Origin of the sequence: Comamonas sp. NLF-1-9 (genome assembly GCF_019195435.1) — a bacterium.
Classification (GTDB): Bacteria; Pseudomonadota; Gammaproteobacteria; order Burkholderiales; family Burkholderiaceae_C; genus Comamonas_C.
Map to the genome: position 1 here is coordinate 2783022 of NZ_CP078069.1, position 56227 is coordinate 2839248.

Sequence of the window (56227 nt, forward strand, 5' to 3'; positions counted from 1 at the left end):
GCGGCTGGTGATGGCGCGCGCGTCCACGCCCGCAAGAATCTGCGCAAACGCCGGCGCATGCTGCTGGGCATGGGCTATCTGCGCGGGCAGGGCGGCCATGTGCGCGGCTTCGCGTGCTTCGGGCGAGCGGGTTTCCAGGGCGTCGTAGAACTCGGTCATTGCGCTGGTCTTTCCGTGGAAAATTCTATGCAAATCGGCTGCAAACGCTTGCCCAGCAAGCGCTAGCAGCTATTGAAACAATATCAAGCGAGCCAGCGCTTGCGCCGCTTGTAGCTCTTGACGTCGCGAAAGCTCTTGCGCTCGGCGCCGCCCACGCCCAGGTAGAACTCCTTGACGTCCTCGTTGCTGGCCAGTTCTGCGGCCGAGCCGTCCATCACCACGCGCCCGCTTTCCATGATGTAGCCGTAATCGGCGTACTTGAGCGCCATGTTGGTGTTCTGCTCGGCCAGCAGGAAGGTGGTGCCTTCCTTGGCGTTGAGCTCGCGCACGATGTTGAAGACCTCTTCGACGAGCTGCGGCGCCAGGCCCATGGAGGGCTCGTCCAGCAGCACCAGCGTGGGGTTGCTCATGAGCGCGCGGCCGATGGCGCACATCTGCTGCTCGCCGCCCGAGGTGTAGGCCGCCTGGCTCTTGCGCCGCTCCTTCAGGCGCGGGAAGTAGCGGTAGACCTTTTCCAGGTTGGCGGCGATCTCGGCCTTGCTGGTGCGCGTGTAGGCGCCGGTGTAGAGGTTTTCTTCGATGGTCAGGTGCGCAAAGCAGTGGCGCCCTTCCATCACCTGCACCACGCCGCGCTTGACGAGGTCGGACGGGGTGAGGTTTTCGATGCGCTCGCCGCGGTATTCGATGCTGCCCTTGGTGACTTCGCCGCGCTCACCCTTGAGCAGGTTGGAGATGGCGCGCAGCGTGGTGGTCTTGCCCGCGCCGTTGCCGCCCAGGATGGCCACGATGCCGCCCTCGGGCACGGTGAGCGAGACGCCCTTGAGCACCAGGATCACGTGGTTGTAGATGACCTCGATGCCATTGACTTCGAGCATCGTCTTGGCGGGCTGTTCGCTCATCTTGTCTTGTCCGTGTTCAGACCGTGGATGCGCCGGGGCGGCGCTGGCCGGCCCCGGCGGCGTGGCGTGCGCTCAGTTGGCGCACTGGCGCTGTTCGATCTTGTTGTCGGCCGCGTACTTCTCGGCGAACTGCTTGATCAGCGGATCGATGATCTCGCGGTTGCCCTCGTACCAGTCGCTGTTGATCTTCCACTCCTTGCCGTCCCACACCGACATGCGCGCGGCGTAGGAGCCCATGTGCTGGGCGCAGCTGGTCTTGAGCGGCTGGATGATGCCGGTGAAGCCCAGTTCCTCGATGCGCTCGGGCGTGAGCTCGAAGTTCTCCAGCGCCCACTGCGCCTGCTCGCCGGTGATGGGCTTGCCCTTGCCGAACTTCTCCTGCGCGATGCGCACCGTCTCGGCCGTGAGCATGCCGGTGATCAGGCCGCGCACGTAGAGCACGTCGCCCACGGTCTTGGGGTCTTGCGCGGTGCCTTCGCCCTTGGCGTAGAGCGTGGCCTGCACGTCCTTGATGACCTTGGCGTCGCGGTTGGCGCTGGCCTGCAGGGCGGCGGCGTTGTAGCCCTTGGAGGCTTCTTCCACGCCCTTGACGTCGGACTCGGAGCCGGCCCACCAGAAGCCGTACATCTTCTCGCGCGGGTAGCCCACGGCCTGGGCCTCTTTCAGGGCCGTCGGGTTCATCACGCCGTAGCCCACGTACAGCAGGTAGTCGGGCTGGTCGCGGCGCACCTGCAGCCAGGTGGACTTCTGGTCGAGCCCCGGCGCGGTCACCGGCAGCTTGTTCAGCGTGAAGCCGTACTTGGCGGCGTAGGCGTCGAACACCGGCATGAATTCATGGCCGAAGGGCGCGTCCATGTAGACGTAGTTGATCTTCTTGCCCTTGAGCTTGTCCAGGCCGCCGGCCTTCTTGCCCACGGCCTGCATCATCACGTCGGCCGAGACGAAGTAGTTCGGAATCATGGGGAAGACCCACTTGAACACCCGCCCGTCCGCGGCTGCCGGCGTGCCGTAGCCCGCGATGATCAGCGAGATCTTGTCTTCCGGCGCCTTCTTCAGCAGCGCGTTGGTCACGCCGGTGGAGATGGACTGCACGATGGCCGCGCCGCCGTTCTGGCCCTTCATGCGCTCATAGCACTCGATGCCCTTGGCGGTGTCGTAGGCGAACTCGCACTCCTCGATCTTGAACTTGACCCCGTTGATGCCGCCCTTGGCGTTGACCAGCTTGAGGTAGTCCACGGTGCCATTGGCCACCGGAATGCCGTTGGGTGCGTAAGGCCCGGTGCGGTAGGAAAAGATCGGAGCGTATTGCTCCTGGGCCAGGGCCGGCGCCGCGGCCATGCCCGCTGCAACCGCCAGCGCGGCCGCCAGAGTGTGGATGGGCTTCATGCTTGTCTCCTTCGTAGTGAGTTGCCAGGGGAAAAAACCTCGGGGTCCGCGTTGCGCGCCCTCAGTGCGGAAACGGCCACAGCCGCAGCTTTTGCTTGCCCGTGGACCACAGGCGCGCCAGGCCGTGCGGCTCGACGATGAGAAACCAGACGATGAGCACGCCAAACAGCATCAGCTCCAGGTGCGCGGCCTCGGCCGTGCCCAGTTGCAGGCCAAGCACGCTACCTAGTGCCGGCAGGCCCAGGCGGATCAGAATGGGCAGCACCACCATGAAGGCCGCGCCGATGAAGTTGCCCATGATCGAGCCCAGGCCGCCGATGATGACCATGAACAAGAGCTCCAGCGACATGTTCAGGCCGAAGGCCGCGGGCTCCCACACGCCCAGGTAGAAAAAGCCCCAGAGTGCGCCGGCCACGCCGATGATGAAGCTGCTTACGGCAAAGGCGGTGAGCTTGGCGTAAGTGGGGCGAATGCCGATGACGGCGGCGGCCACGTCCATGTCGCGGATCGCCATCCACTCGCGCCCGATGGCGCTGCGCACCAGGTTCTTGCAGGCCAGCGCCAGCAGCACCAGCAGCGAGAGGCAGAACAGGTATTTGGCGGCGTAGCTGTCCAGCGCTATGCCGAAGAAGGACAGCTCGGGCGCAGCCACCGAGATCGAGGGGCTGTCCATGGTGAGCCACTTGACGCGGTAGAACATCCAGTCGGCAAAGAACTGCGCCGCCAGCGTGGTCACCGCCAGGTACAGGCCGCGCACGCGCAGGCTGGGCAGGCCAAAGAGCACGCCGAAGATGGCGGCAAACACCCCGCCCAGCAGCAGCGCGCCGATCAGCGGCATGCCCGGCACGCGCATGATCACGTTCCAGGCGCCATACGCGCCCACCGCCATGAAGGCGCCCGAGCCGAGCGAAATCTGCCCGCAATAGCCGATCAGGATGTTGGTGCCCAGGGCGGCCAGCGCCAGGATGACCACCGGAATCAGGATGGCCGAAAACAGATAGCTGCTGGCCGTGAGCGGCACCACGACGAAGGCGACGAGCAGCAGCGCGAGCATGGCCCAGCGGTCTTGCGCGATCGGGAAGATCTGCTGGTCCGAGCGGTAGCTGGTCTTGAATTGGCCGTTTTCGCGGTAAATCATTTTGATGAGTCTTTTCTGCCTCTAGCCCTTGCCCAGCAAGCGCCGCAAGCTATCAAATTGGAGATCAAACGCGGTCGATGATCTTCTCTCCGAAGAGCCCCTGGGGCCGCACCAGCAGCACCACCAGCGCGAGCACGTAAGCAAACCACACCTCGATGCCGCCGCCGACGAAGGGGCCGAGGTAGATCTCCGAGAGCTTCTCGCCCGCGCCCACGATCAGGCCGGCGACGATGGCGCCGGGCACCGAGGTCAGCCCCCCCAGGATGACCACCGGCAGCGCGCGCAGCGCCAGCGTGGAGATGGAAAACTGCACCCCCAGCTTGCTGCCCCAGACCATGCCGGCGACCAGCGCCGAGAGGCCGGCGACGAACCAGACGATGACCCACATGCGCGCCAGCGGAATGCCCACCGACTGCGCCGCCTGATGGTCGTCGGCCACCGCGCGCAGCGCCCGGCCTGTAGAGGTCTTCTGGAAGAACAGCACCAGCGCGGCCACCAGCAGCGCGGCGATGAGCGCGGCCACGAGCTCTTGCGAGTCGATCAGGATGCCGCCCTCGAACAGGCCCTGGGCGAGGAAGATCGGGTCCTTGGGCATGCCGATGTCGATGTTGTAGACATTGCTGCCAAACACCGACTGGCCAAAACCTTCGAGGAAGAAACCTATGCCTATCGTCGCCATGAGCAGCGTGGCCTCGGGCTGGCTTACCAGATGGCGCAGCGCCAGGCGCTCGACCAGCCAGGCCAGGATGAGCATCAGCACCGCCGCGGCCAGGAAGGCGAGCACGTTGGCCAGCAGCTTGCTCTCGATGCCGCTCCACTGCGGTATCCATTCGGAAAACCGCGCCATCGCCAGCGCCGCGAACAACACCATCACGCCCTGCGCGAAGTTGAACACGCTGGACGCCTTGTAGATCAGCACGAAGCCCAGCGCCACCAGCGAATACAGCACGCCGGTCATCAGGCCGCCGATCAGGGTCTCGAGAAAAAATCCCATCTGCCTGCCCCCGTCTCAAGCCGCCGTGCCCAGATAGGCACGGATGACGTCTTCATTGCTCTGCACCTCGGCCGGCGCGCCGTCGCCGATCTTCTTGCCGTAGTCCAGCACCACCACGCGGTCGGAGATGTCCATCACCACGCCCATGTCGTGCTCGATCAGCACGATCGTGGTGCCGAACTCGTCGTTCACGTCCAGGATGAAGCGGCTCATGTCCTGCTTTTCCTCGACATTCATGCCGGCCATGGGTTCATCGAGCAGCAGCACCTGCGGCTCCATGGCCAGCGCCCGGCCCAGGTCCACGCGCTTTTGCAGGCCGTAGGGCAGTTGGCCCACGGGCGTCTTGCGGTGTGCCTGAATTTCCAGAAAGTCGATGATGTGCTCGACGAATTCGCGGTGCGCAAGCTCTTCGCGCTCGGCCGGGCCTATGCGCAGCGCCTGCAGGAAGAGGTTGCTTTTGATCTTCAGGTTGCGCCCGCTCATGATGTTGTCCAGCACGCTCATGCCCTTGAACAAGGCCAGGTTCTGGAAGGTGCGCGCCACGCCCATCTCGGCGACCTGGCGGCTGTTCATGTGGCTGAAGGTCTGGCCGCGAAAGGTGATCGAGCCCTCGCTGGGCGTGTACACGCCGTTGATGCAGTTGAGCATCGAGCTCTTGCCCGCGCCGTTGGGGCCGATGATGGAGCGGATCTCGTGCTCGCGCACATCAAAACTGATGTCGGTGAGCGCGCGCACGCCGCCAAAGCGCAGGCTGATGTTCTTGACCTCCAGAATCACCTCGCCGATGGTTCTTGGGCCATTTTGGCCTGCGGCGCCCGCCGGCTGGGCGCCAGCAGCTATGGTTGGCATAGCAGTCTCGCTCATGCTGCCTTCCTTGCAACGGGATGAACCTGGGCTTCAAGAATCTTCAGCGTGGCCGACACCGTGCCGCTGCGCCCGTCCTCGAACTTGACCCGGGTCTCGATGAACTGCTCGCTCTTGCCGCTGTACAGCGCGTCGATCAGCACCGCGTACTTTTCGGCGACGAAATTGCGCCGCACCTTGCGCGTGCGCGTGAGCTCGTCGTCGTCCGGGTCGAGCTCCTTGTGCAACACCAGAAAGCGCGCCACCTGGGTCTCGCCCATGCCTTCTTCGGCGGCCAGGTCGGCGTTCACCTGCGCCATGCATTCGCGCATCATCTCCAGCACCTCTGGCTTGCCCGCAAGGTCCACATAGCCGGCGTAGGGCAGGCCGCGGCGCTCGGCCCAGTTGCCCACGGCGTCGAAGTCGATGTTGACGAAGGCGCAGACCTCGTCGCGGTCGTGGCCAAAGCACACCGCCTCCTTGATCTGCGGAAAGAACTTGAGCTTGTTCTCGATGTAGTTGGGCGCAAACATCGCGCCGCTCTTGAGCTTGCCCACGTCCTTGGCGCGGTCGATGATGCGCAGCTGCCCGGCGGCGTCGATCAGCCCGGCGTCGCCGGTGTGAAACCAGCCCTCGGCATCGAGCACCTCGGCCGTGTCTTCGGGGCGCTTGTAGTACTCCTTGAGCAGCGCCGCGCTTTTCACCAGCACCTCGCCGTTGTCCGCGATGCGCACCTGCACGCCCGGCGCTGGCTGGCCCACGGCCGACAGCTCCACCTGGCCGTCGCGCTGGATGCAGACATAGGCCGAGGTCTCGGTCGAGCCGTAGAGTTGTTTGAGGTTCACGCCGATGGAGCGAAAGAAGCGAAACAGATCCGGCCCTATGGCCGCTCCCGCGGTATAGGCCACGCGAATGCGCGACAAGCCCATCACGTTCTTCAGCGGCCCGTAGATCAGCAGGTCGGCCGCGCGGTATTTGAGCCGGTCCCAGGCGCCCACCGGCTTGCCGTCCAGAATGTCCGCGCCCACGCGCTTGGCCAATTGCATGCAGCGCTCGAACAGCCAGCGCTTGATGCGCGCCGCGTCCTCCATGCGGATCGACACCGAGGTCAGCAGGCCTTCGAAGATGCGCGGCGGCGCAAAGTAATAGGTCGGCCCGATCTCGCGCAGGTCTATCGCCACCGTGCTCTCGTCCTCCGGGCAATTGATGGTGAAGCCCACCGCAATCCACTGCGCGACGGAAAACAGATAGTCCCCCGCCCAGGCCGGCGGCAGGTAGGAGACGACGTCCTCCGCTGGCGTGAGCCCATCCACCTCCTGCCCGCCGCGCGCGGCCAGCACGAAGCCGGCGTGGCTCAGGCACACGCCCTTGGGCCGCCCCGTGGTGCCCGAGGTGTAGAGAATGATGGAGGTGTCTTGCGCGTCGAGCCGGGCCAGCCCCGCTTCCCACTGGCCCGGGTGCCCGGCGTCCCATTCGCGGCCTTTTTCCAGCAGCGCCTGCACGCTGACGAGGCCGGGCTGGTCGTAGTGGCGCAGGCCGCGCGGGTCTTCGTAGAGGATGAATTCCAGGCCGGGCAGGCTCTCGCGGATCTCCAGCAGCTTGTCCACCTGCTCCTGGTCTTCGGCGTAGGCGAAGCGCACCTCGGCGTCCTCCAGCACGAAGCGCATTTCATCGGCCACCGCATCCTGGTACAGCGGAATCGGCACGCCGCCCAGGCTTTGCACCGCAATGAAGCCCATGTAGCAGTAGGGCCGGTTGCCGCTCACGAAGGCCAGGTTCTCGCCACGGCGAAAGCCCAGCGCCGCCAGGCCGCAGGCCATGTGGCGCACGTCGCGCGCGACCTCGGCCCAGCTCCAGCTCTGCCAGATGCCGTACTCCTTCTCGCGCAGCGCCGGCGCCTCGGGGCGCTCCTTGGCTTGCTGCAGCAGCAGATGGGGGAAGGTGCTCGTCATGCCTGTGGTCGGTTCGGTTAACACGTACAGGCCCCGATGGTGCGATCTGGTTTGACGGAATTTTGTCTTTGCAACGACAATTTAGGGGTTAATGCCCCCTGGGTAAAACCCTTGGTTTTCGGCCCGGGGCCGGGCAGGCGCCCCCGCTATCCTCAGTCCATGTACGCAGCCTATTTCGGCCTGGAGCAGCTGCCCTTCTCCATCGCGCCCGATCCGCGCTATCTCTTTCTGAGCGAGCGCCACCGGGAGGCGCTGGCGCACCTGCTCTATGGGCTGGACGGCGGCGGCGGCTTCGTGCTGCTCACCGGCGAAGTGGGCGCGGGCAAGACCACGGTCTGCCGCGGCTTTCTGCAGCAGATGCCCGCACACTGCTGCGCCGCCTACATCTTCAACCCCAAGCTCAGCGCCGAGGAGCTGCTGGCCACGGTGTGCGACGAGTTCGGCGTGGCGCTGCCCGACAACCGGCGCGGCCCGCCCAGCATCAAGCAGTGCGTGGATGCGCTCAACGCCTGGCTGCTGGCCCAGCACGCGGCGGGCAAGAGCTGCGTGCTGGTGATCGACGAGGCGCAAAGCCTGTCCGGCGACGTGCTCGAGCAACTGCGCCTGCTCACCAACCTGGAAACCGACGAGAAGAAGCTGCTGCAGATCATCCTGATCGGCCAGCCCGAGCTGCGCGCGCTGGTGGCGCGGCCCGAGCTCACGCAGCTCGCGCAGCGCGTGATCGCGCGCTACCACCTGGGCGCGCTGAGCAAGGGGGAAACCGCGCAATACGTCGCCCACCGCCTGGCCGTCGCCGGCTGGCAGGGGCCGCTGCCATTTGCCCCGGCGGCGCTGGCGCGCGTGCATGCGCTCTCGGGCGGCGTGCCCCGGCGCATCAACCTGCTGTGCGACCGCGCCCTGCTTGCGGCCTATGCGGCCGGGCACAAGCAGGTGGATGCGCGCCGCGTGAGCGCCGCCGCGCGCGAGGTGTTTGCGCACGCCGCACAGCCCGGCGCGCCGCGCCGCTGGCCGCTGGCGCTGGCCGGGCTTGCGGGGGGCGTTCTGCTGACCGGCGCGGCGCTGGCGCTGTCTGGCCACTGGCCCTGGCGCAGCAGCACGCCCCGCGCGGCGAGCGCGCCCGTGGCAGCACCTGCGGCCAGTGCGCAAGCCGGCGCAGCCGGCGCGCCCACAGCGCCCGCGGCGGACGAAAGCGCGCTCTGGCGCCGCCTGGCCTCGCTCTGGGGCGCGCAGCTGCCCGAAGGCGCCTTGCCCTGCGCCGGGGCGCTGCCGGGCGAGCTCGCCTGCTGGAGCACCACGCAGGGCGACGAGGCACTGCTGCGCCAGCTTGACCGCCCGGTGCTGCTGCGCCTGCAAGGCCCGGCCGCGCCCACCGGCTTTGCGCTGCTGCGGGCGCTGCACGAGGGCCGTGCCGAACTGCTGGACGCGCGCGGGCAGGCGAGCGAGCAGCCCTGGAGCGAACTGGCCGCCGCCTGGAGCGGCGCCGCCTTCACGCTGTGGCGCAGCCCGCCGGGGCTGGACGCGGCTGGCGTGGACATTGCCGCAACCGAAGCGGGCAGCCAGTGGCTGGCCGCGCAACTGGATCGCGCCGGCATGGCCGCTGCGCCGGCGCTGCGCACCCGCGTGCGCCAGTTTCAGCGCGCCCAGGGCCTGCAAAGCGACGGCCTGGCCGGGCCGCTGACGCTGATGCGGCTGAACCGCGCCTTGGGGCGCCAGGAGCCGCGTTTGCTCGCGCCGACAGCCGCGCCAGGAGAGTCTTGAGCCATGTCGACGATTCTTGATGCCTTGCGCCGCGCCGAGCACGAACGCCAGCGCGGCAGCGTGCCCGGCCTGCATGCCCCGGCGCCCCTGTCGGTTGGCATGGGCGGCGCTGCGGCCAGCGCACGTGCGCCGCGCTGGCCCTGGCTGCTGGCGCTATTGGTCAGCGCTGCGCTCGCCGCGGGCTTGGCCTGGTGGCTGGCCGCGACGCGCACCGCTGCGCAGTCGCAGTCGCAGTCGCAGTCGCAGTCGCAGTCCGGCGCGGCGGCGGTGCAAGGCCCACTGTCTCCCGCACCATCGCCGACTTCTGTCCCCGCCGCGGCGCATGCGGCTTCCGCAGCAGACGCGGGCGCCGAGGCAGCCGAAGCGCCCGCCCCGGCCGTGTCCCCGGCCCCGCGCAAGCGCGCGGCGGCACGCAACCACGCCGCAGGCACCGCGGCCGGCCCTGCCGCCAGCGCTGCATCCGCGCCGACGGCGGCTGCGGGCAGCCAAGCCGCGCCAGCGCCAGCGCCAGCGCCAGCATCCGCTCCTGCGCCTGCGCCTGGGCCCGCCTTGAAAGCGACCCACGCGCCCACGCTCGCGCCGGTGCCCGCCGCAAAAGCGACCCACGCGCCTGCGACGGGTTCCGTCTTTGCACCGCAAGACCTGCCCGCGTCGGTGCGCGCCGCGCTGCCCAGCCTGCATCTGGCGGGCATTACCTGGTCGGCCGATCCGCAGCTGCGCATGGCCATCGTCAACGGCCAGGTGCTGCACGAGGGCGAGGCCGCAGCCCCGGGGCTGGTGCTGCAGTCGATAGAACAGACGCGCACCATCTGGGCTTTTCAGGGCTACCGCGTCGCCTTGCCGGCGCAATAGGGGAGGGCAGATGCTCGGCGACTCACCGATCTACCAGCGCCGGCGCGCACCCAGCACGCGCGAGCTGGCCGACATCCCCTGGCTTGCGCGCCTCACGCCCGTCGAGCGTGAGCGTGCACGCGCCGCGCTGGTGGTCGGCGACGCCTACCCCGGCGACTACGTCTGCCGCACCGGCCGGCCCGTGACCTACTGGTTCGGCATCATCGACGGCCTGCTCAAGATGACCATAGACAGCGCGCGCGGCGATGCGGTGACCATCATCGGCGTGCCCCCGGGCGGCTGGTTTGGCGAAGGCACGGTGCTCAAGCGCGAACCCTACCGCTACAACATCCAGGCGCTGCGCAAAAGCCTGGTCGCGGGGCTGCACATCGACACCTTTCATTGGCTGCTGGACCATTCGATAGGCTTCAACCGCTTCATCATGGACCAGCTCAACGAGCGCGTGGGCCAGTTCATCGCCGCGCGCGAGACCGACCGCCTGCACAACCCCGACGCGCGCGTGGCGCTGAGCCTGGCGGCGCTGTTCAACCCCGTGCTCTACCCCGGCGTGCGCCAGGTGCTGCGTATCACGCAGCAGGAACTCGCTTACCTGGTCGGCCTGTCGCGCCAGCGCGTGAACGAAGCGCTGGCACGGCTGCAGGACGAGGGCGCCATTCGTGTCGAATACGGCGGCCTGCGCGTGCTCGATGTGCAGGCCTTGCGCGCGCACCTGCAGCCCGAAGCGCGCCCGGATGCGGACGAGCGTTGAGGGCGGCGATATCGCCCCGCGCCGCCATATTTCCCCCTCCCCTCTGGGTAGGGCCGGCGTGGGGGCCAGCAGCGGCAATGGCCAGACCTTGCTGCGCTGGCGCTTGACGCAGCCCCCATCCCTGCCTTCTCCCAGAGGGGGAAGGAGTGCCCCGCAGGGCAAATATTAAAAGCAAAATCGGCCTGTAACGCTTGTTACACAAGCGCTATCAGCTATCATTTTTAGGCTTCCTGCACATGCCAAGCCGATCAACCCAGCCGCGCAGGCCGCCGGCCCCAAGCGGTTGAAATCGCCGCGCCTGCCCTTATCTGCCACACGCCCTGCCCGTTCGCCGGCTGTCACCGCGGCCGCAGCGGGCGCTTTTTCGTGCTTTCTTTCGTCGTGTCATCCATGAGCAAACAACACCATTCCTTTCAGGCCGAAGTCGCGCAACTGCTGCACCTGGTCACGCATTCGCTGTATTCCAACAAGGAAATCTTCCTGCGCGAACTGGTCTCCAACGCCAGTGATGCCTGCGACAAGCTGCGCTTTGAGGCGCTGAACGACGCCAGCCTGTATGAGGACGCGCCCAATCTGCAAGTGCGCGTCTCCTTCGACAAGGACAAACGCACCATCACCATCCAGGACAACGGCATCGGCATGAGCGCGCAGGAGGCGATCGACAACCTGGGCACCATCGCCAAGAGCGGCACGCGCGACTTCCTCAGCCGCCTGTCCAGCGAACAAAAGGCCGACGCCACCGAGCAGGGCCAGCTCATCGGCCAGTTCGGCGTGGGTTTTTACTCGGGCTTCATCGTCGCCGACAAGATCACCGTGGAGAGCCGCCGCGCCGGCCTCAAGCCCGAAGAAGGCGTGCGCTGGACCAGCGGCGGCGCGGGCGATTTCGAGGTCGAAACCATCACCCGCCCCGAGCGCGGCACCGCCGTCACCCTGCACCTGCGGGATGACGCCGACGAATACTTGAACGCCTGGAAGCTCAAGAGCGTGATCGGCAAATACTCCGACCACATCAGCCTGCCCATCCTGATGGAAAAAGAGGAATGGAAAGAGGCCGAGAAGGAGGGCGAGCCCGGCAGCATGGTCAAGACCGGCGAATGGGAAGCGGTCAACAAGGCCAAGGCCTTGTGGGCACGCCCCAAGAAGGACATCAGCACCGAAGAGTACGAAGAGTTCTACAAGGCCATCAGCCACGACTTTGAAAAACCGCTGACCTGGAGCCACAACCGCGTCGAGGGCAACACCGAATACACCCAGCTCTTGTACATCCCGGCCAAGGCGCCGTTTGACCTGTACACCCGCGACAAGCACGCCGGCATCAAGCTCTACGTCAAGCGCGTTTTCATCATGGACGACGCCGAGGCGCTCATGCCCGGCTACCTGCGCTTTGTGAAGGGCGTGATCGATTCGAGCGACTTGCCGCTGAACGTCTCCCGCGAGCTGCTGCAGGAAAGCCGCGACGTGCGCCTGATCCGCGACGGCTCGGTCAAGCGCGTGCTTGGCATGCTGGAGGACCTGGCCAAGCACGACAAGCACGAAGCGTCCGCAGACGCAGACGGCGTGACCGACGTGGTCAGCGACGAAGACAAGGCCAAGGAAGGCAAATACAGCCAGTTCTATGCCGAGTTCGGCGCCGTGCTCAAGGAAGGCCTGGGCGAAGACTTTGCCAACCGCGAGCGCATCGCCCGGCTGCTGCGCTTTGCTTCCACGACGAGCGACACCGCAAACGTTGCCCTGGCCGACTACAAGGCGCGCATGAAGGAAGGCCAGGAGGCCATCTACTACATCACCGCCGAGACACTCGCCGCCGCCAAAAGCAGCCCGCAGCTTGAAGTCTTCAAGAAAAAGGGCATCGAGGTGCTGCTCATGAGCGACCGCGTGGACGAATGGGCGCTGGGCTATCTGCAGGACTTTGACGGCACGCCGCTGCAATCCGTCGCCAAGGGCGCGGTAGACCTGGGCAAGCTGCAGGACGAAGCCGAAAAGAAGGCCTTTGACGAGGCCGCCGAAACCTTCAAGCCGCTGCTGGCCAAGCTCAAGGAAGCGCTGAAGGACAAGGCCGAAGACGTGCGCGTGACCACCCGCCTGGTCGATTCACCCGCTTGCCTGGTCGTCAAGGACGGCGACATGAGCAACCAGCTCGCGCGCCTGCTGAAACAGGCCGGCCAGAAGGCGCCCGACGTCAAGCCGGTTCTTGAAGTCAACCCCGAGCACCCGCTGGTCAAGAAGCTCGATGGCAGCGTGCACTTCAACGACCTGGCGCACATCCTGTTCGACCAGGCCCTGCTGGCCGAGGGCGGCCTGCCCGAAGACCCGGCGGCGTATGTGAGAAGGGTGAATGCCTTGTTGGTGTGAAGTGCCAGCAACGGTTATGAGCCGAATTTCCGTGCTCCGCCTGATTGCGGCAGCGTCTCCACATTCCCGGAGCGGGAGTGGTTGGCGGTGCCGGGGCTGAACATGCTCGCCTGGCGCCAGCACGCGGGTGCACGCCGCCAGCGCATGTAAATCCAACGCGCTCGGCGGGCGAGAAAACGGCAGACCTTGCGGGGCCTGCCGTTTTCTCTTGATCGGCCAGAATACGACCATGCTGCGCTTCTTTCTGCTCTTTCTTGGCATTCAGCTTTCGCTGTTTGGCGTGAACATGCTCAACTGGGTGCAGCAGCATGCGGTGCTGCCCTGGACGGCGCTGCTTGCGCGCATCAGCGCGGGGCTGGTTACCTGGTTTGACGCCAGCGCGGCCGCGCAGGGCAAGGTGTTGTGGAATACCGCCACGGGGTTTGGCGTGTCGATCGAGCCCGGCTGCAATGGCATCGAGGCCTGCATCGTGCTGGCCGCGGCCATCCTGGCGTTTCCCGCGCCCTGGCGCAGCAAGCTGCGCGGCCTGCTGATCGGCTGCGTGGCGGTGCAGGCGCTGAATGTGGTGCGCGTGATCAGCCTGTTCTACATCGGGCAATGGAACACCGCAGCCTTCAATTTCGCGCACGAGTTTCTCTGGCAGGCGCTGATCATGCTGGACGTGCTCGTGGTCTGGCTGCTGTGGGTGCGCACCACCACGCGCGCCGGCGCGCACGAGGGTGACGGCCCACCGCCGCCCGATGGGCCGCCTGCGGCGCCGCCGCCGTCCCCGCGCACGCCAGCGCCGCGTGGCCAGGGCGTGGTCAGCCATTCGCCCGACCTGTCGCTGCCGCACGCCCGCGCATGACTGCCGCCGCGCCACCCCGAGCCGGCCCGGTGCTGCTGCGCTTTGCCTTGATTGCGGCTGCGGCCATCGTGGTGCTGACGCTGGCCTGGTCCAAAGCCTCACCCTGGCTGTCCTACCCGGTGGCAGCGCTGTCGCACGTGGTGCTGGAGCAGGGCGCGCCGATGTGGGTGCGCAGCGTACGCAAGGCGCCCGGCAGCATCGAGGTGGACACGGCGGTGAGCGTGCGCGACCCGCAGTCCGGGCGCCTGGGCGACGTGGTGCTGGAGGCCGACCCCGGCCGTTACGCCTATGGCCTGCCGATCTTCCTGGCGCTGCTGCTGGCCGCCTGGCTGACCCACCGCACGCCGGGGCGCCTGGGGCGGGCGCTGCTGGGTTATCTGCTGCTGTTGCCGGTGCAGGTTTTCAGCCTGGTGATGTATTTGTGGATGCAGCTTGCCGGCGCGGCGCAGTACCAGGCGCGGCTGCTGTTCATCGACCCGTGGCAGCTTGAGCTGATCGTCTATGGCTACCAGCTCGGCGTGCTGGTGCTGCCTACGCTAGCCCCGGTGCTGGTGTGGCTGCTGCTTGATCAGCGGTTTTTCAAGGACGTGATCATCCCGGGCTGGAAGCGGCGGCCGCAGTAGCGGCGCCGCCCGCTTGCCGGCGGGCGCTGCAGGGCGATGGCGGGCATGCTAGTGTCCGGCGTGGCCGCGCACCATTTGCCGGGCAGACATGACCACCGCCGTTTGCATTGCATGCCGATAAAGACTTCACCTCTGCTGGCCCGCATGGCGCCGCGCCACTGGTTGCAGGTGTCCATCGCCGTGGCGGTGCTCACCATCGTGCTCAAGACGCTGGCGTGGTGGGTGACCGGTTCGGTCGGGCTGCTGTCCGACGCGCTGGAGTCCTTCGTCAACCTCGCGGGGGCGGTGTTTGCGCTGGCCATGGTGACCGTGGCCTCGCGGCCGGCGGATGAAGACCACCCCTTCGGCCACCACAAGGCGGAGTATTTTTCCTCGGGTTTCGAGGGGATCCTGGTCGTTGGCGCGGCCATTGCCATCATCTGGGCGGCGGTGCTGCGTCTGCTGCAGCCGCAGCCGCTGCAGCAGCTTTCCTGGGGCGTGGGCCTGGCGCTGCTCAGCTCGGTCTTCAACGGGCTGCTTGCCTGGGGCATGTTGCGCGCGGCGCGCGCGCGCCGCTCTGTGGCGCTGGAGGGCGACGCGCGCCACTTGATTACCGACGTATGGACCTCCGGTGGCGTGGTCGTCGGCCTGTTTGCCGCCGGCGCCACCGGCTGGTACTGGCTGGACCCGGTGGTGGCGCTGCTGGTGGCGCTGAACATCCTGAAGGAGGGCGGTGCGCTCATCTGGCAGGCCTCGCAGGGGCTGATGGACAAGGCGCTTGCGCCCGGCAAGCTCGAACGCATCGACGCGCTGCTGCAGCGCTACGCCCAGGCCAGCGGGCAGGTGGTGTACTTTGACAGCCTGAATTCCCGGCGCGCGGGCAGCCGCAGCTTTGTGCAACTGCACATGCACGTGCCCGCCCACTGGACCCTGGGGCGTGCGGCGACCGAGCGCGCCACGGTCGAGGCCGAACTGATGGCGGCCGTGCCGGGTCTGGTTGCCACGATAGAGCTGCTGCCCATAGGCGGCAGCACGGTGTTCGAGCAGATGGAAGAGGCGCAATAGCGGGCGCGCCTGGCGCGCCGCCTCAGTGTACGGTCTGTGCCTGCTGGTCCAGCAGCCGGTCGAAGCGCGCGAGCCAGGGCTCGGCCAGCAGGCGGATCTGCGCGTCGTTGCGCAGGATGCGCTGCATGATCTGGCTCTTTTCGCGGCGGTGGGCGGGCGCGAGCTTTTGCGTCTGGGCGTGGTAGCGCAGCTGCTCTATCAGCACCGAGCAGGTGCTCTCGCAGCGCACCACCTCGTCCCAGTTTTCAAGCTGGGCCGCCTGCAGCATGCGCTGGCTGCTTTCCTCGATGGCCTTGTAGTAGTCGATCAGGGTCTCGGGCATGGCGTGACTCAGGCGTTGGCGACCATGGGGTGATGGAGGGCGGGCTGCGCTGCACCGGGCGCCATGCTTTCGTGGTTGGCGGCCGGCGGCTGCTTCATGGCCTTCCAGCCCTGGGCGATGGGTTCGAACAGGCGTGCCACTTCCGCCAGCATGGCGTCGTCGTTCTTGACGTTGGCCTCCAGCAGGCGACGCAGCGCGTAGTCGTAGACGGTGTGCAGGTTGGCGGCAATCTCGCCGCCGTTGTCGGTGTCCAGCGCCGTCATCAGCCCTTCTTCGACGATGCGCACCGCCTTGCCTATGCTCGCGCACTTGGCCGGCACGTCCTGGCGCGCCAGCGCGCCCCGGGCGGCAGCCACTGCACCGAGCACGCCGTCCAGCAGCAGGCTGACCAGCTGGTGCTGGTCCATGGTGTGCATGCTGGTTTCGACGTTGATGCGCTGGTAGGCGGAAGCGGCGCGGGGAGGGAAGGCGGTGAGCATGGCGGCTGTCCTGTGACTGTCTTCTAGACCTGATATCGGCAGCGGACGGAGAAACTGAAGCCTGCCCTCACATCTTCTGCTTGTTCCAGGTTTCCACCTGCTGCGCGATGTAGGCGTTGAGCGCATTGAGCTTGCTCATCTGCGCGTCGAGCGCGGTGTAGCGCGCCTTGAGCAGCGCCTCGGTGCTGTCGGCGCGATCGTTGATGCGGGCGATCTCCTTGGCGTTGCGCTCCATGGTGGCCTTGAGCTGCTTGTCCTTGGAGGCGAAGAAGCCGTCGGAATCAAGCAGCTGCGCCGTCGCCGCCTTGATCTTCTCGGCCACGCCGTCCACCGTGGCCGCGCTGCCGTCGGCGCCGATGAACAAGGCCTTGACCGCGTCCGGGTCGTTGAGTGCTTCGCCGAGCTTGGCGTTGTCGATGGACAGGTCGCCGCCCTGGATCATGCCCAGGCCTATGCTCGACAGCGTCTTGTAGGCCCCCGTGCTGCTGGACAGCGACTGCACCACGTTGCGCAACTGGTTCTGCAGCGTCACCGCAGCGGAGTCGCCTTGCAGCAGGCCGCCCTGGCCGGTGGCCTTGTCGAACTTGGTCAGCTCGTTGAGCGCCTGGTTGGCGGCGTTGTAGGCCACCACGAAGTCCTCGATGTTCTTCTTGACGGCAGAAGCGTCCTTGCTGACGGTGATGTCCACCGCGCTGGTGGTGAGCTCGCTCGCCTTGAAGGTCACGCCGGCCACCGCGTTTTCAAAGGTGTTGGTGCTGGAGACGACGTCGAACAGGCCGTTGATGCGCGCCTTGGCGTCGGCGCCGGCGTGCACCCCAGGGTCGGTGGAAAGCCCGTTGGCCAGGCGCGAGAGGCCGGCGCCGTCGCCCGAATCACCGTCGGCGTCCGTCACCGTGAGCTGAAACCCGGCATCCTCGCCGGTGCTCTTGCTGCGCAGCATCAGGCGTTGGCCAGCCACGTCGGTCACGATGGTGGCCGTCACGCCGGCATTGGCACCATTGATCTTGCCCGCGATGTCGGACAGCGTGTCGCTGGCGCTGATGTCGATGTTGACCGCGCTCGCGCTGCCCGCCGTGAAACTGCCGCCATTCCAGCGGCCGATCTCGATCGAGAGCGAGCCCGCACCCACCGCCTGGTTGCCCGTGAGCGCGTCGGAGCTGCTCACCTGCGCCTTGGCCAGTTGGCTTACCTCCACGCTGAAGGTGGTTTCCACCGTGCCGCCAATGGCCGTGGCGGTGAGGGCCTTGTCGTTGGACGAGCTGGCGGTCACCGCATTCCAGCCGGTGACGCTGGCCAGCTTGCTGGCCGCGCCCTGCAGCGTGGACACGAGGGACTGCAGTTTGCCGAAGGTGGAAATCCGCGCTTCGGTGAGCTTGTTCTGGTCGTTGAGCCCGTTGCTGCGCGTGATCGGCAGCTTGACGGCGTCCACCGAGGCCTTGATCAGTCCGTTGACATCGACGTTGCCACCCAGGCCCACGCCGATGGATGAAAAACTGGCCATTGCTGCCTCCTTGCACTTGTGCCCACCTTGCAGCGGACATTATCAAACCGCGATGCGTCTGCGTGTCCCGGAAAAGGCCGGTGCAACTGCGCTACTTTGCACCACCCGCGCCCGGAATGCGCAAAAGCGGCCGGAGCCGCCAGGCCCCTGCCGCATTGCATCAAACGCTTTCGGGTAGAGGGGCGGCGCGCCGGGTCAACCCCCGGCGCTGCCGCCCTTCAGCCCCGCGCTGCCTCAGCGCAGCAGGGCCAGCACACCTTGCGGCAACTGGTTGGCCTGCGCCACCATGGCGGTGCCGGCCTGCTGCAGGATTTGCGTGCGCGACAGGTTGGCGGTTTCCGCCGCGAAGTCGGCATCCAGAATCCGGCCGCGAGAGGCGGACATGTTCTCGGACGTGACCTGCAGGGCGGCAATCGAGGTCTCGAAGCGCGACTGCAGGGCGCCGAGCTTGGCGCGTTCACCGGCGATGTAGGACAGGGCCGAGTCGACGGTCTTGAGCGAGTGCGTGGCCTTGGCGAAATCGGTGATGTCCAGATCAGACACTTTCTTCAGATCCGAATTCAGCGTGGCTGCCGTGCCCGACAAGGCAGTGGTCGTGGTGGATACCGCGCTGAAGGACTTGTCAGAATCCAGCGTGATGTAGCCGCTGACCGCAACCGCGACGGCGCCGGCGTTGGTCGCCATCGATTGCGACGTGCCCATCGTGGACACTCCGCCCTTGCCATCGCCGGTCATCTTCACCACGTCGACCGTACCTGCATTGGCGGCTGCCGTGCTGCCGATGGCAATCGTGTTGCCGGTGGCATTGGTCAGCACGATGGCTGTGGCGTCCTTGTTCAGCGATGCGACCACGCCCGTCTTGGACGATTGCTCGTTGATGGCCTGGACGGCAGCAGACAGACCTTCGGCCCCCGAGTTGGCGGTGAGCGAGAAGGAGATGGTCTTCGGATCCGCCTTGTTGTCGGATTCGATGGTGATCGCGTAGGAGCCGATGGCACCAAACGTCACCTGGGCCTCGGTGCGGGCCGTGGCCGTCACGCCGGTGGACTGGGTCTGCTGATTGACCGCCTGCGCTATTGCCGTGGCATGCGCATTGGAACTTACCGCGATATTGGCGCTGCCCAGCGCGCCATTGATGGCGATCGTGCCAGCGGCGACGCCGTTGGAGCCATAGGCGGTTGCCGTTGCAATGGTGGCTTGGGCGGTCGTGCCGCCTGCGGCGACGCCCGACACCTGGTTGTTGCCATAGACGCTGGTGCGCAGGTTGGCGGTAGCGGCAACGATGGTCTGGTTGGCATTGGCACCGACCTGGAATTGCTGGGTGCCAAAGGCGCCGTCGAGCAGTTTTTGCCCGTTGAACTCCGTGGTTTGCGCCACGCGGTCCAGTTCGGACACCAACTGGTTCACTTCCTGCTGCAGCGCCTGGCGGTCGGACGCGCTGTTGGAGGCGTTGGCCGACTGCACGGCCAGCTCGCGAATGCGCTGCAGCATGTCGCCGGCGGCCTTCATCGCGCCTTCAGCGGTCTGCGCCAGCGAAATGCCGTCGTTGGCATTGCGCGCCGCCTGGTTCAGGCCGCGGATCTGGCTGGTGAAGCGCTCGGAGATCGCCATGCCGGCCGCGTCGTCCTTTGCGCTGTTGATGCGCAGGCCCGACGACAGGCGCTGGATGGAGGTATTGAGCGAACTCTGGCTCAGACCCAGGTTGCGCTGGGCGGTCAGCGAGGCGACGTTGGTGTTGATAGTGGCGGCCATTGCAAATTCTCCTTCAAGGAAGCTGATGAATATGGCGGTGTCGCCATGTGGGCCCATGGCTGAATGGCCCAGCCCACAGTGCCCCGAAGGGCTTTCTGGTGGCGGCGGAGGTGTTACGCCCCGTTGCAAGCTATTTCGACCGGCCGGCGCGGAACTTTAGGCCTGAATTTGCAAGCTGCCCGTGGTTTGCCCGGCTTATCCGGCGACTGCAGCGCGCTCAAATTTCCACAATCTGCCCATCTTCCCGTCTTGTCTGCCAGACGGTGTGTTGGCCACCCAGTGCGGACGTACAGCCCTCAGCCATCAGGAGCACGAGCCATGGCCGCGACCATCAATACCAATGTGGCTTCACTGACAGCGCAGCGCAATCTGGGCATCAGCCAGGGGTCACTCAATACTTCGATACAGCGCCTGTCCTCGGGCCTGCGCATCAACAGCGCCAAGGACGACGCGGCCGGCATGGCGATCTCCGAGCGCTTCACCAGCCAGATCCGCGGGCTGAACCAGGCGGCGCGCAACGCCAACGACGGCATTTCACTGGCGCAGGTGGCCGAAGGCGCGATGAAGGCGGCGGGAGACATCTTGCAGCGGGTGCGCGAACTGGCGGTGCAGTCGGCCAACGCGTCCAACTCGATCAGCGACCGCCAGGCGCTGCAGCAGGAAGTGAATCAGCTCGTGGCGGAACTGGACCGGGTGGCGCAAACCACGGAGTTCAATGGCCAGAAGCTGCTGGACGGAAGTTTCGGCACATCGCAATTCCAGGTGGGCGCCAACGCCAACCAGACCATCGTGGCGGCCACGGCCAACCTGCGCACCAATGTCTACGGCAACAACCAAGTCTCCGGCACGGCCGCCGGGGGCACCGGAGCGCAGCCCACGATAGCGGCGACAAGCGCCTATGGCTCCAACGGCGTGGCCGCTGGCTCACTGGTCATCAATGGCGCCCTGGGCAGCAGCGAGACCATCGCCGTGGCCACGGGAGCGCACGCCAAGGACGTGGCGCGCGACATCAATCAGCAAACCCAGCTTACCGGCGTGAGCGCGACGGCGCGCACCGAAGCGCAGCTGGCTTTCGGCACCGCCGGCTCCTACGCCATCACGCTGGAGTCGGACAATACGCCCGACCTCAAGACCATTTCGTTTTCGCTCACCTCGCCGACCGGCTCCGAGGGCTTGTCCGCTGCCGTGCAGGCCATCAACGAGCAATCCTCGAAAACCGGGGTGATCGCCTCGCTGAACAAGGATGCGTCGGCCATCGTGCTGACCAATGCGACGGGCAACACGATTGCGGTCGGGCATACCGCGTCGGACAACGCGGGCACCGTCACCGTCACCAAGATGGTGGGAGACGGCAGCGGCGGCACCGCCGCCCTGGGTACGCCGCAGACCATGGCAACCAACGCCGGCGCGGTCGCGGTTGCGGTCAGCGGCTACATCACGCTGGATTCGGACAAGTCCTTCAGCGCTGCGTCCACGACCACCAACGTGCTGGATGGCGCCGGCACGGGTACGCTCAATTCGGACCTCAAGAAGGTCTCCGAGCTGGACATCACGGACTTCTCCAAGGCTACCCATTCGCTCAAGACCGTCGATTCGGCCCTGTCCTACATCGCCGGGGAGCGCGCCAAGCTCGGTGCCCTGCAGTCGCGCTTCGAGACCAGCATCGCCAGCCTGAACATCACGTCGGAAAACATGTCGGCGTCGCGTTCGCGCATCCTGGATGCGGACTTTGCGGCGGAAACCGCCAACCTGTCGCGCACCCAGATCCTGCAGCAGGCCGGCACCGCCATGGTGGCGCAGGCCAACCAGATACCACAGGGTGTGCTGGCGCTGCTGAAGTAGGGCGCCGCGCTGCGCCACTCCGGGTCTGACACCCGCACCCGGTGCACTACCATGGCGCGGCGGCGTCAGTGAGGCCCGCAGCCGGCGTGAAGACTGCCATCATGAAGCAACACCACCACGACCCCATGGCAGAGCGCCTGCAGGCCGCCCGGGCCGGCGGCGACTGGCCCTTGCTCATCCGCCTTTGCCGTCAGGCCCTGCGCAAGAATGGTCGCCACCAGATGGCCCACCGCCTGCTGGGCTTTGCGCTGGGACAAAAAGGTGAAGTCGATGCGGCCCTGCAGGCTTTCGGCAGAGCTGCCGTCCTGTATCCGCACGATGCGGAGCTGCTGATCAACCATGCCAACCTGCTGGTCGGCCAGGAGAGGCCACGAGAGGCGCTGCCCCTGCTGGAAGAAGTGGTGCGACTGCGCCCCGAGCGCAGCGTCTGCTGGATGAAGCTGGCCCAGTGCTGCTATCCCATCAATCTGCACCAGAGGGGATATGAGGCGAGCGAACACGCGCTGAGATGCGCTGTTGACGACCTGGAACGCGTCAACGCCCTGACACAGCGCGCCATACATCGGCGGGAACTGGGGCAGATACGCGAAGCGGTGCAGGACTGTACCGAAGCCATCGCCCTGGCGCCCCAATTCGCCGCCAACCATTCCAATCGCCTGCTGTTCATGCTGGCAGACCCCGAGACCAGCCCGCAGGCGCTGACCGCTGCCGCCAGGGAATTCGGCAATACGTTCGAGCCGCAGTTCAAGCCCCACTGGCCCAGCTATGAAGAGCGCCGCGGCGATCCTTGGCGCAGACTGAAAGTGGGCTTCATCTCGCCGGACTTTCGCAAGCATGCGGTGATGTGTTTTGCCGAGGGCATCCTGGCGCAGCTGGACCGTCGCCAGTTCGAGGTGTACGGGTTCTACACCTACCCGCAGGACGACAACGTGACCGAACGGGTGCGTTGCCACGTGGACCATTTCATCCGCCTGCATGATCAGGACGAAGAGCAGCGCGCCCTGACCATACGCCGCCACGCAATCGACATCCTGGTCGACATGAGTGGCCACACCGGGCACCATTCGCTGCTCACCCTGGCGCGCAAGCCCGCGCCGGTGCAGGCTACCTTCATCGGTTTCGTGGCTACCACGGGTTTGACTGCCATCGACTATTACCTGACGGACGAGGTCATCAATCCGCCGGGGGCGGATGCGTTGTTTACCGAGACGCTGTTCAGGCTTCCCACTTACCTCACCAGCTACCGCGCCCACAGTCGCAATCCATTGTGGCGCTACCAGCCGCGCTACGCCGTGCAGCCCACACCTGCCCTGCGCAACGGCTTTGTCACCTACGGTTCGTGCAACAACCTGGGCAAGTTGACGGATGACGTGTTGACGCTGTGGGGTGAAATCTTGCAGCGGACGCCTGCGGCGCGCCTGTTGATTGAAGGCAAGGGGTTTGAAAAACCCGAATTCGCGGCAGACTACAAAGATCGCTGCGCCAAACTTGGCATAGATGTCCAGCGACTGATGCTTGTGCCGCTGGATACCGACAGGCAGTACCTGGCCTATCACGACATCGATATTGCGCTCGATCCCTTCCCTTTGACCGGCGGGACCACAACTCTCGATACCTTGTGGATGGGGGTGCCCTTGGTGTCGATGGAGGGAAGCAGTTCGCCCGCGCGGATCAGTACAGAGGCACTGACCTACCTGGGCCGCTCGCAATGGCTGGCCAAAACCCGAGACGAGTACCTGGCCTTGGCGATCGGCTTTGCGGCTGATATAGAGCAACTCAACGCTTTGCGCCTATCGCTGCGCGATGAAGTCGAACGATCACCGCTGATGCGTGACGATATCGTTTGTCCACATTGGGCCGATGCATTGCGCACCATGTGGCTGCGCTGGCAGGCCGGACTGGAGCATCCCGATGATGCGCAGGCCCAGGAGCGTGCCGTGGCCGCCTGGCTGGCCGCTTGTCCGGCGCACCTGCGCACGCCGCCCGTACCGCGTGTGGGTCTGCCCGATGGCGCCGAGCTGGCGCTGCCGCAAGCGCATGCGCGGCTGCAGGAGTTGGTGGAACGCGCGCTGGCCCGCGATACGGGCAAGGACTGCGCGCAAGCCCCTCTAAAGATGGACCAATGCTGGCGCAGCGTGACCGAATTCGCCGAACTGGTCTTGAGCGCCGTGCCCAATGACCCGGTGGCCTTGGCCTGCTTGGCCGAAGTGGAACACGCTCACGGCCAAACCGAATTTGCCGTGACTTACCTGCGTTACGCCACCAAGGCGATGGCGCTGTAGTGGTGATGACGATTTGGCACACCGAGGCATCTCAGTCGGCAATGATCGCGTTCGTGGTCTTGCGCAACCCGTCATGGCAAGGCAAGGCCTCCGAATTCATGGAGCATCTTGCTTGAACCCACAGTGCCGCAAATTCGAGCGTCAAGTGCGTGAATTTTAATGCGTGATATCAGATCGGCATGGCCTATTGCGGATTCAAGCACCCAGGAGCCGAAACCACCATCGACCAAGTGATCTTCAATGGTCTCTATTTTGCTGAATTTCTTTGCGTACTGTATTTGCCGGGATTTTTGGTTCAGTCCCCACAAAGGCAGACTGTGCACGCTGTAATCTTGATATGCAGAACTATTGATCCAATTCATCGCAATATCGAGCGTTGCGCCTGTGGTGAGTAATGTTTTTTGATCTGGAACGTTGCATTCACTCTGGAAAACCTTCAGCCATTCTCCAGGTTTTATTTCTGGTACCGCCGAGTGAAAGCAAGGCTCTCCTGCCTTCCCGAGTCTGAGATAAGACGGTTGAGGGTTGGATATCAGATAGCGCAAACATGCGCGAACTTCCAAGGGGTCGCCCGGGGCTGCGATCAACATGTTTGGGAAAATACGCATCAAAGCATAATCTTGAACCGCATGATGAGAATACCCCAAGGCACCATAAGCCACGCCGCCGCCAACTGAAACCACAGTTACCGGAAGATTATGGAAATCCACATCGTTTCGGATTTGTTCCGCACAGCGGAAGGTGGGGAAATTGGCAATCGAGTAGGTGAATACATGATAACCTTCAGATGCCATACCTGCCGCTAGTCCGGTCATGTTTTGCTCTGCAACACCCGCATTGATGAAGCGGTCTGGAAAAGTATCGGCAAAAGGCTCGATAACCGAAAACCCCAAATCACCGGTAATCAAGGCGATGTTTTCGTGCTCTCTGGCCAGGCTGACCAGTTCGTCTATGAATGCATTTCGCATATCAGCCGCGCTCCAACTCGTGCAAAGCCTTGGCAAGCTGAATGTCATCGGGCGATCGATAATGCCATTCAACAGAATTTTCCATATAAGATACGCCCTTGCCTTTGATGGTGTGGGCTATCAACAATGAAGGCTTGCCAGCGCTCCATGGCGTGGTGCTCAGCATATCTGTCAAGGAGGCGTGGTCGTGGCCATCTGCTTCTCGAACTTGCCAGCCGAATGCGGAAAATTTGTCAACCAATGGCTCCAGGCGCAGCGTTTGCTCCACTGTAGTCAAGCTCTGCAGCTTGTTGTAATCAATGATCGCCACCAAATTGTCAAGATGGTGGTGGGCTGCAAACAGCAGTGCTTCCCAATTGCTACCCTCTCCCCACTCTCCGTCACTCAGTAATACAAAAGTTCTCCAGTCGGATTTTTTCTTTTTGGCTGCCAGGGCCTTGCCAACGCCAAAAGGCAGTCCATGACCCAACGACCCAGTAGAAAATTCGGCACCAGCAACCTGGTGACTGATGTGATTCATGAGTGCTGAACCGTCTTGGCCGTAGGTCTCCAGATCTTCTGCCGTGATGAATCCACATTCGGCCAGGGCGGCATATATGGCAACACATGCATGCCCTTTGGACAACAAAAATCGATCGCGCTCTGGCCATTCCGGATCGGCCGGAGAAACGGCAAGTACTTTACCATATAAAACGGCAACTATATCACAGATGGATAATGCGCTTGCGATGTGCGATGCTTTCGCGGCATGCACCATGCGAAGTGCTTGCATGCGCATTTTGCGGGCAAGTTCAATTGTCATTCGAGAAAGTGTTGTTTGGGCAATGAATCCAAAATGGCACGCGCTTCAATTTCTATTCCTTCCAGTGAAGAATACAGGGGGGCGTACCCGATGCTCGAAGCTTGTTTGCCAGTTGGATAGTAATTGACTTTCGTATTGATTTTGGGCAACCCGTTTTTCTTGGCCTCCTTGTAAACCAGCCCGAAATTTTCACTCATGAACTGAAGCAGTGCTTTTTTGGACACCGGAGCGCGGCTGTAGCAATCGAGCACTCGATTTTCGAAAGGAGAGGCCAGTACTTTTTCAATCAATTGATGAAAATCCACTGGATGCAAATAATCGCGCACAATGTGATCGGACGAAACTTCCAGAGTTGATCTATTGTGTATGGCACGGAGTATTTCAGAAATGAAAAATTGCGCACCCAAGTCTTGTGACCGACTGAAATAACTAAAAATGCGGACGTCGACAATCCCCAGATGATCCAGGGAGCGATGGTTCAACTCGGTGCACAACTTTGAAATTCCATACCAATCCGCGGGTTGGGGCTGGTTTATTTCCACAGTTGCATGCGTGTGCATGTTGGGCGGCACGAGAAAAGACGATCCGTATGTTGCGCCGCTACTCAAAAATATATATCGGCAGTCCGTGTGAGATGCCAAATAATCCAATGCAATCTGGTCAAATTGGCGGGTTGTTTCAAATATCTTCCTGCCCATGGCCAATGCCGTTGCTGGGTTGCCTGCCCCTACAAAATTGATTATTGCGTCAAATGTCTTTTCCGTGGAGAAATGGTCAAAGTTGGAGATGACGGGGCGATTTGAGTGATCGACACTGCTTAGCCAATGCTCTACCGCATCAGGCCGACGCGCAAACAACGTCAAGTCGTGATCGTTTTTTTCAAGAAAACACTTGATCAAATCTTTGGCGATTTGGCTTGTGGCCCCAAGTATGGCAATTCTCATTGGAATTCACAATTCTATATAGGAAATCCATGGGTCAATAGTGAATCGATTGATTCTGTGACTATTTATCCCCATGACCTCTTCCAGTGCCCGGGTTTCTCCTGGAAAAGAATTGCAATTGATTTCGTCAAATGCGACTATTGCGCCCTTCGGCATTTTTGGCAGGAAAAGTTCGAGCGCTCTTTTGGTTGGCTCATACAAATCGAAATCCAGATACAGCAGCGAGATAATTGTATGGGGGTTGTCTTGAAGATATTTCTCTGACGTTTCAAAAAAATCACCGGAAACGAAATCGATATTGTTGATGTGCGAAAGGTGTCGTTCTTTGTTGTGTTTTTTCGCCGAGGCAAGTAATTCTTCAAGACTTGATCCGCGCAGATCACCAACTTTGTTTTGGAATTCGGCGGTATTGTCCATGTCTTTATTTATGCCCGGGAAGCCATTGAATGTATCGAATCCCACGATTTTTCGCGTGTGATTTGCTGGTTCATAAATATTGCTTAACTGAGCCCATGAAAACAGGCCTGCACCGTTGAATACTCCACACTCTACGATTATCCCTGTGACTCCCAATATTTTCTTGAATAATTCATGCTTTGCCAAAAACCTTGCAATGGATCTTTTCGGCACAAATCGCGGAAAGGCTTCAAGCTTGTCTATCAATGGTATTGAGGATTTTGCAAATGCCTGTTCGGTCAGGGAATAGGAAATTTTGTCGTTTTCCGAATGACGGCTGCCCAATGTCCCATTGGGGCTGATTGCGAGCGGGATGTCCTGTTTCATGGCAATCCAGATCCAAATTATTATTGCGACAAAGTCATGCAAATAGAGAGCCAGCGTGGTAGCGATTCGGCTCAATCAAAAACAAGCTTTTGAGCGAAACCTTGTCGCGTTGGCTGATCGCTCGCATGGCGTTTCTCCGATTCGTTCATTCAAAGTCGACGCCCAGATAGGCCCGGATGCTCTTGGCGGCAAATTCCAGCATCTCCTGCGTCAGCGCCGGTTGCACGCCGATCCAGAAGGTGTCGTTCATCACCTTGTCGGTGTGCTCCAGCGTGCCACTCACGCGGTAGTTGCGGCCCAGCATATAAGGCTGGCGCGTGAGGTTTCCGGCGAAAAGCAGGCGGGTTCCCACTTTGTTCTGATCCAGGTAGGTGAGCAGGTCCAGACGCGAAACCGGGGCGTTGTCGCGCAGCGTGATGGGAAAGCCGAACCACGAGGGGTCGCTGCCCGGCGTGGCGTGGGGCAGGATGAGAAATTCTTCGCAGTCGCGCAGCCGCTCGTGCAGCCAAGCGAAATTGGCTTTGCGCCGGGCAATGAATTGATCGGCCTTTTCAAGCTGCGCCAGGCCGCAGGCGGCCTGCATGTCGGTGATCTTGAGGTTGTAGCCCAGGTGGCTGTAGGTGTATTTGTGGTCGTAGCCCATGGGCAGGGTGCCGAACTGCTGGGCAAAGCGCTTGCAGCAGGTGTTGTCCTTGCCGGGCGCGCAGTAGCAGTCGCGCCCCCAGTCGCGAAAGCTCTCGGCGATCAATTTGAGTTCATCGTTGTTGGTGAACACCGCGCCGCCCTCGCCCATGGTGATGTGGTGCGCAGGATAGAAGCTCAGCGTGCCGATGTCGCCGAAGCTGCCTACCTTGCGGCCCTGCCAGGTGGAGCCGAGCGCGTCGCAGCAGTCCTCGATCAGCCACAGGCCGTGCTTTTTGCACAGCGCGGTGACGACGTCCAGGTTGAACGGGTTGCCCAGCGTGTGGGCCAGCATGATTGCCTTGGTTTTCGGGCCGATGGCCGCCTCGATCCGGCTGGCGTCGATGTTGTAGCTGCCCAGCTCGATGTCGACGAATACCGGCACGGCGCCAAATTGCAGCATGGGGTTGACCGTGGTCGGAAAGCCTGCGGCCACGCCGATCACCTCGTCGCCCGGGCGGATGGCGCGGCTGCCCAGCCGCGGGCTGGTCAGCGTGCTGAACGCGACCAGGTTGGCCGAGGAGCCCGAATTGACGGTGATGGCGTGGCGCACGCCCAAAAAGGCCGCCAGCTTGAGTTCGAAGGCGGCGTTGAAGCGGCCGGTGGTCAGCCAGCCATCCAGGCTGGCCTCGACCATGTATTTGAGTTCCTCTGCGCCTAGCAGCTTGCCCGAGGGCGGCACAGGCGTGCTGCCGGGCTCGAAGGCCTGCGGGCGCAGGCTGGCGGCGGCGTACTGCTCGACCAGCCGGGCAATGTCGGCGCGAATTTCTTGCGGCGTCATGGGCTTTCCTCGAAGGCGCGCAGGTCGGCCAGGCACAAGGCGCGGGCGTCCTGCCCTGCGGCCTGGGCGCGGTACCAGGCCATGGTGCGCGCCACGGCCTGCTCCAGTGTCCAGCGCGGCGCCACGCCCAGCGTCTGGCGGGCCTGGGCGGTTTCCAGTGCAAGCCAACCGGCCTCGTGCGGCTGATTATTACTATTTTGATAGCTGATTGCGCTTGTTGGATAAGCGCCAGAGGCCAATTTCAATACAAATTCGACCGTCGCCGCTTCATGCGGCAGCGGGCCGAAGTTGTAGGCCCCCGCCAGTTCGGGCTGCTCCCACAGGCGCTCGGCCAGTCTCAGATAGGCGGCCAGCGGTTCGAGTACGTGCTGCCAGGGGCGGGTGGCCTGCGGGTTGCGGATCACCAGCTCTTGCCCTGCGCCCCAGGCGCGCACGGCGTCGGGGATGAGGCGGTCCTCGGCCCAGTCGCCGCCTCCAATCACGTTGCCCGCGCGCGCGGTGGCCAGCGCCAGGCCCTGGGCCTGCAAAAAGGCGCTGCGGTAGCTGGCCGCGACCAGTTCGCACGCGGCCTTGCTGGCGCTGTAGGGGTCGTGGCCGCCGAGCGCGTCGTCCTCGCGGTAGGGCCAGGCCCATTCGCGGTTGCGGTAGACCTTGTCGGTGGTGACGACGACGGCCACGCGGGCGTCGCTCTGGCCGCGCAGCGCATCGAGCACATGGGCCGTGCCCTGCACGTTCGTGGCCCAGGTGGCCAGCGGCTCGGCGTAGCTCTGGCGCACCAGGGCCTGCGCGGCCAGGTGCAGCACGATCTGCGGGCGCGCCTTGCGCACGATGGTGGCCACGGCCTGCGCATCGCGGATATCGGTGCAATGGCTGGCCTGCAAGTCGCCTGCGATCCTTGCCAGGGTGAACAGATTGGGTCTGCCGACCGGTGCGAGCGACAGGCCCGTGACCTCGGCGCCGAGCTCTGTCAGCCACAGTGCCAGCCACGCGCCCTTGAAGCCGCTGTGGCCGGTGAGCAGCACGCGCTTGCCGCGCCAGAAGGCGAGCGACGGGGCAGGGGTGGCGTTCACCAGCATTTCCAGGGCGCCTGGCCGCTGGCCCAGAGCTCTTCGAGCAGGTTTTTCTCGCGCAGCGTGTCCATGGGCTGCCAGAAGCCGTGGTGCTCGAAGGCGCGCAATTGGTTCTGACTCGCCAAGGTCTTCATCGGCGTGGATTCCCACGGGCTTGCGTCGCCATCGATGAGCCCGATGACCTCGGGCTGCAGCACGAAGAAGCCGCCATTGATCCAGCCGCCGTCGCCGGCCGGCTTTTCTTCAAAACCGGTGACTGCACCGCCCTCGTGCGCCAGCGTGCCGAAGCGACCCGGCGGCTGCACGGCGGTGATGGTGGCCAGCCGCCCGTGCGCGCGGTGAAACGCAAACTGCTCCTCCATGTCCAGATCGGCCACGCCGTCGCCGTAGGTGAAGCAGAAGGTTTCGCCGGGGTCCAGGTACTCGCGCACGCGGCGCAGGCGACCGCCGGTCTGGGTGTTCTCGCCGGTATCGACCAGGGTCACGCGCCAGGGCTCGGCGTGGCGGTGGTGTACTTGCATGCGGTTTTCCGCCATGTCAAAGGTGACGTCGGACATGTGCAGGAAGTAATTGGCGAAGTACTCCTTGATGACATAGCCCTTGTAGCCCAGGCAGACGATGAAGTCGTTCACGCCGTGGGCGGAATAGATCTTCATGATGTGCCACAGGATGGGCCGCCCGCCGATCTCGATCATGGGCTTGGGGCGCAGGTGCGACTCTTCGGCGATGCGGGTTCCAAGCCCGCCGGCAAGGAGGACGGCTTTCATGGCGTGCAGCATACCCAGTGCATGACGTGGTCAAAAGCCGCTGGGATGGGCGAAAACCCGGGTATCTTGCGCGATCGCGCCGCACTTGCCCGCAGGGCGCGGGCCCGGCAATAGCGCCAAATGGCCGTGCTTTACAGTTCAAGTGAGGGGAACGGCGGTCGATACCCTTGCTAGGATCGGTGCGCCTTTGCGGGGTTTGCGCGCTCAACCAAGTCAACGCTCATGTTCATCATCATCGGCTATGCCGTCGTCTTCGGAAGCGTCTTCGGCGTGTTCGTGGCGCACGGCGGAAACATCCATGTGCTCATGGAGGCCTTGCCGTTCGAGATGGCCACGATCGGCGGCGCGGCGGTGGGGGCCTTCGTGGTCAACAACCAGCCCAAGGTGCTCAAGGGGACGCTCTCGGCGCTGCCCAAGCTGTTCAAGGGCAGCCAGTACACCAAGGCGCGCTACATGGAGCTGCTGGCCATGCTCTACGAGATCCTGCAGAAGGCGCGCAAGGAAGGCCTGATGGCCATCGAGGCCGACGTCGAGGAGCCGGAAAAGTCCGAGCTGTTCAAGAAATTCCCCACGGTGGGCAGCGACCACCATGTGCTCGAATTCACCACCGACTACCTGCGCATGATGGTCTCGGGCAACCTCAACGCCCACGAGATCGAGGCGCTGATGGACAGCGAGATCGAAACCCACCACCAGGAGGCGCACGGCCCGGTGGCCGCGCTCACCCGCCTGGCGGGCGCGCTGCCGGCCTTCGGCATCGTGGCGGCGGTGCTCGGTGTGGTCAACACCATGGGCAACGTCGGCCAGCCGCCGGCGGTGCTCGGCGGCATGATCGCCTCGGCGCTGGTGGGCACCTTCCTGGGCATCTTCCTGGCCTACGCGGTGGCCGAGCCGCTCGCCGGCCTGCTCGAGCAGCGCAACGAGGACGCCAGCAAGGAGCTGGTGTGCATCAAGTCCACGTTGCTGGCCAGCATGCAGGGCTACAACCCGGCGACGGCCATCGAATTCGGGCGCAAGGTGCTGTTCTCCGACGTGCGCCCGAGCTTCATCGAACTGGAATCGCACGTGAAGGGCAAGAAATAGGGCTTTGCAGCCCGCGGTGATGCGCCATGGCGGACAAGAAACTGCAACCCATCATCATCAAGCGCGTGAAGAAGGCGGACCATGGCGCGCACGGCGGCGCCTGGAAGATCGCCTACGCCGACTTCGTGACCGCGATGATGGCCTTCTTCCTGCTGATGTGGCTGCTGGGCTCGACCAGCAAGGGCGACCTGCAGGGCATTGCCGAGTACTTCGCCTCACCGATGAAGGTGGCGATGCAGGGCGGCGACGGCGCGGGCAACAGCTCCAGCGTGATCCAGGGCGGCGGCACCGATCTGGCGCGCGTCTACGGCCAGATGCGCCGCAGCCAGGACAGTGACGCCGACAAGGGCCACACCAGCCAGCAGGCCCGACCCCAGAGCATCGAGGCCCAGCGTGCCGAGCGTGCGCGCATCGATGCGCAGCGCATCAAGGAGCTGCAGGGCAAGCTCGAATCGGTGATCACCCAGGACATGGCGCTCAACGAATACCGCTCGCAGATCCGCATCGACGTCACGCCCGACGGCCTGCAGGTGCAGATCGTCGATGAGCAAAACCGCCCCATGTTCGACAGCGGCAGCGCGCTGGTCAAGAACTACATGCGCAGCATCCTGCGCGCCATCGGCGGGGCGCTGGGCGGGGTGGAAAACCGCGTCAGCATCGCCGGGCACACCGACGCCACGCCCTATGGCAACGGCGAGCGCGGCTACAGCAACTGGGAGCTTTCCGCCGACCGCGCCAACGCCTCGCGGCGCGAGCTGGTGGCCGGCGGCATGCCCGACGACAAGCTGATCCGCGTGGTGGGCCTGGCCGCCAGCGACCCGCTGCAGCCGCAGGAGCCGCGCGCCGCGGTAAACCGGCGCATCACCATCACGGTGCTCACGCGCGAGGCCGAAGAGCGCCTGATGGGCCACGACCTGCCGGCGCTGAGCCTGCCCGCTGGCCCGGCAGAGAAAAACCCGGACAATGCGGCCCCTGGGGCTGCCGGGTAAGCGCCGATGGCGGGCAGCGACGGCGGCCGCAATAATCCATTACATGTGTTCGACCGAAAGGGTCTCCAGTGTCCTCAGCCCTTCGTTTCCTGATAGTTGACGATTTTTCGACGATGCGCCGCATCGTGCGCAACCTGCTCAAGGAGAGCGGGTTCACCGAAGCCGATGAAGCCGAAGACGGCGTGGTTGCGCTGCAGAAGCTGCGCAACAGCAAGTTCGACTTTGTCGTCTCCGACATCAACATGCCCAACATGAACGGCTTTCAGTTGCTGGCGGAGATCAAGAAGGACGACGCGCTCAAGCACCTGCCGGTGCTGATGGTCACGGCCGAGGCGCGCAAGGAAGACATCGTTGCCGCCGCCCAGGGCGGGGCCGCGGGCTACATCGTCAAGCCCTTCACCAAGGCCACGCTCGAAGAAAAGGTCACGCTCATCCTCAAGAAACTGGGCTTGTAGACATGGCAAGCGAGGACCTCGCCGCAACGCCTGCGACCCCGGACGCCGAGGACGTGCACACGCGCATCGGCCAGCTCACGCGCCAGTTGCACACCGCACTTTCCGAGCTTGGCTACGCCAACCAGTTGCGCAGCACCATGAGCGAGCTGCCCGACGCGCAAAGCCGCCTGTCCTACATCTCGCGCCTGACTGGCCAGGCGGCGGAGAAGGTGCTGGGCCGCGTGGAGATGGCCAAGGCCATCCGCGACCGCGTGGCCGACGAGGGCGAGCGTACCTTCGACGCGCTGATGGCCGACCCGGTGGCGGCCGTGGCGCGCGGTGAGATCTACAACTTTCTCGTCGACCTGCGCCAGGCGGGCGAGGAGCTCGATGGCCATCTGACCGAAATCATGATGGCCCAGGACTTTCACGACCTCACCGGCCAGGTGATCGCGCGCGTGGTGAACCTGGCCGCGACCATCGAAGAGCAGCTGGTGCAGCTGGTGATCCAGACCGCGCCGCCGGGCACCGTGGTCCAGGCGGCGCCCGCCGAGCCGCCGCGCCTGCAGGGCCCGGTGGTCGAACCCGAGAAGAACCCCGGCGAGGTGGTTACCGACCAATCCCAGGTGGACGATTTGCTGGCCAGCCTGGGTTTTTGAGCGGGCTGCTGTGTTACAAGCAAAATCGGCTGCAAACGCTTTCTGGACAAGCGCTGACAGCTATCGTTTTGATGACTTCAGCTCGACGCCGGCTGGGCTGAACAAGGCCCTTGCGGCCCCGCTGTTCGGGCTTTAGCCCGCGCGCCATCTCCCGACAATGGCCTGACCCCACGGGCAGGCCGAGATGGATTCAAGTCAGGACAAACAACTCCCCGCAACCGAGCGCAAGCTGCAGAAGGCGCGCGAGGATGGGCAGGCGCCGCGTTCGCAGGAGCTGTCGCACCTGGCGGTGCTCGGCGTGCTTGGTCTGGTGCTGTGGTCCTTCTTTCCGACGCTGCTGGACGTGCTCACGCGCGAGATGGGGCGCCAGCTCAGTTTTGACGCCGTCGCCCTGCGCGCGCCCGCGGACATGTTCAACCGGCTACAGGCCATGCTGCTCGTGGGCCTGGCGATCAGCCTGGTGCTGGCGCTGCTGGCGGCGCTGGCGGCGGTGGCGGCAAGCCTGGGCTCGGGCGGCTGGATCTGGAGCCTGAAGGCGCTGCAGCCGCAGTTCAGCCGGCTCGACCCGCTGCAGGGCGTGAAGAACCTGGTGTCCAAACAGAAGCTGTCCAATCTGGGCAAGATGCTGCTGCTGGCCACGGCGCTGATCTACGTCGCCTGGAAGTACATGTCCACCAGCGCCGAGAAGATGGCCCAACTGGTGCTGCAGCCCGCCGCCCCGTCGCTGCGCGACGCCGGCCAGTGGGTGGGCACGGGCGTGGCGCTGCTGCTGCTCGTCGTGCTGCTGTTTGCCGTGGTGGACGTGCCGCTGCAGCAGTACCTGCACCGCTCGCGGCTGAAGATGAGCCATGAAGAGGTCAAGCAAGAGCACAAGGACTCGGACGGCAATCCGCTGATTCGCCAGCGCATCCGCCAGAAGCAGCGCGAGGTGGCCGAGCGCGCCAGCGTCAGCGCCGTGCCGCGCGCCGACTTCGTGGTGATGAACCCCACGCACTACGCGGTGGCGCTGCGCTACGACGAAGCCAGCATGGGCGCGCCCCAGGTCATCTCCAAGGGCACCGACCTGGTGGCCTTTCGCATCCGCGACCTGGCCATGGAACACGCCATTCCGGTGCTGCGCTCGCCCATGCTGGCGCGCGCGCTCTACGCCCATGCCGACCTGGACCAGCCGATTCCGGCGCAGCTCTACACCGCGGTCGCCCAGGTGCTGGCCTACGTCTATCGGCTCAAGGCGGCGATGCGCGGCGAAGGCCGCATGCCCGACGCCCCGCCGGTTCCCGATGCGCACATTCCGCCGCAGCTCGACCCCCATTCGCCGCAGGCGCAACACAGGTAAAGCACGATGACCACGCCTTCCATCCAGACCGCCCGGGCCTGGGCCAGCGACAACCGCTCGCTGCTGCAGGGCTTGTCCATTCCGGTATTGGTCGTGGCCATCCTGGCGCTGATGGTGCTGCCCTTTCCGCCGTGGCTGCTCGACACCTTCTTCACCTTCAACATCGCGGTGGCGCTGATGGTGATGATGGTCGCCGCCTACATGATCAAGCCGCTGGACTTTGCGGCATTTCCGGCGGTGCTGCTGCTCACTACCTTGATGCGCCTGGCGCTGAACGTGGCCTCTACCCGCGTGGTGCTGCTGGAGGGCCACACCGGGCCGGGCGCTGCCGGCGCGGTGATCGAGGCCTTCGGGCACTTTCTGATCGGCGGCAACTTTGCCGTCGGCCTGATCGTCTTTGCCATTCTCGTGGTCATCAACTTCATCGTCGTCACCAAGGGCGCCGAGCGCATCGCCGAGGTCTCGGCGCGCTTCACGCTGGACGCCATGCCGGGCAAGCAGATGGCGGTGGACGCGGACCTCAACAGCGGCCTGATCGACGAGTCCGCGGCCAAGCAGCGGCGCCTGGAGATCCAGGACGAGGCCAACTTCTTCGGCGCCATGGACGGCGCGAGCAAGTTCGTGCGTGGCGACGCGATTGCCGGCATATTGATTCTGATCATCAACATCATCGGCGGCTTTGCCATCGGCATGCTGTCGCACGATCTGTCGGCCAGTCAGGCGGCCAACAGCTACATCCTGCTGGCGGTGGGCGACGCGCTGGTGGCGCAGATTCCCGGCCTGTTGATCTCGGTGGCCGCGGCCATGGTGGTGTCGCGCGTGGGCGCGCGCGACGTGGACGTAGGCCGCCAGATCGTGCAGCAGGTCTTCATGTCGCCGCGCGTGCTCGGCATGGCCGCGGGCATCCTGATCCTGCTGGGCGTGATACCGGGCATGCCGCACACGGTGTTTCTCATCATGGGCTCGGCCCTGGGCTGGATCGCCTGGATGCTGCTGCAGGCGCAGCGCAAGCCTGCGGCGCAGGAAGAGGCTGCGCCCGCGCCGGTGAGCGACGGCGAAGCGAGCTGGGACGACTTGCAGCCCGTGGACTTGCTCGGCCTGGAGCTGGGCTACCGCCTGATCGCGCTGGTGGACAAGGCGCGCCAGGGCGACCTGCTCACGCGCATCAAGGGCGTTCGGCGCAAGTTTGCACAGGAAGTGGGCTTTCTGCCGCCCGCGGTGCACGTGCGCGACAACCTGGAGCTCAAGCCCAGTGCCTACCGCATCCTGCTGCGCGGCGTGGTGGTCGGCGAGGGCGAGGCCTTCCCCGGCATGTTCCTCGCGATCAACCCGGGCGGCATCTCCACGCCGCTGATCGGCACGCCCACGACCGACCCCGCCTTTGGCCTGCCCGCGCACTGGATCGACGCCGCGCAGAAGGAAGCAGCGCAAATGGCGGGCTTTACCGTGGTTGATTCGGAAACCGTCATGGCCACGCATTTGTCACACTTGATGCAGGTGCAGGCGGCGCGGCTGTTGAGCCGCACCGAGACGCAGCAGCTCGTGGAGCACGTGATGCGCCTTGCACCCAAGCTGATTGAAGAAGTGGTGCCCAAGATGGTTTCGATCACGACGTTCCAGAAAGTGCTGCAGCTCTTGCTGGAAGAGGCCGTGCACATCCGCGACATCCGCACCATCATCGAAACCCTGGCCGAGTTCGCCGGCAGCACGCAAGACCCGGCCGAGCTGGTGCGCCAGGTGCGCATTGCGCTGGCGCCGGCCATCGTGCAGCAGATCTACGGGCCGACCAACGAGCTCAACGTGATCGCCATCGAGCCCGAACTCGAACGCCTGCTGGTGCAGGCGCTTACCGGCAGCAACGGGCCGGCGCTCGACCCCGGCGTGGCCGATCTGCTCACGCACAAGGCGGCCGAGGTGGCCAACAGGCAGGAAGAGCTGGGCATACCCGCCTGCCTGCTGGTGCCCGACGCCATCCGCTCGGCCATCGCCCGGCTGGTGCGCCGCCTGGCGCCGCGCCTGCAGGTGCTCTCGCACAGTGAAATTCCCGAAACCCACTCCATCCGCATCGGTCCCGTCCTGAAAGGTGCAACGCCATGAACATCCAGCGCTTTCACGCCCCCACTGCACGCGAGGCCTTGGCCAAGGCGCGCATGACCTTTGGCGACGGCACGCTCATCCTCTCCAACCGCCCGGTGGACGGCGGCGTGGAGGTAGTGGCCACGGCCGAAGACTCGCTGCCCGAAGCCCAGCCGCGCGCCCAGCTGCAGCCGGCCACGCCCGCGGCACGCCCGCGCCTGCACGAGCGCGCGGCCGACCTGGCCGCAAGCCCCGTGCGCAGCCTGCAAGGCGGCGAGGGCTTTGCGCGCAGCTCGGTCGCCAAGGACACCGAAAAGCTGGCGATGAGCACGCTGTCCTTTCAGGACTACGTGCGCGAGCGCATGCTGCGCCGCCGCCATGAGGCCTTGCACGGTGCCGATGGCGCGGGCGCCGGCGCGCAAGACCAGGAAAGCCCGGCCGCCAGCGCCGGCGCGCGCCGCGCTGCTGTTGCCGAGCCGTCGCCCGCGCGGGCGCACACCGGCACGACCCAGCGGCGCAGCAGCGCGGCCACCGCCCCCACGCTTGCGGCCGGCGCCGGCCAGCAAAACCTGATGCACGAGCTGCAGGCGATGAAGGAGCTGATCGAAGAGCGCTTCAACACCCTGGCCTGGCTCGGCCAGGCGCGCCAGAACCCGGTGCAGTCCAGCCTGATGCTCAAGCTCATCCGCTCGGGCTACTCACCGGCGCTTGCGCGCGCGGTGCTCGAACACCTGCCCGACAACCTGCCCGCAGCCAAGGCGCTGCAGTGGCTGATGCAGGTGCTCGAGCGCAACCTCAAGACCGACGCGCTGGCGCTGCCGCTGCACGAGGAAGGCGGCATCCACGCGCTGGTCGGCGCCACCGGCGTGGGCAAGACCACCACCGCCGCCAAGCTGGCCGCGATGTGCGCGCGCACCCACGGGCCGGGCAGCGTCGGCCTGATCACGCTGGACACCTACCGCGTGGGCGCGCACGAGCAACTGCGCCAGTACGGGCGCATGCTCGGCGTCGTCGCCCACCTGGCGCACGACCGCGCGGCGCTGCAGGATCTGCTGGGCCTGCTCTCGTCCAAGAAAATGGTGCTGATAGACACCACCGGCGCAGCCCCGCGCGACCCGCGCCTGCAGGAGATGCTGCAGGTGCTGGACCTGCCCGACGTCAACCGCCTGCTGGTGCTCAACGCCTGCAGCCACGGCGACACCTTCGACGACGTGCTCACCGGCTTCAAGAGCAGCGGCATGCAGCAGGCCATCCTCTCCAAGACCGATGAGGCGGTGAAGCTCGGCCCGGCCATCGACGCACTGGTGCGCCACCAGATGGTGCTGCGCGGCGTGACCTGCGGCCAGCGCGTGCCCGAGGACTGGGAGGCGGCCGACGCGCGCCAGCTCGTGGCCGCGTCCATGCGCAGCTCGGTCAAGTCGGCGTTCGACCCGCGCGAGATCGAGCTCAACTACTTCTTCACCCAGGCGCCCTCCAGCCTGGCCGACGAGGCGGAGCTCACGGATGTGGCCTGAGGCGCACCAGGCGGCGGGCCTGCTCGGCTTCGTGCGCGCGCCCGGCGTGCGCCTGGTGCCGGTGCTCAGCCACCCCGAGGCCACGCTGGAGCTGGAGGTGCTCTGGCAGCTCGCGCTGCGCCTGCAGCAGCTCGGTCACGCCACGCTGGTGCTGGACGCCACGGCGGCCGAAGCGCCCGCTGCGCCCGGCCTGCTGCACTGGCTGCACGCCGGCGCCGGCCCGCGTCCCGACCCCACCGGCCAGCCCATGGTCGCCGCTGCCGCCCAAGGCTTGGCGGCCTTGCAGGTACCGCCCGGCGCCGACGCGCTGGAGCGGCTCGAGCCGCTGCTGCGCGCGTTTTCTGCGGTGCTGCTGTATGCGCCGCCCGCGGCTGTGGCCGCGCTGCTGGGCGCGCACGATGCCAGCGCGCTGGTGCTGAACGTGCCGGGCGATGCGGCGGTGCTGCGCAGCTACGCGCTGCTCAAGCAGATGGCCGCCTTCCCCGGGGTGCATGCCAGCCTGGCCACGGTGACCGCGGGCGAGGGCCAGGTGCAGGGCGCGCAGCGCAGCCTGCAGGCGCTGCGCGAGGGCTGCGCGCGCTGGCTTGGCGCCAGCCCGCGTGCGGTCCTGGTCAACGGCGCCGACGCGCAGGCCCTGGGCGCGCTGGCGCTGCGCCTGCTGGAGCAGGCCTGCACGCTTGCGCCGCAGGCCCCGCGCCGCGTGCATGCCAGCCAGGCTGGCCACGCCGGGATAAGGCGCTACCATGGGCTTTCCGTGTAGCGACTTTGCATGATGTACACCGCCAAGGGCCAGCTCGACCGTGATGCGCTGTTCCACCAGCACGTGGGACTGGTGCAGCGCATTGCGCACCACATGATCGCCAAGCTGCCCCCGAACGTGGAAGTCGACGACCTGATCCAGGTCGGCCTGATCGGCTTGAGCGACGCGCTCAGCCGCTACGAGGTGACCCAGGGCGTGCAGTTTGAGACCTTTGCCAGCCAGCGCATCCGCGGTGCCATGCTCGACGAGTTGCGCGACAACGACTGGATGAGCCGCAGCTCGCGCAAGAGCCAGAAGGACATCGAACGCGCGGTGCAGCGCGCCGAGCAGCGCCTGGGGCGCACGCCGCTGGAGTCCGAGATCGCGCAGGAGCTCGGCATGGCGCTGGCCGACTACCAGTCGCTGCTCGGGCGGGTGCGCGGCGCGCAGCTCGTCTATCTGGAAGACATGGGCCACGGCGGCGACGAGGACGGCGGGGGCGAGGGTTTCCTCGAGCGCAACGTGGCCGACGAAGGCGCGGACCCGGTAGCGCTGCTGCGCGACCAGGGCATACGCAGCGCGCTGGTAGCCGCCATCGGGCAACTGCCCGAGCGCGAGCAATTCATCATGGGCATGTACTACGAAGAGGACATGAACCTCAAGGAAATCGCCGCCGTGCTGGGCGTGACCGAATCGCGCGTCTGCCAACTGCACAGCCAGGCGATTGCGCGCCTGCGCACCAAGATGCGCGGACACTGAAGCGCGCCTGCCCGGCAGGGCCTGTGACTATCAAAAACGTAGCTGTTAGCGCTTGCCCATCAAGCGTTTCAGCCTTGTTTCATCCAAATTTTCAAGAGGGTGTGCGCCAGGCCTTGCCACTCGCGCCCGGCCCGTAGGTGAGCGCTTGCGTCTGCGGCAGCAGGGAGGCCGCCTGTTGCGCGGTGATTGCCAGCACGCGCGCCAGTTGCTCGCGCGTGCTCGCCAGGCGCGCGCCGGCTTCGGCAAGGCGCCGCGCGGTGCCGGGCGGCCAGGCGGCGGGCGTGCTGCCCAGCGCGTCGGCGCAGGCGCTCATGGCCTGGCGCAGCGCATGGGCGCGCTGCTCGAGCATGTGCGGGGCTGAAGCGGGGTCTGCCAGCGCGGCCTGCAGTTCGGCCAGCGCGGCTTCCAGGGTGTCCAGGGCAGGGGCTGGAACCATGCCTAAAGAATGCGGGGGCGCGGGGTGCCAACCGCGTTGCAGGCGGGCATCAGTGGTTGCGTTGCTGCTGCGCGCGCGAGAGGGTTTCGTAGGCGTTTTCCAGCAGCTTGTCGGCTACGGCCTCGGCGTTCACGCGGTAGCTGCCGTTGTCGATGGCGGCCTTGATGGCGTCCACTTTTTCGGCGTTGAAGTCGGCGCTGGCGCGGCCTACTGCGGCGCTGCGCACGTTCTGCGACAGCGTGACCGGCACGCCCGCCGATGCCGCACGCGAAGCCGAGCGCGGCGCGGCCTCACCGGCCGGTGCAGCGGCGGCCGGCTTGGGCTGCTGCTTGTTGGCAGCGGCGCGCGCCAAGGCCTGTGCGGGGTCTGCGTGCTTGTCGATTTTCATGTCACTCTCCGCCGGCCCCGAACCAGGTGCGGGGCCTCTAGGCAGATTAACGGCACTTGGGCCGCCAGCTTGAGCCCGGGGCGCAAAAAAACGGTCCGCGCATCATAAATTGGCCTCCACTGTTCCGTCATCGTTCACAATGCCGGCAATGATTTTGCCATTGGCCATGCGGATGCGCACATTTTGCCCGGCTGCGCCCGCGCTCATGGCCTGTCCCGACGACGTGACCGCATAGCCCGGCCCCTGCACCCGCACCTGCACCGGGCTGCCCGCCTTGAACAGATGGGGCGCGCGCACCATGTGCTGGCGCAGCGTCTGGCCGGCCACCAGCTGGCGCGCGGCTACCTGGCCCAGCCAGGCTTCGCGGCTGGTCACCACGGCGGCGGGCTCGGCAGCCCAGTCCACCTCGGCCTGCACCGCGTCGGCCTCGCTCAGCGCATGGCCGGTAGCGATGTTGCCGGTCAGCACCCAGGCCGGGCCGAAGGCCTGCACCGTCAGCGGCACAAAGACGTTCCAGCGGGTTTCGCCCCCCAGGCAGCGCAGGCCCAGGCGGGTGCGGCCCCACAGGCGCGCGCCCGGCGGCAGATAGGGTTCGACCCGCGCGCAGGGCGCAAGGCGCAGGCGCGCGTCGAGCTGGCCTACCGTCACCTGCATGCGCAGCGCGGACGATTCGGCGGGCAGTTGCGCCAGCGCCTGGTCCACCCACTGCTGGGTCAGCGCGACCAGGTCCTGCGCCGAGCTGGCCTGCTGCGCCTGCGCGGGGTTGCCCAGCAGCGCGACCAGTGCGGCGGCGGCCAGCGCTTGCAAGAGGCGAATCAATGACATGGCGGCGGCTCCTCGGGGCTTGCTTGCGCCAGGGCGCAGAGGCTTTGGGACGCCTGTGACTGTAGGGCCGCCCGGGCAGCGGCAATGCGCGAAACAGCGGCCTGCGCGCAGCCCTTATCGCGCTTTAGAAAAGCAGTGCGGTTTTCATAATCGACGCACGCCAGACAGCCTGCCTTGGCGCCATCCCGAAGAGGCATGCGATGCTCGACAAACTGACTTCCACCCTGAACCTGCACGGCAATGCGCTGCTGCTGCGTTCCGAGCGTCAGCGCCTCATCGCCAGCAACATCGCCAACGCCGACACGCCGGGCTACAAGGCGCGCGACCTGAAATTTTCCGAAGCGCTGCGCCAGGCCGGCGCGCTGCCCGGCGAGCGAGCCCCCATGGCCAGCGGCGTGCGCAGCAGCGGCCACATTCCCCTGCGCCCGGGCGGCTCTGGCGGTCAGGCCGGCAAGCCGGGCTATGCCGTGCAGAGCGAACCGGCGCTGGACGGCAACAGCGTGAACATGGACCGCGAGCGCGCGGCCTTCATGGACAACGCGGTGCGCTACGAGGCCACGCTGCGCTTCATCAACTACCAGTCGCGCACGCTGCAAAGCGCGATCACCGGGCAGTAAACAGCGGCTCGCGAGGAGTTCCCATGTCGATGTTCTCCATCTTCAACATCTCGGCCAGCGCCATCGGCGCGCAGGCCCAGCGTCTGAATGTGGTGGCCAGCAACCTGGCCAACGTGGACGCGGTGGCCGGCCCCGACGGGCAAAGCTACAAGGCGCGCCAGGTGGTGTTTCAGACCACGCCCATGGGCGAGGAGGGCGGCGCGGGCGTGCGCGTGTCCAACATCCAGGAAAGCGACAGCCCCGGGCGGCGCGTGCTCGACCCGGCCAACCCGCTGGCCGATGCCGAGGGCTATGTCACGCATTCCAACGTCAACGCGGTCGAGGAGATGGTCAACATGATCTCCGCCTCGCGCGCCTACCAGAACAACGTCGAGGTGATGAACACGGCCAAGGGGCTGCTGCTCAAGACCTTGCAGATGGGCCAGTAACGCCCGGAGCCACGCCATGTTCATCAGTCCGATAGACACCAGCGCGCTGGATGCGGGCGCGGCCAGCACCTCGGGGGTGACGCAGCGCAACACCGACCCGAACGCGATGCAGGACCGCTTTCTGAAGCTGCTGGTGGCGCAGCTGCAGAACCAGGACCCGATGAACCCCATGGACAACGCGCAGATGACCACGCAGATGGCGCAGATCAACACTGTCACCGGCCTGCAGCAGCTCAACCAGACGGTGCAGGCCATGGCGCAGCAGTTTGCCGGCATGCAGCAGCTCGCGGGCGTGTCGCTGATCGGGCGCGCGGTGCTTTGCGAGGGCGACGGACTGACCCTCGTTGACCATCAGGCCCAGGGCCTGTTCGACCTGGACCAGGTGGCAAGCGAGGTGAGCGTGGAAATCGTCACGCCCGGCGGCAATGTGGTGGACACCGTCCCTCTGGGCGCGCTCGACGGCGGGCGCCACGGCTTTGCCTGGGACGCCCAGGGCTACGAGGGCGACGCCAATGCCTTGCGCTACCGCGTGCTGGCGCGCAACGGCAAGGACGCGGTGGCGGCTTCGCCGCTCATGCAGCAGGCGGTGATCGCTACCAGCGTGGGCCCGGCCGGGCTGATGCTGACCCTGGGCAATGGCCGCACCGTCGCCTATTCCGACATTCACGGCGTGATCTAGCACGCGCAATCACCCCCTCAAGGAGCACCCCATGGGATTCCAGCAAGGCCTGACCGGCTTGAACGCTTCCAGCAAGAACCTGGACGTGATAGGCCACAACATCGCCAACTCGCAGACCGTGGGCTTCAAGGCCTCGCGCACCGAATTCGCCGAGATGGTGGCCACGGCCATAGGTTCGGCCGGCGGCAGCAACGCCGGCATAGGCGTGCAGGTGGACGCGATCGCCCAGCAGTTCACCCAGGGCAATATTTCCATTACCGGCAACAACCTGGACGTGGCGATCAACGGCAATGGCTTCTTTCAGGTCAGGCAGCCCGACGGCAGCATGGCCTACACGCGCGCGGGCAACTTCAAGCTCGACGACAAGGGCAACGTCATCACCAACAGCATGGCGCAGCTCATGGGCTATCCGGTCGACCCGCTGACCGGCCAGCGCAGCGCAAGCTCGCCCGTGCCGCTGGTCTTCCCCACGGGCGCGCCGATCCCTGCGCGCCAGACCGAGAACATTGTCGTGGCCATGAACCTGGACGCGCGCGCGCCCGATGCCGCGGGCAGCGCCGGCCCGCCGCCGGTGCCGGCCACGCCGCGTTCGGCCTATGGCACCTCGGTCAACGTTTATGACAGCCAGGGCGTGGCGGTTCCGGTCAGCCTGTATTTCGAGAAGACGGCTGATCCAAACAAATGGGCCATCTACACGACCCTGGATGAAACGATTCAGGCACCAGGCAGCTCCACGGACTTTCTGGAATTTGATGGCAACGGCGCACTGGTGTCGGGCTCGCCGTTCACGCTGACCGTGGACCCGGCACAGGTAAACCCCAATGCTGGACCAACACCGCCTAATGCGCCAAATCCGTTTCCCGTCACCATTGACTTGAGCAAGGCGACGCAGTTCGGCACCAAGTTCGCCATCTCCGACCTCACGCAGGACGGCTACACCGCCGGCCAGCTCACCGGCATCAACATCAGCCCGGACGGCACCATCCTCACACGCTACTCCAACGGCGTGAGCCGGCCCGAGGGGCAGATCGCGCTGGCCTCGTTTCGCAACACCCAGGGCCTGGCGGACGTGGGCAACAACCTGTGGGTGGAAACCTTCAGCTCGGGCCAGCCGGTGATGGGTACGCCCACCGACGGCAACTTCGGTGCGCTGCGCTCGGGCGCGCTGGAGGATTCCAACGTCGACCTCACCGGCGAGCTGGTGGCCATGATGACTGCGCAGCGCGCCTACCAGGCCAATGCGCAGACCATCAAGACGCAAGACCAGGTGATGTCCACGCTGGTGAACCTGCGCTGACGACACCGGGCTGAGGAGGGAGCGCCATGGACCGCATCATCTACACCTCGATGACCGGGGCGAACGCCGCGATGCAGCGTCAGGCGGTGCTGGCGCACAACCTGGCCAACGCCTCGACCACCGGCTTTCGCGCCGAGATGGCCAACTTTCGCGCCGTGCCCATGCAGGGCGATGGCGCCAAGACGCGGGTGTTTGCGCTGGAGGCCACCTCGGGCCACCGCTCGATCGCCGGGCCGGCGCAGAGCACCGGCCGCCCGCTCGACGCCATGGCCGTGGGCAATGCCTGGTTTGCGGTGCAGGGGCTCGATGGCACCGAAGCCTATACCCGCGCGGGCGACTTCCAGCTCACCGCCCAGGGCCAGTTGGTGACGGGCAACGGCCTGCCGGTGCTCTCCGATGGCGGCGCGCCCATAGACCTGCCCCAGGGCGCCGAGCTGGTGCTGGGCGGCGACGGCACGCTCAGCGCGCAGATGCCGGGTCAGCCGGCGCAGGCCGTGGCGCGCCTGAAGCTGGTCACTGAAACCGCCGACACCCCGCTCAAGCGCGGCGACGACGGCCTGTTTCGCAGCCCGGGCGGCGAGCCGCTGGCGCAAGACCCCAATGCGCAGTTGCGCGCCGGCATGCTCGAGGGCTCCAACGTCAATGCCGTGGAGAGCATGGTCGGCATGATTGCCGCGGCGCGCCAGTTCGAGCAGCAGATGAAGCTCTTGCAGACCGCCGAGAGCGACGACAAGAGCGCCGGGCGCCTGCTCAGCCTCAACGCATAAGGAAGCATTGCCATGATGAATTCGCTCTGGATCGCCAAGACCGGCATGACGGCGCAGCAGACCAACCTGGACGTGATCTCGCACAACCTGGCCAACGTCTCGACCACCGGCTTCAAGCGCAACAACGCGGTGTTTGAAGACCTCGTCTACCAGAACCTGCGCCAGGTCGGCGCCCAGGCCGACGAGCAAAACCAGCTGCCCACCGGCCTGCACCTGGGCCTGGGCGTGAACGTGGTGGCCACCAGCCGCAAGTTCACCCAGGGCAGCCTGCAGCAGACCGAAAACAGCCTGGACGTGGCCATCGACGGCAAGGGCTTTCTCGAAGTGACCTTGGCCGACGGCACCACCGCCTACACGCGCGACGGCTCCTTCAAGCTCGACTCGCAGGGCCGCGTGGTCACCTCCAACGGCCTGCCGGTAGCGCCCGGCCTGGTGGTGCCGCCCGACACCAAGAACATCAGCATAGGGCAGGACGGCAGCGTCTCGGTCACCGTGGCGGGCAACCCCCAGCCCCAGCAGATCGGGCAGCTCACCATGTCGAGCTTCATCAACCCCGCCGGGCTCGAGCCCGTGGGCCAGAACCTGTTTCGCGAGTCCGCCGCCTCGGGCGCGCCGCAGCAGGGGCAGCCCGGCACCAACGGCCTGGGCATCCTCAAGCAGGGCTTCGTGGAGAACTCCAACGTCAACGTGGTCGAGGAGCTGATCAACATGATCCAGACCCAGCGCGCCTACGACCTCAATTCCAAGGCGGTGCAGACCAGCGACCAGATGCTGGCGCGCCTGTCGCAACTGTGAACGCGATGACGGAGGCCACGATGCGCATGCATGCCCTGTTTTTTGCTGCCGTGCTGGCACTCCTTGCCGCCGGCTGCGCCAGCGTCAACCCCGCGCCTCCGGTGGACGTGCTGCCCACCGAGCCGCCGCGCCTGGCCCCGCCCGCGCCGCTCAGCGGGCCGGCCACCGGCAGCCTGTTCAACGCCGCCAGCTACCGTCCGGCCATGGAAGACCAGCGCGCGCGCTTCGTCGGCGACCTGGTGACCATAGAAATCATGGAGACCATAGACGCCAAGCAAAACAGCCAGTCCAACGTGGCGCGTGCGTCCAAGAACGAGGCCGGCATCACCGCGCTGCCCTTCGTGCCCGCGAGCGTGCTCGGGCGCGCCAGCCTGGGGGCGGGATCGAGCAGCGACTTCAACGGCAAGGGCAACACCAGCGCCAGCAACCAGTTCAAGAGCAGCGTCACGGCCATGGTCACCGAGGTGCTGCCCAACGGCAATCTGGTGATCGCCGGCGAGAAGCAGGTGGGCGTGAACCGCAGCGTCGATGTGCTGCGCTTCTCCGGCATCATCGATCCGCGCCATCTGCGCCGCGGTCCGGGCGGGCATACCGGCAACGTCATCGACTCGCAGTACGTGGCCAATGTGCGCGTGATCTCGCGCGGGCTGGGCGAGCAGGCCGAAGCCCAGGCCATGGGCTGGCTGGCGCGCGCCTTCAACTCCGTCACCCCGTTCTGAGGGCGGGCGATGCGCGCCGTGCTCAGGTGGCGGGCCTTGCTGCTGGCGCTGGCGCTCGGCGCTGCGGCGCTGGCCGCCGGTGCGCAGGGCCAGGGGCCGGTGGTCGTGTGGCCCAATATCCCGCTGATCCGTGCGGCCGACCTGGCCGAGTATGCACAAGACCGCCAGGCGATCGCCGACCTGCACGCCGGCAAGGCCGAGCCGGAAAAGCTGCTGGCCACGCTGCAGGCGCTAGACGCGCTGCAGACGCATGCACAGCAGGGCGCGCTGGCCGAGCTCGGGCGCAGCCTGAACGTGCAGCTGATCGCCGAGCTCGACGCCCTGGCGCGGCGCCACCAGCTCGGCGCGCCGCGGCTGCGCTTTGATTTTTCCGGCATCACGCCCCAGCAGTTGCAGCGCCCGCTGGTGCTCGATGGGCTGCAGGAGCGCCTGGCGCAGATCCAGATGGCCGGCTACATCACCTACACGCGCCTGGACGGCACGCTGGTGCAGGCCACGCTCACGCTGGTGCGGCTTGGCAGCGGCGCGGCGCAAAGTTTTTCCGCCACGGTGCCGGTGCAATTGCTCGCGCGCACGCTGGCGCAAGACGTGTTCGACCACTTCGAGGGCGCGCGCCTGGCGCCGCACCGCCGCCCGGCCGACGCGGGCAACTGGCTGGCCTCGGCGCCCGGCCACGCCGACCGGCTGGTCTCGCGCGAGGCGGCCATGGGCTATTGCCGCTCGCAGGGCGCCGAGCTGCCCAGCGCGCAGGAGCTGCAGGCGGCCGAGGCCGCGGGCTTTTACGGCGGCGGCCTGGCGCTGCGCGAAGGCGGCGTCTACCACGTGCAGACCGGCCTGTACGACACCGCCCTGGCCCAGGACGGCGACGCGCGCGTGCGCCCCAACTTCATCGCCAGCGTGCCCAACGGCTTGTACTACTGCCTGCGCCACGCCGCGCCGGCGCGGACCGCATCTGGCGCGCGCAAGCAGCGCTGAAATTCTCAATGTTTTTGGCCTCTAGCGCTTGGTACACAAGCGCTTGCAGCTATTGTCGTAATAGCAACCGTGTGAACGTGGATGGCACCCGGCGGCGCGGCATCCCGGCTGCACCCAGCCGCGCCAAAGCAGGTAACAAGCGGCTCGAGCGCACGCTTTTCGGGCTTTAGAACTTGGCCGCTCTGCCCACAATGGGCGCATGAATCCCGTGTCTGCGCGCTCTTGCTTGCCTTGGCTTCTGGCCCTGCTGTTGCTTGCCTGCCTGGCCCCGGCGCAGGCGGCGCGGGTCAAGGAGATTGCCGCAGTGCAAGGCGTGCGCAGCAACCAGCTTTCGGGCTATGGCCTGGTGGTGGGGTTGGACGGCACCGGCGACCAGTCCACGCAGATGCCGTTTACCGCGCAAGCCATGGCGAACTATCTGCAGCAGATGGGCATCTCGCTGCCGCCGGGCACTACCGCGCCCCAGCTCAAGAACGTGGCCACGGTGGTCGTCACGGCCGAGCTGCCGGCCTTTGCGCAGCCGGGGCAGGCGATCGACGTCGTCGTCTCGTCCATAGGCAATGCCAAGTCGCTCAAGGGCGGCACCCTGATCGCCACGCCGCTGCGCGGCGCCGACGGGCAGATCTACGCGCTGGCCCAGGGCAATGTGGTGGTCAGCGGCGCGGGGGCGGCCGCAGGCGGCTCCAAGGTGCAGATCAACCACTTGTCGGCGGGGCGCATCCCCGAGGGCGCGCAGGTGGAGCGCAGCGTGCCCACGCCGCTCAACGAGGGCGAGACCATCACGCTCGGGCTCAAGGCTTCGGACTTTCAACTCGCGCGCAAGGTGGCGCTGGCGATCAATGCGCGCTCGGGGCCGGGCACGGCGACCGCGCTGGATGGGCGCACGGTGCAGGTGCGCGCGCCCATGGAGCCGGGTGCGCGCGTGGCCTTCATTGCCGAGCTTGAAGAGCTGCAGCTGCCCGACTCCACGCCCGCAGCCAAGGTGGTGATCAATGCGCGCACCGGCTCCGTAGTGCTCAACCAGGCGGTGACGTTGGGGCCCTGCGCCATCGCCCACGGCAATCTTTCGGTGACCATCAGCAGCACGCCGGTCATCAGCCAGCCCAACCCCTTCGGCCAGGGGCAGACCGTGGTCGCGCAGCAAAGCGCCATCACCATCCAGCAGCAGGGTGGGCAGGTGCAGCAGATGCCCGCGTCGCCGCAGCTTGCCGACGTGGTGCGCTCGCTCAACGCGCTGGGCGCCACGCCGCAGGACTTGCTCGCCATCTTGCAGGCCATCAAGGCCGCGGGCGCGCTCAACGCCGAGCTGGAGGTGATCTAGCATGGCCATCACCTCCTCGGGCATCGGCGCTGCTGCAGGCCTGGCGGTCGATGGCCGGGGGCTGGAGGCGCTCAAGCTGCAGGCCAGCGCGGGCGACGCCCAGGCCCAGCGCGCCGCCACCGCGCAGGCGGCGCGCCAGCTCGAATCGCTCTTCATGCGCGAGCTGCTCAAGAGCATGCGCGAGTCCACTCGCCAGCTCAACCCCGACAGCGGCAACGAAGGCGGCCTGGCCACCGATTTGTTCGACCAGCAGATGTCGGTGCAAATGGCCGGCCAGCCCGGCGGCCTGGCGCAGATGATCGAGCGCGAGCTCACGCGCCAGCTCGGCGCCAGCGCCGCAGCCAGCGCGCCGGTGGCGGCCATGCTGCCCAAGAGCACCTTCAGTTTTGCCGGCGCGGGGGCACCGGCGTCCCCGCAGAGCTTTGTGCCCTCCAGGGGTCAGGGCGAGTTCGTGCAGCAGCACCGCGCGGCCGCCCAGGCGGTGGCGCGCGAGAGCGGCATCCCGGCGGCCTTCATGCTCGGCCAGGCCGGGCACGAGACCGGCTGGGGCAGGAGCGCGATACGCACCGCGGATGGCGGCAATTCGCACAACCTCTTCGGCATCAAGGCCACGGGCGGCTGGCAGGGCAAGGTGGCCGAGGTCACGACCACGGAATACATCGACGGCACACCGCGCAAGCTGGTGGCGCGCTTTCGCGCCTACGACTCCTACGAAGAGTCGTTTCGCGACTACGCGCGGCTGATCACGCAGAACCCGCGCTACGAAAAAGCGCTGGCCAAGGTCGATTCGGTGCAGGGCTGGGCCGCCGAGCTGCAGCGCGCGGGCTACGCTACCGACCCCAACTACGCGAGCAAGCTCAGCCGCGCGATCCAGAGCACCATGGCGCTGGCGCGCCCGGCAGCGGGCACGCAGGCGTGAAAGAGGCACAAGCATGAGTGGTTTGCTCAACGTCGGCGCCCGCGCCCTGATGGCCAACCAGGTGGCGCTGCAGACCGCGGGCCACAACATCTCCAACGTCAACGTCGCGGGCTATTCGCGCCAGAAGGTGGTGCTCGACCCGGTGCAGGGCCAGTTCACCGGCGGCGGCTACATCGGCAAGGGCGTGAGCGTGACCACGGTGCTGCGCGAGCACGACGAGCTGCTCACGCGCCAGGCCGCGGCCGCGCAGTCCATGCAGGCGAGCGACGCGGTGCGCGCCCAGCGCCTGATGCAGTTGCAGAACATCTTCAGCGGCGGCACCCAAGGGCTGGGCGCGGCGATCAACGACATGCTCAACTCCCTGGGCGACGTGGTCACTTCGCCGACCGACATCACCGCGCGCACCGTCTCGCTCACGCGCATGGACGAGGTGGCGGCGCGCATGCGCTCTTCGGCCCAGCAGCTGCAGGAGCTGGGCTATGCGGTGGACCAGCAACTGGCCAGCGACATGGACCATGTGAACACGCTGGCGCGCAATGTTGCGGCGGTGAACGAGCAGATTGCCAGCGCGCGCGGCAATGGCCAGACGCCCAACGACTTGCTGGACCAGCGCGACCAGTTGATCCGCGAGCTCAACCAGTACGTGCAGACCACGCAGATCCCGGCCGACGACGGCACCATGGGCATCTTCGTCGGCGGCAGCCAGGCGCTGGTGCTGGGCAACAAGGCGGCCACGCTGGCGGTGCGCGAGTCGCAGCTCTTTCCGGGCAGCGCGCAGCGCGCGCTGTACTTCACGCCGCCGGGGGGCATGCCGATAGAGATGAGCACCGACTTGCTCGGCGGCGGTGAGGTCACCGGACTGATGCGTTTTGCCAATACCGACCTGAGCGACGCGGGCAACCTGCTCGGGCGCATGGCGCTGGCCATAGGCGCGACGCTCAACCGGCAGCAGGCGCTGGGCCTGACGCTGGACGGCGCGCAGGGCCAGCCGCTGTTTTCCGTGCCTGCCAGCATGCCCGGCTACAGCAGCAACATGGCCACCCAGGGGCAGGTCAGCTTCAGCGACCCCGCGGCCTTTGCCGCCTCGGACTACGAAGTGCGCTTCACCTCGGCGGCGCCGCCCGGCGGCGTGGTCGTGCGCCTGTCCGACGGCAAGAGCACCACTGTGCCCGACTTCAACGCCGTGCCGCCCCCCGAGATCGACGGCCTGCGCTTTCAGTTCACCACGCCCGGCGTGGTGGGCGAGCGCGTGCTGTTCAAACCCTTTTTCAGCGCCGCCTCCAGCGTGCAGGCGCTGGTGAAGTCGCCGCGCGATCTGGCGGCGGCCAACCCGGTCAATGCCCGGATGGGGACATCCAACACCGGCACGCTGCAGCTGGCCGGCCTGCAGGCAAGCGGGCCCGCGCTGACGCTGCCACCCAACGGCGACCCGGCAACGCCCCCGACCTTTGCGGGCGGCATCGAGCTGCGCTTCACCGGGCCCGGCAGCTACGACATCGTCAACCAGGGCAGCGCTCCGCCCATCACGGTGGCCACCGGCCAGAGCTATGTGCCGGGGCAGCCCATCACCATCGACGGCTGGACGATCACGCTGCAGGGCACGCCGCATGCGGGCGACACGGTCAGCGTGGGCAATGCGCTGGACCCGCAGTACGGCGACTGGTATACGCGCGATGCGGGCAACGCCAAGGCGCTGATGAATCTGCGCGATGCGCGGCTGTTTGACGAGTCGAGCATGGCCGACGGCTACGCCAGCCTGATGGCCCAGGTTGGCACGCGCACGCAAAGCGCGCTGTATGCGGCCAAGGTGTCGGCCTCGATTGCCGATGATCTGGAAGCCAGCCGCACGGCGGTTTCCGGCGTCAACCTGGACGAGGAGGCGGCCAAGCTGATCCAGTACCAGCAGGCCTACCAGGCCTCGGCCAAGGTGCTGCAGGTGGCGCAGAACATTTTTGACAACCTGATCTCCATCGTCGGACGCTGAAGGAGGCGCACATGGCAGACAGTTTCTACCGCGTGGGCACCGCCACGATGTACGACAGCGCCACGCGCAATCTGGGCATGCGCCAGAAGTCGCTGGTGGACCTGCAGGAGAACCTCACCAGCGGCAAGCGCGTTGTGCGCCCCAGCGACGATCCGGTGGCCGCCGCCCAGGCCGAGCGCGCGATGACGCGCATCAACCGCATCCAGGCCGAGCAGCGCCAGCTCGACATCCAGCGCGGCAACGTGGCGCTGGCCGAATCCACGCTGGGCGACGCGGTCGGCGTGGTGCAGGAGATGCGCCAGCTGCTGGTGGCAGCAGGCAATGGCTCGCTCAAGCCCGAAGACCGCCAGACCTATGCGCTGCAATTGCAAAGCCTGCAAGACCAGCTCAAGGAAGTGATCAACCGCAAGGACGTCAATGGCATGCCGCTGCTGGGCGCGCTGGGCAGTGCGCTCGCGCCCTTCGTCGGCCCGGTGCCGGGCGCGCCCGACTATCTGTTCCAGGGCCTGCCCGGCCAGGCGGCGAGCCAGGGCAGCGCGGTCGCCACGCAGTTCGATGGCCACGCGGCGCTGATGTTCGACCCGCAGCGCGACGGGATGTACCGCGCCGCCCTCGGCAACGCCAATCCGGCTTATCCGCTCGATGGCCGACTGTTCAACACCAGCGTGGTCAAGATTGCCAATGCCGCGCAGATCCAGCCCAATGCCGCGCCGGGCGGCGCGCCGCACACCTATCAGGTGCAGTTCGGCGCGGTGACCACGCACCCCGACGGCAGCTACGACATCAGCTACACCATCAGCAGCAGCAACCCGGCTTTTGTCCCGCCGGGGCCGCTCACCGCCGCCAACATCGTGCCGGGCCAGCCCTTCACGCTGCCCATCAGCATCACCGACCCGGGCGGCGCCACGCTGCAGTTCGAGATCAAGGGTCTGGCGCAGTCCACGCCCGCGGGGCTGGTGCCCTCGCCCGCGCCCGGCGACACCGTCACGATCAGCGCCACGGCCAGCCTGATGAGCACCATGGACGACGCCGTCGCCGCGCTGCGCAACGCGGGCAACAGCAACGCCGGCATCCAGGCGGTGGGGCAGGCGCTGGGGCAGCTCGACTACGCCATGGACCGGCTGCACAACCTGCGCGGCTACGCCGGCGAGCTGCTCAACCGCGCCGACCGCATCTCGGGCGACCAGCAGACGCGCTCCATCCAGCTGGAAGAAGACCGCTCGCGCGCCGAAGACCTGGACATGGTCAAGGGCATCTCGGACTTCCAGAACGCCAACGTCGGCTACCAGGCGGCGCTGCAGTCCTACGCCATGGTGCAAAAGCTGTCGCTGTTCAACTACATCGGCTGAGCGGCCGCCCGCAGGCGGCGCGCCCCTTGGTCGACAATAGCCGCAGCATCCGCGCGCACGCCCCATGGTTCAATCGGTTCTAGGCAGTCTGACTCTTGGCTACCGCCCCTTGTGGAACGGGGCACGGCGCATGGCCGGCGTGCAGTTGTTCGTCGCCGGCGACGACAACGTGCAAGTCGATGCGCTGCACCTGCTGCGCACCATCGAAGAGCTCTGGGACGCCAGCTCCCCGCCGCTGCTGCTGGCGCCGCGCACGCCGCAGATCCTGGCCGAATGGCTGGAGCACGCGCCCCCGGGCTCGCCCTCGATCGAGGTGAGCGACGCCTGGCTGGTGGACCCGGACTTGCTCACGCGGGCGCGCGCCGCCCAGCGCCGCGGGCTGAAGCTGGTCTGGCACGGACCGCTGGCGCGCCTGCCCGAGCCCGAGGTGGCGGCGCTGTTTCACACCAGCGTGCTCACGCTGGAGGTGCAGGACGCAGTGGCCGCACTGCGCGCTGGCAAGGCGCAGGCGGCACGCGGCGCCGGGGCCAGCGCCAGCCCCATCATTGCCGGACAGATCTACGAAGGCGTGGACAGCCGCGCGCTGATGCGCCACTGTCTGGACGGCGCGGGCGCGCTGGCGCTGGCCGGCTGGCCGGCGGACGACGTGCTCTACAGCCTGCGCCATCAGAGCCTGGCGCCGGCGCATGAGGTGGTGCTCAAGCTGCTCAAGGCGATCGACGACGAGCAGTCCATCGATGCGCAGGAACAGGTGCTGGGTGAAGACCCGCTGCTTGCCTACCGTTTCATGACCTATACCAACTCGGCCGCGCTGGGCCTGCGCACCGGGGTCGATTCGGTGCGCCGCGGCCTGGTGATGATGGGCTATGGCTCGATCCAGCGCTGGCTGGGCGACCAGTTGCCCGGCGCCAGCACCGAGCCCGATCTGCGTCCGGTGCGCGAGAGCGCCGTGCTGCGCGCACGTCTGGCCGAGCAGCTGATCGAAGCCGGCGTGGGCAAGGAGCTGCGCGCCGAGATGTATCTGTGCGCGCTGTTCTCGCGCCTGGACGCGCTCATGGGCGAGCCGCTGGGCGCCATCTTGCGCCGCCTGCCGCTGTCGGAGCGGGTGTACGAGGCGGCCGTGCTGCACACCGGCCCCTATGCGCCCAGCCTGGACATGGCGGTGGCGCTGGAGGGCGAGGACGCGGCGCTCGTGCGCCGCCTGTGCGAAGAGCATGGGCACGAGCGTGAACAGGTCAACCGCTCGCTGCTGCACGTGCTGCGCGCCTGGGAGGTGCCGCGCGGCCCGCATGGGGCATGATCGGCGTTTTTCCTCCTGGAGCTCCGAGATGCCTGCACGCCCCGCGCTGGCGGCCACGCCGCTGTGCGATCTGCTCGATTGCCGCTATCCGCTGATCCTTGCCGGCATGGGTGGGGTGGCGCGCGCCGAACTGGTCGCGGCGGTCAGCGGCTTTGGCGGCCTGGGCATCCTCGGCATGGTGCGCGAGCCGCTGGCGCTGATCGAGCGTGAAGTCGCCGAGGTGCGCCGGCGCACCGACCGGCCGTTTGGCGTCAATTTGATACCGGCGGGCACGGCGCGCGCGCTGCTGCGCTCGCAGGTGGATTTGTGCATCGCCCTGCAGGTGCCGGTGGTCGAGCTGTTCTGGGAGGTGGACGAAGCGATCATCGCGCGCCTGCGCGGCGCCGGCATTGTCGTGCTGCACCAGGTGGGTAGCGCGCAGGAGGCGCTGCAGGCGCAGGCCGCGGGCGCGCACGCCATCGTCGCCCAGGGCGTGGAAGCCGGCGGCCACGTGCGCGGGCGCCAGCCGCTGATGCAGTTGCTGCCCGAGGTGCTGGGCTGCGTGCAACTGCCGGTGGCCGCCGCGGGCGGCCTGGCCGACGGGCGCGACGTGGGCCGGGTGCTGGCCATGGGCGCGCAGGCAGCGGTGCTGGGCACGGCGTTGATGATGACGACCGAATCCTTTGCCCACGAGGTGCACAAGCAGCGCCTGGTGCAGGCCGAAAGCCGCGAGGTGTTGCTGACCGAGGACTTTCACATCAACTGGCCGCCGCTGGCCGCAGTGCGCGTGCTGCCCAACGCGGTCACGCGCGGCGAGCGCGGCGACCCCTTCACCAGCGCGCCGCAGGTGATCGGCGAGGAAGAGGGGCGGCCCATCTACTGCTTCAGCACCGACTCGCCCCTGCGCTCCATGACCGGCGATCTCGAAGCCATGGCGCTGTACGCGGGCCTGGGCGTAGGCCGCATTCACGACATCGTGCCGGCGGCCGAGCGGTTGCAGGCCCTGGCCGACGGCGCGGCCGCGCATCTGCGGCTGGTCGGCGCGCCGCCCGCGCCGCTGACTTCGCCCGTGTGCTATGCGGGCGAGCAGCAGCAGACGCAGCAGGCGCGGCTCGCTGCCCGCCTGGGCGCGCTGCTTGCGCCCGAGCGCGCGCTGGCCGGCGCGCTGCATGCGCTCGCACTGCAGGCGAGCGCCCCCGTGCGCGCGCAGCACCTGGCGCCGCTGCTGCGGGCTCAGACGCAGCTGGCCGGCGTGCTGGTGCGTGCGCTGCGCCAGGCCGATGCCCCGGTA

The 56227-nt window shown here is 66.2% G+C and carries 53 protein-coding genes (2 of these 53 only partly in view); 32 read left to right on the plus strand and 21 right to left on the minus strand.

Annotated elements, in window-relative coordinates; translation table 11 throughout:
* From KUD94_RS13385 to KUD94_RS13415, 7 genes are all read right to left on the minus strand, one after another.
* Positions 1-159: the start of a phenylacetate--CoA ligase family protein gene (locus KUD94_RS13385; RefSeq protein ID WP_218237676.1), read on the minus strand. It extends 1095 nt beyond the left edge of the window; 159 of the gene's 1254 nt are visible here — the first part of the coding sequence; it begins with the start codon at positions 157-159; its stop codon lies off the left edge, out of view.
* A gap of 83 nt (positions 160-242) precedes the next feature.
* Positions 243-1058, minus strand: a complete 816-nt coding sequence (locus tag KUD94_RS13390; protein WP_218237677.1) for an ABC transporter ATP-binding protein — start codon at positions 1056-1058, stop codon at positions 243-245.
* 72 nt (positions 1059-1130) lie between these two features.
* Positions 1131-2444: an ABC transporter substrate-binding protein gene (locus KUD94_RS13395; RefSeq protein ID WP_218237678.1), complete on the minus strand. Its 1314-nt coding sequence runs from the start codon at positions 2442-2444 to the stop codon at positions 1131-1133.
* A 61-nt stretch (positions 2445-2505) separates the two neighbouring features.
* Positions 2506-3582: a branched-chain amino acid ABC transporter permease gene (locus tag KUD94_RS13400; protein WP_218237679.1), complete on the minus strand. Its 1077-nt coding sequence runs from the start codon at positions 3580-3582 to the stop codon at positions 2506-2508.
* Between the two features lie 64 nt (positions 3583-3646).
* Entirely contained in the window at positions 3647-4576 is a 930-nt protein-coding gene (locus KUD94_RS13405; protein WP_218237680.1) for a branched-chain amino acid ABC transporter permease, read from the minus strand.
* Positions 4577-4591: 15 nt separating this feature from the next.
* A complete protein-coding gene (locus KUD94_RS13410) occupies positions 4592-5425 on the minus strand; it encodes an ABC transporter ATP-binding protein (protein ID WP_255569260.1) in 834 nt (277 codons plus the stop codon).
* A gap of 11 nt (positions 5426-5436) precedes the next feature.
* Positions 5437-7371 carry a long-chain fatty acid--CoA ligase gene (locus KUD94_RS13415; protein WP_218237681.1) on the minus strand — a complete coding sequence of 645 codons (1935 nt, stop codon included), beginning with the start codon at positions 7369-7371 and terminating at the stop codon, positions 5437-5439.
* Positions 7372-7530: 159 nt separating this feature from the next.
* Between KUD94_RS13415 and KUD94_RS13420 the strand changes: the two genes are divergently transcribed.
* The 7 genes from KUD94_RS13420 (at position 7531) to KUD94_RS13450 (ending at position 15595) form a co-directional block, all read left to right on the plus strand.
* A complete protein-coding gene (locus KUD94_RS13420) occupies positions 7531-9129 on the plus strand; it encodes an ExeA family protein (RefSeq protein WP_218237682.1) in 1599 nt (532 codons plus the stop codon).
* 3 nt (positions 9130-9132) lie between these two features.
* Positions 9133-9981: a general secretion pathway protein GspB gene (locus KUD94_RS13425; RefSeq protein ID WP_218237683.1), complete on the plus strand. Its 849-nt coding sequence runs from the start codon at positions 9133-9135 to the stop codon at positions 9979-9981.
* Positions 9982-9991: 10 nt separating this feature from the next.
* The gene (locus tag KUD94_RS13430; RefSeq protein ID WP_218237684.1) at positions 9992-10729 is read left to right on the plus strand and encodes a Crp/Fnr family transcriptional regulator; all 738 of its coding nucleotides are present in this window, start codon (positions 9992-9994) and stop codon (positions 10727-10729) included.
* Between the two features lie 390 nt (positions 10730-11119).
* Entirely contained in the window at positions 11120-13081 is a 1962-nt protein-coding gene (gene htpG / locus KUD94_RS13435) for a molecular chaperone HtpG (RefSeq protein ID WP_218237685.1), read from the plus strand.
* Between the two features lie 229 nt (positions 13082-13310).
* Positions 13311-13928 (plus strand): exosortase H, encoded by a 618-nt coding sequence (xrtH, locus tag KUD94_RS13440; protein ID WP_218237686.1) that lies wholly within the window; start codon positions 13311-13313, stop codon positions 13926-13928.
* On the plus strand, positions 13925-14551 hold the full coding sequence (locus KUD94_RS13445; RefSeq protein WP_218237687.1) for an exosortase H-associated membrane protein: 627 nt from the start codon (positions 13925-13927) through the stop codon (positions 14549-14551). The genes xrtH and KUD94_RS13445 overlap by 4 nt, the downstream gene beginning before the upstream one ends.
* A 111-nt stretch (positions 14552-14662) precedes the next feature.
* A complete protein-coding gene (locus tag KUD94_RS13450; protein ID WP_255568843.1) occupies positions 14663-15595 on the plus strand; it encodes a cation diffusion facilitator family transporter in 933 nt (310 codons plus the stop codon).
* A 22-nt stretch (positions 15596-15617) separates the two neighbouring features.
* On the opposite strand, the gene KUD94_RS13455 is transcribed toward KUD94_RS13450, so the two are convergent.
* The 4 genes from KUD94_RS13455 to KUD94_RS13470 all read right to left on the minus strand — a co-directional run bounded on the left by KUD94_RS13455 (position 15618) and on the right by KUD94_RS13470 (position 19649).
* Positions 15618-15917, minus strand: coding sequence for a flagellar protein FliT (locus KUD94_RS13455; RefSeq protein WP_218237688.1), 300 nt, complete (start codon positions 15915-15917; stop codon positions 15618-15620).
* A gap of 8 nt (positions 15918-15925) precedes the next feature.
* Positions 15926-16396, minus strand: a complete 471-nt coding sequence (gene fliS, locus KUD94_RS13460; protein WP_218237689.1) for a flagellar export chaperone FliS — start codon at positions 16394-16396, stop codon at positions 15926-15928.
* A 67-nt stretch (positions 16397-16463) separates the two neighbouring features.
* Positions 16464-17897, minus strand: a complete 1434-nt coding sequence (gene fliD / locus KUD94_RS13465; RefSeq protein ID WP_218237690.1) for a flagellar filament capping protein FliD — start codon at positions 17895-17897, stop codon at positions 16464-16466.
* Between the two features lie 234 nt (positions 17898-18131).
* Positions 18132-19649: a flagellin gene (locus KUD94_RS13470; RefSeq protein WP_218237691.1), complete on the minus strand. Its 1518-nt coding sequence runs from the start codon at positions 19647-19649 to the stop codon at positions 18132-18134.
* A gap of 318 nt (positions 19650-19967) precedes the next feature.
* Here KUD94_RS13470 and KUD94_RS13475 point away from each other — a divergent pair, with 318 nt between their 5' ends.
* Together KUD94_RS13475 and KUD94_RS13480 are read left to right on the plus strand one after the other, a co-directional pair.
* A complete protein-coding gene (locus tag KUD94_RS13475) occupies positions 19968-21491 on the plus strand; it encodes a flagellin (protein ID WP_218237692.1) in 1524 nt (507 codons plus the stop codon).
* Positions 21492-21592: 101 nt separating this feature from the next.
* Complete coding sequence (locus tag KUD94_RS13480; protein ID WP_255568844.1) at positions 21593-23773, plus strand: tetratricopeptide repeat protein; 2181 nt, start codon at positions 21593-21595, stop codon at positions 23771-23773.
* 71 nt (positions 23774-23844) lie between these two features.
* Here the strand turns inward: KUD94_RS13480 and KUD94_RS13485 are convergent, their stop codons facing one another.
* The 7 genes from KUD94_RS13485 to rfbF all read right to left on the minus strand — a co-directional run bounded on the left by KUD94_RS13485 (position 23845) and on the right by rfbF (position 30569).
* Entirely contained in the window at positions 23845-24813 is a 969-nt protein-coding gene (locus KUD94_RS13485; RefSeq protein WP_218237693.1) for a transketolase family protein, read from the minus strand.
* Complete coding sequence (locus KUD94_RS13490) at positions 24743-25543, minus strand: transketolase (protein ID WP_218237694.1); 801 nt, start codon at positions 25541-25543, stop codon at positions 24743-24745. Before KUD94_RS13490 ends, KUD94_RS13485 begins: the two co-directional genes overlap by 71 nt.
* Positions 25540-26487 carry an NAD(P)-dependent oxidoreductase gene (locus KUD94_RS13495; protein ID WP_218237695.1) on the minus strand — a complete coding sequence of 316 codons (948 nt, stop codon included), beginning with the start codon at positions 26485-26487 and terminating at the stop codon, positions 25540-25542. The genes KUD94_RS13490 and KUD94_RS13495 overlap by 4 nt, the downstream gene beginning before the upstream one ends.
* A gap of 6 nt (positions 26488-26493) precedes the next feature.
* Positions 26494-27270, minus strand: coding sequence for a class I SAM-dependent methyltransferase (locus KUD94_RS13500; RefSeq protein WP_218237696.1), 777 nt, complete (start codon positions 27268-27270; stop codon positions 26494-26496).
* A 145-nt stretch (positions 27271-27415) separates the two neighbouring features.
* On the minus strand, positions 27416-28732 hold the full coding sequence (rfbH, locus tag KUD94_RS13505) for a lipopolysaccharide biosynthesis protein RfbH (RefSeq protein ID WP_218237697.1): 1317 nt from the start codon (positions 28730-28732) through the stop codon (positions 27416-27418).
* Positions 28729-29808, minus strand: coding sequence for a CDP-glucose 4,6-dehydratase (gene rfbG, locus KUD94_RS13510; protein WP_218237698.1), 1080 nt, complete (start codon positions 29806-29808; stop codon positions 28729-28731). The genes rfbH and rfbG overlap by 4 nt, the downstream gene beginning before the upstream one ends.
* Positions 29799-30569 carry a glucose-1-phosphate cytidylyltransferase gene (gene rfbF / locus KUD94_RS13515; protein WP_218237699.1) on the minus strand — a complete coding sequence of 257 codons (771 nt, stop codon included), beginning with the start codon at positions 30567-30569 and terminating at the stop codon, positions 29799-29801. Before rfbF ends, rfbG begins: the two co-directional genes overlap by 10 nt.
* A 222-nt stretch (positions 30570-30791) precedes the next feature.
* On the opposite strand from rfbF, the gene motA reads away from it, so the two are divergent.
* From motA to KUD94_RS13560, 9 genes are all read left to right on the plus strand, one after another.
* Positions 30792-31652: a flagellar motor stator protein MotA gene (motA, locus tag KUD94_RS13520; protein WP_218237700.1), complete on the plus strand. Its 861-nt coding sequence runs from the start codon at positions 30792-30794 to the stop codon at positions 31650-31652.
* A 26-nt stretch (positions 31653-31678) separates the two neighbouring features.
* On the plus strand, positions 31679-32641 hold the full coding sequence (gene motB, locus KUD94_RS13525) for a flagellar motor protein MotB (RefSeq protein ID WP_218237701.1): 963 nt from the start codon (positions 31679-31681) through the stop codon (positions 32639-32641).
* Between the two features lie 68 nt (positions 32642-32709).
* Positions 32710-33096 (plus strand): chemotaxis response regulator CheY, encoded by a 387-nt coding sequence (gene cheY / locus KUD94_RS13530; protein WP_146912198.1) that lies wholly within the window; start codon positions 32710-32712, stop codon positions 33094-33096.
* A gap of 2 nt (positions 33097-33098) precedes the next feature.
* Positions 33099-33734 (plus strand): protein phosphatase CheZ, encoded by a 636-nt coding sequence (locus KUD94_RS13535; RefSeq protein WP_218237702.1) that lies wholly within the window; start codon positions 33099-33101, stop codon positions 33732-33734.
* A gap of 184 nt (positions 33735-33918) precedes the next feature.
* Positions 33919-35070: a flagellar biosynthesis protein FlhB gene (locus KUD94_RS13540; protein ID WP_218237703.1), complete on the plus strand. Its 1152-nt coding sequence runs from the start codon at positions 33919-33921 to the stop codon at positions 35068-35070.
* Between the two features lie 6 nt (positions 35071-35076).
* Complete coding sequence (gene flhA / locus KUD94_RS13545; RefSeq protein ID WP_218237704.1) at positions 35077-37167, plus strand: flagellar biosynthesis protein FlhA; 2091 nt, start codon at positions 35077-35079, stop codon at positions 37165-37167.
* Positions 37164-38660: a flagellar biosynthesis protein FlhF gene (gene flhF, locus KUD94_RS13550; protein WP_218237705.1), complete on the plus strand. Its 1497-nt coding sequence runs from the start codon at positions 37164-37166 to the stop codon at positions 38658-38660. Before flhA ends, flhF begins: the two co-directional genes overlap by 4 nt.
* The gene (locus KUD94_RS13555; RefSeq protein ID WP_218237706.1) at positions 38650-39420 is read left to right on the plus strand and encodes a hypothetical protein; all 771 of its coding nucleotides are present in this window, start codon (positions 38650-38652) and stop codon (positions 39418-39420) included. The genes flhF and KUD94_RS13555 overlap by 11 nt, the downstream gene beginning before the upstream one ends.
* Before the next feature lie 12 nt (positions 39421-39432).
* Entirely contained in the window at positions 39433-40158 is a 726-nt protein-coding gene (locus KUD94_RS13560; protein ID WP_218239309.1) for an RNA polymerase sigma factor FliA, read from the plus strand.
* A gap of 91 nt (positions 40159-40249) precedes the next feature.
* On the opposite strand, the gene KUD94_RS13565 is transcribed toward KUD94_RS13560, so the two are convergent.
* From KUD94_RS13565 to flgA, 3 genes are all read right to left on the minus strand, one after another.
* Complete coding sequence (locus KUD94_RS13565; protein WP_218237707.1) at positions 40250-40594, minus strand: hypothetical protein; 345 nt, start codon at positions 40592-40594, stop codon at positions 40250-40252.
* 49 nt (positions 40595-40643) lie between these two features.
* On the minus strand, positions 40644-40982 hold the full coding sequence (flgM, locus tag KUD94_RS13570; protein WP_218237708.1) for a flagellar biosynthesis anti-sigma factor FlgM: 339 nt from the start codon (positions 40980-40982) through the stop codon (positions 40644-40646).
* 102 nt (positions 40983-41084) lie between these two features.
* Positions 41085-41807: a flagellar basal body P-ring formation chaperone FlgA gene (flgA, locus tag KUD94_RS13575; protein ID WP_218237709.1), complete on the minus strand. Its 723-nt coding sequence runs from the start codon at positions 41805-41807 to the stop codon at positions 41085-41087.
* A 200-nt stretch (positions 41808-42007) separates the two neighbouring features.
* Between flgA and flgB the strand changes: the two genes are divergently transcribed.
* The 14 genes from flgB to KUD94_RS13645 form a co-directional block, all read left to right on the plus strand.
* On the plus strand, positions 42008-42424 hold the full coding sequence (flgB, locus tag KUD94_RS13580) for a flagellar basal body rod protein FlgB (RefSeq protein WP_218237710.1): 417 nt from the start codon (positions 42008-42010) through the stop codon (positions 42422-42424).
* Positions 42425-42447: 23 nt separating this feature from the next.
* Positions 42448-42852 carry a flagellar basal body rod protein FlgC gene (gene flgC / locus KUD94_RS13585; RefSeq protein WP_218237711.1) on the plus strand — a complete coding sequence of 135 codons (405 nt, stop codon included), beginning with the start codon at positions 42448-42450 and terminating at the stop codon, positions 42850-42852.
* A 16-nt stretch (positions 42853-42868) separates the two neighbouring features.
* Positions 42869-43531: a flagellar hook assembly protein FlgD gene (locus tag KUD94_RS13590; protein WP_218237712.1), complete on the plus strand. Its 663-nt coding sequence runs from the start codon at positions 42869-42871 to the stop codon at positions 43529-43531.
* 31 nt (positions 43532-43562) lie between these two features.
* The gene (gene flgE / locus KUD94_RS13595) at positions 43563-44828 is read left to right on the plus strand and encodes a flagellar hook protein FlgE (protein WP_218237713.1); all 1266 of its coding nucleotides are present in this window, start codon (positions 43563-43565) and stop codon (positions 44826-44828) included.
* A 26-nt stretch (positions 44829-44854) separates the two neighbouring features.
* Positions 44855-45595 (plus strand): flagellar basal body rod protein FlgF, encoded by a 741-nt coding sequence (locus KUD94_RS13600; protein WP_218237714.1) that lies wholly within the window; start codon positions 44855-44857, stop codon positions 45593-45595.
* Between the two features lie 12 nt (positions 45596-45607).
* Positions 45608-46390 (plus strand): flagellar basal-body rod protein FlgG, encoded by a 783-nt coding sequence (gene flgG, locus KUD94_RS13605; RefSeq protein WP_218237715.1) that lies wholly within the window; start codon positions 45608-45610, stop codon positions 46388-46390.
* 20 nt (positions 46391-46410) lie between these two features.
* Complete coding sequence (locus tag KUD94_RS13610) at positions 46411-47109, plus strand: flagellar basal body L-ring protein FlgH (protein ID WP_370625873.1); 699 nt, start codon at positions 46411-46413, stop codon at positions 47107-47109.
* Between the two features lie 9 nt (positions 47110-47118).
* Positions 47119-48084 (plus strand): hypothetical protein, encoded by a 966-nt coding sequence (locus KUD94_RS13615; RefSeq protein ID WP_218237716.1) that lies wholly within the window; start codon positions 47119-47121, stop codon positions 48082-48084.
* Between the two features lie 199 nt (positions 48085-48283).
* Positions 48284-49405, plus strand: a complete 1122-nt coding sequence (locus KUD94_RS13620; protein WP_218237717.1) for a flagellar basal body P-ring protein FlgI — start codon at positions 48284-48286, stop codon at positions 49403-49405.
* Position 49406: 1 nt separating this feature from the next.
* Positions 49407-50324, plus strand: coding sequence for a flagellar assembly peptidoglycan hydrolase FlgJ (gene flgJ, locus KUD94_RS13625; protein WP_218237718.1), 918 nt, complete (start codon positions 49407-49409; stop codon positions 50322-50324).
* Between the two features lie 13 nt (positions 50325-50337).
* The gene (gene flgK / locus KUD94_RS13630) at positions 50338-52308 is read left to right on the plus strand and encodes a flagellar hook-associated protein FlgK (protein WP_218237719.1); all 1971 of its coding nucleotides are present in this window, start codon (positions 50338-50340) and stop codon (positions 52306-52308) included.
* A gap of 11 nt (positions 52309-52319) precedes the next feature.
* Positions 52320-53657: a flagellar hook-associated protein 3 gene (locus KUD94_RS13635; protein ID WP_218237720.1), complete on the plus strand. Its 1338-nt coding sequence runs from the start codon at positions 52320-52322 to the stop codon at positions 53655-53657.
* Between the two features lie 64 nt (positions 53658-53721).
* Complete coding sequence (locus KUD94_RS13640) at positions 53722-54957, plus strand: HDOD domain-containing protein (protein ID WP_218237721.1); 1236 nt, start codon at positions 53722-53724, stop codon at positions 54955-54957.
* A 28-nt stretch (positions 54958-54985) separates the two neighbouring features.
* On the plus strand, positions 54986-56227 hold the 5' portion of the coding sequence (locus KUD94_RS13645) for a nitronate monooxygenase family protein (protein ID WP_218237722.1). 198 nt of this gene lie beyond the right edge of the window; the window shows 1242 of its 1440 coding nt (coding positions 1-1242); its start codon is at positions 54986-54988; the stop codon falls past the right edge of the window.

Excerpts from the sequence above, each read along its gene's own strand:
- KUD94_RS13390 (WP_218237677.1), bottom strand. The coding sequence starts at position 1,058 with ATGAGCGAACAGCCCGCCAAGACGATGCTCGAAGTCAATGGCATCGAG.
- KUD94_RS13395 (WP_218237678.1), bottom strand. The coding sequence starts at position 2,444 with ATGAAGCCCATCCACACTCTGGCGGCCGCGCTGGCGGTTGCAGCGGGC.
- KUD94_RS13400 (WP_218237679.1), bottom strand. The coding sequence starts at position 3,582 with ATGATTTACCGCGAAAACGGCCAATTCAAGACCAGCTACCGCTCGGAC.
- KUD94_RS13405 (WP_218237680.1), bottom strand. The coding sequence starts at position 4,576 with ATGGGATTTTTTCTCGAGACCCTGATCGGCGGCCTGATGACCGGCGTG.
- KUD94_RS13410 (WP_255569260.1), bottom strand. The coding sequence starts at position 5,425 with ATGCCAACCATAGCTGCTGGCGCCCAGCCGGCGGGCGCCGCAGGCCAA.
- KUD94_RS13415 (WP_218237681.1), bottom strand. The coding sequence starts at position 7,371 with ATGACGAGCACCTTCCCCCATCTGCTGCTGCAGCAAGCCAAGGAGCGC.
- KUD94_RS13420 (WP_218237682.1), top strand. The coding sequence starts at position 7,531 with ATGTACGCAGCCTATTTCGGCCTGGAGCAGCTGCCCTTCTCCATCGCG.
- KUD94_RS13425 (WP_218237683.1), top strand. The coding sequence starts at position 9,133 with ATGTCGACGATTCTTGATGCCTTGCGCCGCGCCGAGCACGAACGCCAG.
- KUD94_RS13430 (WP_218237684.1), top strand. The coding sequence starts at position 9,992 with ATGCTCGGCGACTCACCGATCTACCAGCGCCGGCGCGCACCCAGCACG.
- htpG (WP_218237685.1), top strand. The coding sequence starts at position 11,120 with ATGAGCAAACAACACCATTCCTTTCAGGCCGAAGTCGCGCAACTGCTG.
- xrtH (WP_218237686.1), top strand. The coding sequence starts at position 13,311 with ATGCTGCGCTTCTTTCTGCTCTTTCTTGGCATTCAGCTTTCGCTGTTT.
- KUD94_RS13445 (WP_218237687.1), top strand. The coding sequence starts at position 13,925 with ATGACTGCCGCCGCGCCACCCCGAGCCGGCCCGGTGCTGCTGCGCTTT.
- KUD94_RS13450 (WP_255568843.1), top strand. The coding sequence starts at position 14,663 with ATGCCGATAAAGACTTCACCTCTGCTGGCCCGCATGGCGCCGCGCCAC.
- KUD94_RS13455 (WP_218237688.1), bottom strand. The coding sequence starts at position 15,917 with ATGCCCGAGACCCTGATCGACTACTACAAGGCCATCGAGGAAAGCAGC.
- fliS (WP_218237689.1), bottom strand. The coding sequence starts at position 16,396 with ATGCTCACCGCCTTCCCTCCCCGCGCCGCTTCCGCCTACCAGCGCATC.
- fliD (WP_218237690.1), bottom strand. The coding sequence starts at position 17,897 with ATGGCCAGTTTTTCATCCATCGGCGTGGGCCTGGGTGGCAACGTCGAT.
- KUD94_RS13470 (WP_218237691.1), bottom strand. The coding sequence starts at position 19,649 with ATGGCCGCCACTATCAACACCAACGTCGCCTCGCTGACCGCCCAGCGC.
- KUD94_RS13475 (WP_218237692.1), top strand. The coding sequence starts at position 19,968 with ATGGCCGCGACCATCAATACCAATGTGGCTTCACTGACAGCGCAGCGC.
- KUD94_RS13480 (WP_255568844.1), top strand. The coding sequence starts at position 21,593 with ATGAAGCAACACCACCACGACCCCATGGCAGAGCGCCTGCAGGCCGCC.
- KUD94_RS13490 (WP_218237694.1), bottom strand. The coding sequence starts at position 25,543 with ATGACAATTGAACTTGCCCGCAAAATGCGCATGCAAGCACTTCGCATG.
- KUD94_RS13495 (WP_218237695.1), bottom strand. The coding sequence starts at position 26,487 with ATGAGAATTGCCATACTTGGGGCCACAAGCCAAATCGCCAAAGATTTG.
- KUD94_RS13500 (WP_218237696.1), bottom strand. The coding sequence starts at position 27,270 with ATGAAACAGGACATCCCGCTCGCAATCAGCCCCAATGGGACATTGGGC.
- rfbH (WP_218237697.1), bottom strand. The coding sequence starts at position 28,732 with ATGACGCCGCAAGAAATTCGCGCCGACATTGCCCGGCTGGTCGAGCAG.
- rfbG (WP_218237698.1), bottom strand. The coding sequence starts at position 29,808 with ATGCTGGTGAACGCCACCCCTGCCCCGTCGCTCGCCTTCTGGCGCGGC.
- rfbF (WP_218237699.1), bottom strand. The coding sequence starts at position 30,569 with ATGAAAGCCGTCCTCCTTGCCGGCGGGCTTGGAACCCGCATCGCCGAA.
- motA (WP_218237700.1), top strand. The coding sequence starts at position 30,792 with ATGTTCATCATCATCGGCTATGCCGTCGTCTTCGGAAGCGTCTTCGGC.
- motB (WP_218237701.1), top strand. The coding sequence starts at position 31,679 with ATGGCGGACAAGAAACTGCAACCCATCATCATCAAGCGCGTGAAGAAG.
- KUD94_RS13535 (WP_218237702.1), top strand. The coding sequence starts at position 33,099 with ATGGCAAGCGAGGACCTCGCCGCAACGCCTGCGACCCCGGACGCCGAG.
- KUD94_RS13540 (WP_218237703.1), top strand. The coding sequence starts at position 33,919 with ATGGATTCAAGTCAGGACAAACAACTCCCCGCAACCGAGCGCAAGCTG.
- flhA (WP_218237704.1), top strand. The coding sequence starts at position 35,077 with ATGACCACGCCTTCCATCCAGACCGCCCGGGCCTGGGCCAGCGACAAC.
- flhF (WP_218237705.1), top strand. The coding sequence starts at position 37,164 with ATGAACATCCAGCGCTTTCACGCCCCCACTGCACGCGAGGCCTTGGCC.
- KUD94_RS13555 (WP_218237706.1), top strand. The coding sequence starts at position 38,650 with ATGTGGCCTGAGGCGCACCAGGCGGCGGGCCTGCTCGGCTTCGTGCGC.
- KUD94_RS13560 (WP_218239309.1), top strand. The coding sequence starts at position 39,433 with ATGTACACCGCCAAGGGCCAGCTCGACCGTGATGCGCTGTTCCACCAG.
- KUD94_RS13565 (WP_218237707.1), bottom strand. The coding sequence starts at position 40,594 with ATGGTTCCAGCCCCTGCCCTGGACACCCTGGAAGCCGCGCTGGCCGAA.
- flgM (WP_218237708.1), bottom strand. The coding sequence starts at position 40,982 with ATGAAAATCGACAAGCACGCAGACCCCGCACAGGCCTTGGCGCGCGCC.
- flgA (WP_218237709.1), bottom strand. The coding sequence starts at position 41,807 with ATGTCATTGATTCGCCTCTTGCAAGCGCTGGCCGCCGCCGCACTGGTC.
- flgB (WP_218237710.1), top strand. The coding sequence starts at position 42,008 with ATGCTCGACAAACTGACTTCCACCCTGAACCTGCACGGCAATGCGCTG.
- flgC (WP_218237711.1), top strand. The coding sequence starts at position 42,448 with ATGTCGATGTTCTCCATCTTCAACATCTCGGCCAGCGCCATCGGCGCG.
- KUD94_RS13590 (WP_218237712.1), top strand. The coding sequence starts at position 42,869 with ATGTTCATCAGTCCGATAGACACCAGCGCGCTGGATGCGGGCGCGGCC.
- flgE (WP_218237713.1), top strand. The coding sequence starts at position 43,563 with ATGGGATTCCAGCAAGGCCTGACCGGCTTGAACGCTTCCAGCAAGAAC.
- KUD94_RS13600 (WP_218237714.1), top strand. The coding sequence starts at position 44,855 with ATGGACCGCATCATCTACACCTCGATGACCGGGGCGAACGCCGCGATG.
- flgG (WP_218237715.1), top strand. The coding sequence starts at position 45,608 with ATGATGAATTCGCTCTGGATCGCCAAGACCGGCATGACGGCGCAGCAG.
- KUD94_RS13610 (WP_370625873.1), top strand. The coding sequence starts at position 46,411 with ATGCGCATGCATGCCCTGTTTTTTGCTGCCGTGCTGGCACTCCTTGCC.
- KUD94_RS13615 (WP_218237716.1), top strand. The coding sequence starts at position 47,119 with ATGCGCGCCGTGCTCAGGTGGCGGGCCTTGCTGCTGGCGCTGGCGCTC.
- KUD94_RS13620 (WP_218237717.1), top strand. The coding sequence starts at position 48,284 with ATGAATCCCGTGTCTGCGCGCTCTTGCTTGCCTTGGCTTCTGGCCCTG.
- flgJ (WP_218237718.1), top strand. The coding sequence starts at position 49,407 with ATGGCCATCACCTCCTCGGGCATCGGCGCTGCTGCAGGCCTGGCGGTC.
- flgK (WP_218237719.1), top strand. The coding sequence starts at position 50,338 with ATGAGTGGTTTGCTCAACGTCGGCGCCCGCGCCCTGATGGCCAACCAG.
- KUD94_RS13635 (WP_218237720.1), top strand. The coding sequence starts at position 52,320 with ATGGCAGACAGTTTCTACCGCGTGGGCACCGCCACGATGTACGACAGC.
- KUD94_RS13640 (WP_218237721.1), top strand. The coding sequence starts at position 53,722 with ATGGTTCAATCGGTTCTAGGCAGTCTGACTCTTGGCTACCGCCCCTTG.